At 72.4% G+C, this 55,593-nt stretch carries 50 protein-coding genes and 4 pseudogenes (1 of these 54 cut by a window edge); 23 read left to right on the forward strand and 31 right to left on the reverse strand.

What is annotated here, in order from left to right:
• The first annotated feature begins 129 nt into the window (after nucleotides 1-129).
• The 5 genes from ACIPN7_RS11565 (at nucleotide 130) to ACIPN7_RS11585 (ending at nucleotide 7,321) form a co-directional block, all read left to right on the forward strand.
• A complete protein-coding gene (locus ACIPN7_RS11565) occupies nucleotides 130-1,596 on the forward strand; it encodes a CopD family protein (protein ID WP_400541523.1) in 1,467 nt (488 codons plus the stop codon).
• Nucleotides 1,597-1,690: 94 nt separating this feature from the next.
• Nucleotides 1,691-3,046 carry a hypothetical protein gene (locus tag ACIPN7_RS11570; RefSeq protein ID WP_400541526.1) on the forward strand — a complete coding sequence of 452 codons (1,356 nt, stop codon included), beginning with the start codon at nucleotides 1,691-1,693 and terminating at the stop codon, nucleotides 3,044-3,046.
• A gap of 11 nt (nucleotides 3,047-3,057) precedes the next feature.
• Nucleotides 3,058-4,488 (forward strand): hypothetical protein, encoded by a 1,431-nt coding sequence (locus tag ACIPN7_RS11575; RefSeq protein WP_400541529.1) that lies wholly within the window; start codon nucleotides 3,058-3,060, stop codon nucleotides 4,486-4,488.
• Entirely contained in the window at nucleotides 4,485-5,873 is a 1,389-nt protein-coding gene (locus ACIPN7_RS11580) for a CHAT domain-containing protein (protein ID WP_400541532.1), read from the forward strand. Before ACIPN7_RS11575 ends, ACIPN7_RS11580 begins: the two co-directional genes overlap by 4 nt.
• The gene (locus ACIPN7_RS11585) at nucleotides 5,870-7,321 is read left to right on the forward strand and encodes a hypothetical protein (RefSeq protein WP_400541535.1); all 1,452 of its coding nucleotides are present in this window, start codon (nucleotides 5,870-5,872) and stop codon (nucleotides 7,319-7,321) included. Before ACIPN7_RS11580 ends, ACIPN7_RS11585 begins: the two co-directional genes overlap by 4 nt.
• On the opposite strand, the gene ACIPN7_RS11590 is transcribed toward ACIPN7_RS11585, so the two are convergent.
• Nucleotides 7,291-8,256 carry an endonuclease/exonuclease/phosphatase family protein gene (locus tag ACIPN7_RS11590; RefSeq protein ID WP_400541538.1) on the reverse strand — a complete coding sequence of 322 codons (966 nt, stop codon included), beginning with the start codon at nucleotides 8,254-8,256 and terminating at the stop codon, nucleotides 7,291-7,293. The genes ACIPN7_RS11585 and ACIPN7_RS11590 overlap by 31 nt on opposite strands.
• A 193-nt stretch (nucleotides 8,257-8,449) precedes the next feature.
• Here ACIPN7_RS11590 and ACIPN7_RS11595 point away from each other — a divergent pair, with 193 nt between their 5' ends.
• The 5 genes and pseudogenes from ACIPN7_RS11595 to ACIPN7_RS11615 form a co-directional block, all read left to right on the forward strand.
• Nucleotides 8,450-8,671 (forward strand): zf-HC2 domain-containing protein, encoded by a 222-nt coding sequence (locus ACIPN7_RS11595; protein ID WP_400541541.1) that lies wholly within the window; start codon nucleotides 8,450-8,452, stop codon nucleotides 8,669-8,671.
• Nucleotides 8,672-8,848: 177 nt separating this feature from the next.
• Nucleotides 8,849-10,138, forward strand: coding sequence for an anion permease (locus tag ACIPN7_RS11600; protein ID WP_400541544.1), 1,290 nt, complete (start codon nucleotides 8,849-8,851; stop codon nucleotides 10,136-10,138).
• The gene (locus ACIPN7_RS11605) at nucleotides 10,138-10,422 is read left to right on the forward strand and encodes a hypothetical protein (RefSeq protein ID WP_400541547.1); all 285 of its coding nucleotides are present in this window, start codon (nucleotides 10,138-10,140) and stop codon (nucleotides 10,420-10,422) included. The genes ACIPN7_RS11600 and ACIPN7_RS11605 overlap by 1 nt, the downstream gene beginning before the upstream one ends.
• A 48-nt stretch (nucleotides 10,423-10,470) precedes the next feature.
• Nucleotides 10,471-11,155: pseudogene (locus ACIPN7_RS11610) on the forward strand (transposase).
• A gap of 105 nt (nucleotides 11,156-11,260) precedes the next feature.
• Nucleotides 11,261-11,520 (forward strand): annotated as a pseudogene (locus tag ACIPN7_RS11615) (helix-turn-helix domain-containing protein); the annotation flags it as partial.
• Nucleotides 11,521-11,547: 27 nt separating this feature from the next.
• Here ACIPN7_RS11615 and ACIPN7_RS11620 read toward each other — a convergent pair.
• Nucleotides 11,548-12,024, reverse strand: coding sequence for a hypothetical protein (locus ACIPN7_RS11620; protein ID WP_400541550.1), 477 nt, complete (start codon nucleotides 12,022-12,024; stop codon nucleotides 11,548-11,550).
• Between the two features lie 142 nt (nucleotides 12,025-12,166).
• On the opposite strand from ACIPN7_RS11620, the gene ACIPN7_RS11625 reads away from it, so the two are divergent.
• The gene (locus ACIPN7_RS11625; RefSeq protein ID WP_400541552.1) at nucleotides 12,167-12,370 is read left to right on the forward strand and encodes a winged helix-turn-helix transcriptional regulator; all 204 of its coding nucleotides are present in this window, start codon (nucleotides 12,167-12,169) and stop codon (nucleotides 12,368-12,370) included.
• Between the two features lie 53 nt (nucleotides 12,371-12,423).
• Here ACIPN7_RS11625 and ACIPN7_RS11630 read toward each other — a convergent pair whose 3' ends face one another.
• From ACIPN7_RS11630 to ACIPN7_RS11640, 3 genes are all read right to left on the reverse strand, one after another.
• Nucleotides 12,424-13,221, reverse strand: a complete 798-nt coding sequence (locus ACIPN7_RS11630; protein WP_400541555.1) for an SGNH/GDSL hydrolase family protein — start codon at nucleotides 13,219-13,221, stop codon at nucleotides 12,424-12,426.
• A gap of 115 nt (nucleotides 13,222-13,336) precedes the next feature.
• Nucleotides 13,337-14,353: an alpha/beta hydrolase gene (locus tag ACIPN7_RS11635; protein ID WP_400541558.1), complete on the reverse strand. Its 1,017-nt coding sequence runs from the start codon at nucleotides 14,351-14,353 to the stop codon at nucleotides 13,337-13,339.
• 264 nt (nucleotides 14,354-14,617) lie between these two features.
• Nucleotides 14,618-15,436, reverse strand: a complete 819-nt coding sequence (locus ACIPN7_RS11640) for an alpha/beta fold hydrolase (protein WP_400541561.1) — start codon at nucleotides 15,434-15,436, stop codon at nucleotides 14,618-14,620.
• A 926-nt stretch (nucleotides 15,437-16,362) separates the two neighbouring features.
• Between ACIPN7_RS11640 and ACIPN7_RS11645 the strand changes: the two genes are divergently transcribed.
• The 3 genes from ACIPN7_RS11645 (at nucleotide 16,363) to ACIPN7_RS11655 (ending at nucleotide 19,799) form a co-directional block, all read left to right on the forward strand.
• Nucleotides 16,363-17,250 (forward strand): helix-turn-helix domain-containing protein, encoded by an 888-nt coding sequence (locus ACIPN7_RS11645; protein WP_400541564.1) that lies wholly within the window; start codon nucleotides 16,363-16,365, stop codon nucleotides 17,248-17,250.
• 202 nt (nucleotides 17,251-17,452) lie between these two features.
• Nucleotides 17,453-18,217 (forward strand): response regulator transcription factor, encoded by a 765-nt coding sequence (locus tag ACIPN7_RS11650; RefSeq protein WP_400541567.1) that lies wholly within the window; start codon nucleotides 17,453-17,455, stop codon nucleotides 18,215-18,217.
• Nucleotides 18,210-19,799: a sensor histidine kinase gene (locus tag ACIPN7_RS11655; RefSeq protein WP_400541570.1), complete on the forward strand. Its 1,590-nt coding sequence runs from the start codon at nucleotides 18,210-18,212 to the stop codon at nucleotides 19,797-19,799. The genes ACIPN7_RS11650 and ACIPN7_RS11655 overlap by 8 nt, the downstream gene beginning before the upstream one ends.
• Here ACIPN7_RS11655 and ACIPN7_RS11660 read toward each other — a convergent pair.
• The 3 genes from ACIPN7_RS11660 to ACIPN7_RS11670 form a co-directional block, all read right to left on the reverse strand.
• Entirely contained in the window at nucleotides 19,744-21,762 is a 2,019-nt protein-coding gene (locus tag ACIPN7_RS11660; protein WP_400541573.1) for an MDR family MFS transporter, read from the reverse strand. The two genes, ACIPN7_RS11655 and ACIPN7_RS11660, sit on opposite strands and share 56 nt — an antisense overlap.
• A 138-nt stretch (nucleotides 21,763-21,900) precedes the next feature.
• A complete protein-coding gene (locus ACIPN7_RS11665) occupies nucleotides 21,901-22,863 on the reverse strand; it encodes an alpha/beta hydrolase (RefSeq protein ID WP_400541576.1) in 963 nt (320 codons plus the stop codon).
• A 58-nt stretch (nucleotides 22,864-22,921) separates the two neighbouring features.
• The gene (locus ACIPN7_RS11670; RefSeq protein ID WP_400541579.1) at nucleotides 22,922-23,638 is read right to left on the reverse strand and encodes an alpha/beta fold hydrolase; all 717 of its coding nucleotides are present in this window, start codon (nucleotides 23,636-23,638) and stop codon (nucleotides 22,922-22,924) included.
• Nucleotides 23,639-23,754: 116 nt separating this feature from the next.
• On the opposite strand from ACIPN7_RS11670, the gene ACIPN7_RS11675 reads away from it, so the two are divergent.
• The gene (locus ACIPN7_RS11675; RefSeq protein WP_400541582.1) at nucleotides 23,755-25,992 is read left to right on the forward strand and encodes an ATP-binding protein; all 2,238 of its coding nucleotides are present in this window, start codon (nucleotides 23,755-23,757) and stop codon (nucleotides 25,990-25,992) included.
• A 123-nt stretch (nucleotides 25,993-26,115) separates the two neighbouring features.
• Here ACIPN7_RS11675 and ACIPN7_RS11680 read toward each other — a convergent pair.
• Nucleotides 26,116-26,433: pseudogene (locus ACIPN7_RS11680) on the reverse strand (peptidase C39 family protein); the annotation flags it as partial.
• Nucleotides 26,433-27,179 (reverse strand): AraC family ligand binding domain-containing protein, encoded by a 747-nt coding sequence (locus ACIPN7_RS11685; RefSeq protein ID WP_400541585.1) that lies wholly within the window; start codon nucleotides 27,177-27,179, stop codon nucleotides 26,433-26,435. The pseudogene ACIPN7_RS11680 and the gene ACIPN7_RS11685, both read right to left, overlap by 1 nt.
• Before the next feature lie 100 nt (nucleotides 27,180-27,279).
• Between ACIPN7_RS11685 and ACIPN7_RS11690 the strand changes: the two genes are divergently transcribed.
• Complete coding sequence (locus ACIPN7_RS11690; protein WP_400541588.1) at nucleotides 27,280-28,020, forward strand: MerR family transcriptional regulator; 741 nt, start codon at nucleotides 27,280-27,282, stop codon at nucleotides 28,018-28,020.
• Nucleotides 28,021-28,038: 18 nt separating this feature from the next.
• On the opposite strand, the gene ACIPN7_RS11695 is transcribed toward ACIPN7_RS11690, so the two are convergent.
• Nucleotides 28,039-29,877, reverse strand: a complete 1,839-nt coding sequence (locus ACIPN7_RS11695) for an HNH endonuclease (RefSeq protein WP_400541591.1) — start codon at nucleotides 29,875-29,877, stop codon at nucleotides 28,039-28,041.
• A 241-nt stretch (nucleotides 29,878-30,118) separates the two neighbouring features.
• The gene (locus tag ACIPN7_RS11700; protein ID WP_400541594.1) at nucleotides 30,119-30,328 is read right to left on the reverse strand and encodes a hypothetical protein; all 210 of its coding nucleotides are present in this window, start codon (nucleotides 30,326-30,328) and stop codon (nucleotides 30,119-30,121) included.
• A gap of 121 nt (nucleotides 30,329-30,449) precedes the next feature.
• Between ACIPN7_RS11700 and ACIPN7_RS11705 the strand changes: the two genes are divergently transcribed.
• Complete coding sequence (locus tag ACIPN7_RS11705) at nucleotides 30,450-30,806, forward strand: hypothetical protein (protein ID WP_400541597.1); 357 nt, start codon at nucleotides 30,450-30,452, stop codon at nucleotides 30,804-30,806.
• Nucleotides 30,807-30,813: 7 nt separating this feature from the next.
• On the opposite strand, the gene ACIPN7_RS11710 is transcribed toward ACIPN7_RS11705, so the two are convergent.
• The 3 genes from ACIPN7_RS11710 to ACIPN7_RS11720 are packed head-to-tail and all read right to left on the reverse strand — an operon-like array spanning nucleotide 30,814 to nucleotide 36,600.
• Nucleotides 30,814-33,672 (reverse strand): cation-translocating P-type ATPase, encoded by a 2,859-nt coding sequence (locus ACIPN7_RS11710; protein ID WP_400541600.1) that lies wholly within the window; start codon nucleotides 33,670-33,672, stop codon nucleotides 30,814-30,816.
• 40 nt (nucleotides 33,673-33,712) lie between these two features.
• Nucleotides 33,713-34,732 (reverse strand): SMP-30/gluconolactonase/LRE family protein, encoded by a 1,020-nt coding sequence (locus ACIPN7_RS11715; protein WP_400541603.1) that lies wholly within the window; start codon nucleotides 34,730-34,732, stop codon nucleotides 33,713-33,715.
• Between the two features lie 11 nt (nucleotides 34,733-34,743).
• The gene (locus tag ACIPN7_RS11720; RefSeq protein WP_400541606.1) at nucleotides 34,744-36,600 is read right to left on the reverse strand and encodes a flavin-containing monooxygenase; all 1,857 of its coding nucleotides are present in this window, start codon (nucleotides 36,598-36,600) and stop codon (nucleotides 34,744-34,746) included.
• A gap of 126 nt (nucleotides 36,601-36,726) precedes the next feature.
• Between ACIPN7_RS11720 and ACIPN7_RS11725 the strand changes: the two genes are divergently transcribed.
• On the forward strand, nucleotides 36,727-37,314 hold the full coding sequence (locus ACIPN7_RS11725) for a TetR/AcrR family transcriptional regulator (RefSeq protein ID WP_400541609.1): 588 nt from the start codon (nucleotides 36,727-36,729) through the stop codon (nucleotides 37,312-37,314).
• Here the strand turns inward: ACIPN7_RS11725 and ACIPN7_RS11730 are convergent.
• The 9 genes from ACIPN7_RS11730 to ACIPN7_RS11770 all read right to left on the reverse strand — a co-directional run bounded on the left by ACIPN7_RS11730 (nucleotide 37,311) and on the right by ACIPN7_RS11770 (nucleotide 46,910).
• Nucleotides 37,311-37,742, reverse strand: a complete 432-nt coding sequence (locus ACIPN7_RS11730; RefSeq protein ID WP_400541612.1) for a DUF4383 domain-containing protein — start codon at nucleotides 37,740-37,742, stop codon at nucleotides 37,311-37,313. The genes ACIPN7_RS11725 and ACIPN7_RS11730 overlap by 4 nt on opposite strands.
• A gap of 70 nt (nucleotides 37,743-37,812) precedes the next feature.
• Nucleotides 37,813-38,475, reverse strand: a complete 663-nt coding sequence (locus ACIPN7_RS11735; RefSeq protein WP_400541615.1) for a response regulator — start codon at nucleotides 38,473-38,475, stop codon at nucleotides 37,813-37,815.
• Nucleotides 38,472-39,500 (reverse strand): sensor histidine kinase, encoded by a 1,029-nt coding sequence (locus ACIPN7_RS11740; RefSeq protein WP_400541618.1) that lies wholly within the window; start codon nucleotides 39,498-39,500, stop codon nucleotides 38,472-38,474. Before ACIPN7_RS11740 ends, ACIPN7_RS11735 begins: the two co-directional genes overlap by 4 nt.
• A complete protein-coding gene (locus ACIPN7_RS11745) occupies nucleotides 39,497-40,957 on the reverse strand; it encodes a serine hydrolase domain-containing protein (RefSeq protein WP_400541621.1) in 1,461 nt (486 codons plus the stop codon). The genes ACIPN7_RS11740 and ACIPN7_RS11745 overlap by 4 nt, the downstream gene beginning before the upstream one ends.
• Before the next feature lie 70 nt (nucleotides 40,958-41,027).
• Nucleotides 41,028-42,539, reverse strand: a complete 1,512-nt coding sequence (locus ACIPN7_RS11750) for a mannitol dehydrogenase family protein (protein ID WP_400541624.1) — start codon at nucleotides 42,537-42,539, stop codon at nucleotides 41,028-41,030.
• A complete protein-coding gene (locus ACIPN7_RS11755; RefSeq protein WP_400541627.1) occupies nucleotides 42,536-43,354 on the reverse strand; it encodes a carbohydrate ABC transporter permease in 819 nt (272 codons plus the stop codon). The genes ACIPN7_RS11750 and ACIPN7_RS11755 overlap by 4 nt, the downstream gene beginning before the upstream one ends.
• Nucleotides 43,351-44,295, reverse strand: a complete 945-nt coding sequence (locus ACIPN7_RS11760; protein ID WP_400541630.1) for a carbohydrate ABC transporter permease — start codon at nucleotides 44,293-44,295, stop codon at nucleotides 43,351-43,353. Before ACIPN7_RS11760 ends, ACIPN7_RS11755 begins: the two co-directional genes overlap by 4 nt.
• Before the next feature lie 63 nt (nucleotides 44,296-44,358).
• Nucleotides 44,359-45,735, reverse strand: a complete 1,377-nt coding sequence (locus tag ACIPN7_RS11765; protein WP_400541633.1) for an ABC transporter substrate-binding protein — start codon at nucleotides 45,733-45,735, stop codon at nucleotides 44,359-44,361.
• A gap of 344 nt (nucleotides 45,736-46,079) precedes the next feature.
• On the reverse strand, nucleotides 46,080-46,910 hold the full coding sequence (locus tag ACIPN7_RS11770) for a DeoR/GlpR family DNA-binding transcription regulator (RefSeq protein WP_400541636.1): 831 nt from the start codon (nucleotides 46,908-46,910) through the stop codon (nucleotides 46,080-46,082).
• A gap of 45 nt (nucleotides 46,911-46,955) precedes the next feature.
• On the opposite strand from ACIPN7_RS11770, the gene ACIPN7_RS11775 reads away from it, so the two are divergent.
• Nucleotides 46,956-47,129 carry a hypothetical protein gene (locus ACIPN7_RS11775; RefSeq protein WP_400541639.1) on the forward strand — a complete coding sequence of 58 codons (174 nt, stop codon included), beginning with the start codon at nucleotides 46,956-46,958 and terminating at the stop codon, nucleotides 47,127-47,129.
• Nucleotides 47,130-47,145: 16 nt separating this feature from the next.
• Here the strand turns inward: ACIPN7_RS11775 and ACIPN7_RS11780 are convergent, their stop codons facing one another.
• On the reverse strand, nucleotides 47,146-47,937 hold the full coding sequence (locus ACIPN7_RS11780) for a helix-turn-helix domain-containing protein (RefSeq protein ID WP_400541642.1): 792 nt from the start codon (nucleotides 47,935-47,937) through the stop codon (nucleotides 47,146-47,148).
• A 201-nt stretch (nucleotides 47,938-48,138) separates the two neighbouring features.
• On the opposite strand from ACIPN7_RS11780, the gene cynS reads away from it, so the two are divergent.
• Complete coding sequence (gene cynS, locus ACIPN7_RS11785; RefSeq protein WP_400541645.1) at nucleotides 48,139-48,591, forward strand: cyanase; 453 nt, start codon at nucleotides 48,139-48,141, stop codon at nucleotides 48,589-48,591.
• A gap of 26 nt (nucleotides 48,592-48,617) precedes the next feature.
• Nucleotides 48,618-49,430, forward strand: a complete 813-nt coding sequence (locus ACIPN7_RS11790; RefSeq protein WP_400541648.1) for a formate/nitrite transporter family protein — start codon at nucleotides 48,618-48,620, stop codon at nucleotides 49,428-49,430.
• Here ACIPN7_RS11790 and ACIPN7_RS11795 read toward each other — a convergent pair.
• Complete coding sequence (locus ACIPN7_RS11795) at nucleotides 49,427-50,686, reverse strand: TerC family protein (protein ID WP_400541650.1); 1,260 nt, start codon at nucleotides 50,684-50,686, stop codon at nucleotides 49,427-49,429. The genes ACIPN7_RS11790 and ACIPN7_RS11795 overlap by 4 nt on opposite strands.
• Nucleotides 50,687-50,892: 206 nt before the next feature.
• Here ACIPN7_RS11795 and ACIPN7_RS11800 point away from each other — a divergent pair.
• Nucleotides 50,893-51,246 (forward strand): annotated as a pseudogene (locus ACIPN7_RS11800) (macro domain-containing protein); the annotation flags it as partial.
• Nucleotides 51,247-51,672: 426 nt separating this feature from the next.
• Here the strand turns inward: ACIPN7_RS11800 and ACIPN7_RS11805 are convergent.
• From ACIPN7_RS11805 to ACIPN7_RS11815, 3 genes are read right to left on the reverse strand one after another with little or no spacing between them, the layout of a single operon-like run.
• The gene (locus ACIPN7_RS11805; protein ID WP_400541653.1) at nucleotides 51,673-52,293 is read right to left on the reverse strand and encodes a DUF3618 domain-containing protein; all 621 of its coding nucleotides are present in this window, start codon (nucleotides 52,291-52,293) and stop codon (nucleotides 51,673-51,675) included.
• Nucleotides 52,290-52,712 (reverse strand): phage holin family protein, encoded by a 423-nt coding sequence (locus tag ACIPN7_RS11810; RefSeq protein WP_400541656.1) that lies wholly within the window; start codon nucleotides 52,710-52,712, stop codon nucleotides 52,290-52,292. The genes ACIPN7_RS11805 and ACIPN7_RS11810 overlap by 4 nt, the downstream gene beginning before the upstream one ends.
• Nucleotides 52,713-52,743: 31 nt before the next feature.
• Complete coding sequence (locus tag ACIPN7_RS11815; RefSeq protein WP_400541659.1) at nucleotides 52,744-53,337, reverse strand: hypothetical protein; 594 nt, start codon at nucleotides 53,335-53,337, stop codon at nucleotides 52,744-52,746.
• A gap of 216 nt (nucleotides 53,338-53,553) precedes the next feature.
• Here ACIPN7_RS11815 and ACIPN7_RS11820 point away from each other — a divergent pair, with 216 nt between their 5' ends.
• Entirely contained in the window at nucleotides 53,554-54,018 is a 465-nt protein-coding gene (locus ACIPN7_RS11820; protein ID WP_400541662.1) for a hypothetical protein, read from the forward strand.
• Between the two features lie 76 nt (nucleotides 54,019-54,094).
• Here ACIPN7_RS11820 and ACIPN7_RS11825 read toward each other — a convergent pair whose 3' ends face one another.
• Together ACIPN7_RS11825 and ACIPN7_RS11830 are read right to left on the reverse strand one after the other, a co-directional pair.
• On the reverse strand, nucleotides 54,095-54,817 hold the full coding sequence (locus ACIPN7_RS11825) for a PAS and ANTAR domain-containing protein (RefSeq protein ID WP_400541665.1): 723 nt from the start codon (nucleotides 54,815-54,817) through the stop codon (nucleotides 54,095-54,097).
• 106 nt (nucleotides 54,818-54,923) lie between these two features.
• Nucleotides 54,924-55,593, reverse strand: partial view of a cytochrome P450 gene (locus tag ACIPN7_RS11830; protein WP_400541668.1) — the 3' portion only. It continues 641 nt past the right edge of the window; the window shows 670 of its 1,311 coding nt (coding positions 642-1,311); its start codon lies off the right edge, out of view; its stop codon occupies nucleotides 54,924-54,926.

A 55,593-nucleotide genomic window follows, 5' to 3' on the forward strand; every position in this document is an offset into this window, starting at 1 on the left:
GGGCCCCCCCGCCGGGGCCCCCCCGCCCCCGCTCTCTGACACTGGGGTCCCCGCCCCCGCGTCGCTGGGGGGGGGGGGGCGCCCCCCGCCCCGCCCCCCCCCACCACCCCCTCCTGAAGGAGCCTGCCCATGCGCAGATCGCTCGCCGGAGCGCGCCCTCGCGCGGTCCGCACCGGGGCGGCGTCCGTCCTGCTCGCCCTCCTCACCTCGCTCGTCCTGACGCTCTGCTGCGCGCCGCCCGCCGCCGCGCACACCCGGCTCGAGTCGTCGGTCCCCACCGCCGGGTCGACGGCGCGGGCCCCGGTCACCGAGGTCGCGCTGCGGTTCACCCTGCCGGTGAGCCTGCTCGGCGACGGCGTGGTGATCGAGGGCCCGAGCGGCGTCGTGCCCGCCGACGTCGCCCCTGCCGAGGACGGCCTGGTGCTGGTCGCGACCCCGGCCGCGGCCCTGGCCGCAGGCCCGTACACGGTGACCTGGACCGCAGCGGCCCAGGACGGCCACCCCCTGGAGGGGACCTTCCGCTTCACCGTCGCGAGCGAGGCGCCCGACGGCGCAGGGGGCGACGAGGCCGACGCCGAACCGTCGGCCGGCGCGTCGACGGGGACCGGCCACGACATGAGCGGCATGAGCGGCACCGACCATGACATGGGCCACGACCCGGCCGCGATGGGCACGCCCGCGACCGACGCCGCGGGGGTCGTCGCCCGGCTGGGCGGCGGCGCCGCGCTGTGGGGCTGCCTGGTCGCCGCGGGCGCCCTGGCGTTCGCCGGACTGGTACTGCGCGGGCGCGACGAGGCGGACGTGCCCGCCGTGCTGCGACTGGTCCGCTGGTCGGGCGTGCTGCTGCTCGGCGGCCTCGTCGTGCGGGTCCTGGCGGGCTCGGTGCTCGTGGCGCACGGCGACCTCGCCGCCGCCGTCTCGCCGTCCGCGATCGGCGGCTCGCTCACCGGTACGACGCGCTGGGACGTCGGCCTCCAGGCCGCCGGCGCGGTCGCCGTGGCGGTGGGCGCCTGGCGCACGCTGCCCGGCGCGTGGCCCGCGGCGCTGGGGGCCGTGCTCGCCGGCGCCGGACAGGTCCTCGGCGGCCACAGCAACACCGTGGAGCACCGGTGGCTCGTGGTGACGGCGGACGTGGCGCACCTGGCGGCCGCCGCCGTCTGGGTGGGCGGCGTCGTCACGCTGGCGCTCCTGCTCCGGACCCGGCGCCGGGCCGGGCGCGACCTGGACGCCGCACTGCTGGGGGCCCGCTTCTCCGTGGTCGCGGGCCTCTCCCTCGCGGTGGTCGGCGTGGCCGGGGCGCTGCTCGCGGTCGGCATCCTCGACCACCCGGCGCAGCTCTGGGAGAGCACCTGGGGGCTGCTCCTGCTGGCCAAGGTCGCCGTGGTCGTGCTGGTCGCGGCGATCGGCACGCACAACCACCTCCGCGTCGTCCCGCGGCTCACGGCCCGCCGCCGGGTGGTGGTGCGGCACGCGGGACGGTCGCGCACCGCGGGCGAGGCGCTGCGCCGCAGCGCCCACCGGGAGACGGCGCTCATGGTCGCGGTCGTGCTGCTCACGGCCTGGCTGGTCGCGGCGTCCGTCCAGGGACCGGGGTGATGTCGCTTCGACACGGTATCAACGCGGAGGGTCGCCGGCTCCGCATCTATGAGAGCCGTGCGCGGGGGGCAGCGGCAGAAGAGGCGATGATGCCATGTCCACGAACATCCCCTGGACCGTCCGGCAGGGTCCGCGCGGGCCCGTCCCCGTGTACGTGCTCCAGTTCGACGCACGGGGCACCCTGACCTCGCCGCGGGCCCTGGCGGCCCTGGTCGAGGACGCGCGGGACGCCACCGACCTCGTCGTCGTCTCGCACGGCTGGAACAACGACTGGCTGGCGGCCACCTCGCGGTACGACGACTTCTTCGATCACCTCGACACGGTGCTGCAGTCGCACCCGCCCGCCGCGGACCGCCCGTTCCGCCCCGTGTACGTGGGCGTGTTCTGGCCCAGCGCCGCACTGGTCATGCCCTGGGAGCAGGGGCCGGACATCGCGGCGGAGGGCGACGGCCTGGCCGGTGAGCTCGCCGCGGAGCTCGCCGTGCTGAGCGAGGACCTCGGACCGGAGCTGAGCGGCGAGCTGCACGCCCTGCTGACCGACCCGGCGCTGCCCGACCCCGGGGTGGGCGGGGACCGGGCCGACCTGGCCGCCGAGATCCTCGCGCACCTGCCCGTCGCCGACCACGACGAGACCGGCGCGGCGGGCTCCCGGGTGGACGGGCCCGCGCTGCGGGCCGTCTGGGAGGACACGCTCGCGCGGATCGAGCCGACGCCGGTCCGCCCCGGCGGCATCATCCCCGACGACGGTGCGGTGGGCGCCCCGCAGGTCGCGGGCTTCAACCCGCTGGAGCTGATCCGCTCCGGGATCCGCCTGGCCACGGTGCGCCAGATGAAGGACCGGGCCGGCCGTGTGGGCGGCGCCGGCGTGGCGGCCGCCCTGCGCCGGCTGGCCGACGAGACGCCGGCGCGGATCCACCTGGTGGGCCACTCGTACGGCGGGCGGGTCGTGCTCTCCGCCGTGTGCAACGGCCCCTGGACCGGCCGGCCCGTCGACTCGGTGCTGCTGCTCCAGCCGGCCCTGTCGGCCTGGGCGTTCGCCGCCGACGTCGACGGCCGGCCCGGCGGGTACCGGCCGGCGTTCGACCGGGTGCGCAACCCGGTCATCACCACCCGCTCGGCGCACGACCTGCCGCTCACGCGCGTGTTCCACCTCGCGCTGCGGCGCCGGGTGGACCTCGGCGAGGCCGAGATCGCGGGACTGCCGCCGTCGCGGTTCGCCGCGCTCGGCGGCTACGGCCCGCAGGGGGTGGGCGCCGAGGCGCTCCAGATCGACCGGATGCCCGACGTCGGCCAGCACTACCCGATCGGCGAGCACGCCGTCGACGGCCGGTACGAGGTGATCGGCGTGGACGGCACGTGGTGCATCCCGGGCCACGGCGCCGTCCAGTCCGACCAGACCGCCTGGGCGCTGCTGAGCCAGATCCAGGCCGCGGCGCACGCGGACGGGTGAGGGGGCCGTCGATGACGAAGACCCTGCGGTCGGAGATCGACCTGCCGACCCTGCGGATCAGCGTGGACCTGGCCACCTCGGAGGCCGTGTTCGCCGTGGTCCGCGGACGCCACCGGCCCACCGAGGTCGCACGCTGCCCTCTGGCCGACCTCGGCCTGCCGGCCAGCGCCGTGGAGCACGTGCGGGACGCCGACCTGACCGTCCCCGTGGCGGTCGTGACCCGGCTCACGACGGCCGCCGAGAAGCTCGGCACGTCGCCGCTGCCCCCGCACAACGCCCTGTGGCTGGAGTTCCCCGTCCCGCGTGGCCTGGTGCACGTGCTGCCGTGGGAGCGGCTGCTCACCGGCCTGGGCCGGCCCCTGTTCCGGCTGCCGTTCCACCCCGTGCGCCCACAGAAGCCCGGGGTGCAGCTCGACGTCGCGATCTGCTCCAGCTCGCCCTTCCCGGCGGTCCGGTTCGACGCCGCGCGGGTGGTCGCGGAGCTCGCCCACCAATACGTCGACACCCCGGGCCGGCACGTCACGGTGCACCTGTTCACCGACGCCGACCGGTACGTGGCGACGTGCGACGCCGTCCGCCCGATGCTGGGCCGCGGCGACGTCGTCGTGCACGTGCCGGTGGACCGGGACGCCGCGGCGCGGCGCCCGGCCGGTCGCCGCGCCGGACCGCACGAGATCGCCAACCCGTGGCTCACCTGGATGCTGGACGCCATCGAGGGCGGCCGGCTCGACGTCGTGCACTTCGTGGCGCACGGACACCTGTCCGACGGGCGCGGGGCGCTGGCGCTGGCCGGGTCGCCGACGACGCACGAGGGCCCGGCGACGTTCGTCGAGGCCGTCGAGGTGATCGAGCTCCTCACGCGGGTCGGGGCCGTGGGCCTGGCACTGTCCGACCCGCCCGGCAGCGACAGCGCGGCGGGGCTGCGCGACCTCGCCGACTACGTGGCCCAGTCCAGGCCAGGGGTCACGGCCGTGCACGACGTCGCCGCGGACCCGGGCGGCGAGCAGCTCGGCCGGAGCCTGCGCACGGCGCTGACGCCGTCCGGCCCGCTCGCGGCGCCGTTCCCGGCGATGAGCGCCTGGGTGCACCCGCTCTTCGTCGAGGTCACCCCCGACCCGGAGCCCGCCGGCGAGCCGCTGATCACGGACCTGCGCAAGCTCACCGACGGGCTCATGCTCCGCAAGGACGGGCGGTCCGCGTTCCTGCACGAGGCCACGCGCAAGGCCGCGGTCGAGGTCGACGGCGACTCCTGGGTCGCCTCGGCGTCGCGCAGCATCGAGCACCTGCAGATGAGCTGGCTCCCCTACACCGCCGACCTCCCGGTCGACCAGGCCGCGGTGGACGCGCTGAACAGCGTCTCCGCCCTGCTGGAGCAGCACGTGCACCTCGCGTACCCCGAGGAGCCGCCGGAGCCCACACCACCGGAAGGAGGTGCCTCATGAGCCGCGTCGTCTTCCAGCTCTCCGCCTTCGGCGAGGAGGGCGCGACCACGCCGCTGGTGCGGCTGGTCGAACCCGTCGACGACCAAGCCCTCGACCGGACCTTCGACTGCCCGGCCGGCCCGGCCCAGGACGCCGACGTCAACGCCCGCGAGGGCGACCGGCTGTTCCAGGCGCTCGCGGCGCACGTGCAGCTCGGCGACCAGCTCGCCGTGGCCCTGCACAGCGCCGACCGCCGGTTCCCCGTCTACGCGGAGATCCTGCCGCGCAGCGGCGCGGACAGCCTGCCGTGGGAGGCCCTCCGGTTCCCCGGGGACGGGCCCTACCTGGCGCTGGAGGACAAGTACGCGCTCGCCCGTGTGGTGCGCACGACGGCGCCGCCGGTGCCCCTCTACCAGCTCGAACCGCCGCTGCGGATCATGGCCCTGCTGTCGTGCCTGGGCCTGGGCGCCGCGGCCGAGCTGCGCGAGCTGCGGGCCGCCGCCCTGGACGCCGGGCCGGACATGGCCCGCCTCCTGGTCGTCGTCAGCGAGGAGGAGCTGGCGAGCGGCCTGCAGGCCGAGATCGACGCCGGTACCGCCCCCGAGATCGCGGGTGTGCACCTGGTGCCGCCGGACCACCACGACCTGGTCACGCTGGTGGGCGAGTTCAAGCCGCACGTGCTGCACCTGTTCTGCCACGGCTCCGCCGAGCCCGTGCCGCACGTGCGGCTCGCGCTCAAGCAGGACTGGGCGTCGGCGACTCCCGGGATCGGCCTGGCCCTGGAGAAGGAACAGTTCGCGAAGTTCGTCTGGGACACGGACGGCGGCCCCTGGCTCGTCGTCCTCAACTGCTGCGAGGGCGCCGCCTCGTCGGGGGACGGGGCGACGTCCCTCGCTCGCGACCTCGTCACCAAGGGCGTCGCGCCCGCGGCCGTCGGCATGCGCGAGCCGATCCGGAGCGCCGTGGCCAGCGCGCTGACGCAGGGCCTGTACGGCGCCCTGCTGGGCGAGCTGACCACGCGGACCAAGGCGGGCGCGACACTGTCGGCGCCCCTGGACTGGGCGGCCCTGACCGTGGCGGCCCGCAACCGGCTGGTCACGGAGCTCGGCTCGGGGCTGCCGCCCACGCAGGCCCGGAACCAGAGCCGCGAATGGACCCTGCCGGCGCTCTACCTGCGCTGGGAGGAGTTCCAGCTCCAGCTCGTGCCCGCGCGGAACGGCGGGGTGCCGCGGGTCGACCCGGCGCAGGCCCGGACCTGGCGGCTGGAGGTCGCGGCGCTGCAGAGCCTGCTCGCCGCGCTGCCGCCCGGTCAGGGCGCGGCGTTCCGCGCCGGCGCCACGGAGCGGATCGCCGAGCTCGCCGCGCTGCTCGGCGTCACGCCGGAGGCCCTGGCGGAGTCGTCATGAGGGTCGCTCCCGGCGCCGCCCCCGCCGTCGACCCCGACTACGAGATCACCAGCGACGCGTGGTCGGGCACCGCCCCGGTCGCGGGGCGGTTCGCCGCGGACGTGCGGCCCTGGCTCACCCAGGAGTTCACGGTCGCCGAGCGGACGGCGCGGCCCGCCCCGGCCGACCCGTGGGACTGGCGGCACCCCGACGTCGGCTGGGGGCTGGTGGCCCGCGAGCCCGACGGCGCCACCCGGAAGGAGCTCGTGGCGCTGACCGACCTGCCCGCGGACATCCGGCGCCTGGTCGCGGCGCGCTCCGGCCGGGTGTTCCGGTACCGGCCCGCCGGCGGGTACGCGCAGTGGACCCTCGTCGACCACGAGGGCGACGCTCAGCCGTTCGTCCCGGCGGCCCCCGCGGGGGCCGACGCCGGGGAGCTGCCGGCCTTCCTGCTCATCTACGGCAGCCCCGAGCAGGTCCCGTGGCGGGTGCAGTACATCCTCAACCCGGTGCGCCACGTGGGCCGGCTCGACCTGACGGGCGCCGCCCTGACGCACTACGTCGACGCCCTGCTCGGCGAGTGGCGGGACTCGGCGGCCCAGTGGTCGCGGCCCGTCGTCTGGGCGGTGGACCACCAGCTGGGCGAGATCACCACCCTCATGCGCGACGTCGTCGCGGAGCCGCTCAGCGGTGACCTGAGCGCGGACGCCGAGCTGACGCCCACGTTCGTGGACGGGCGGACCACGCCCGCCACGGTCGCCGCGCTGACCACGGCACTGGCGGGCAACCGGCCCGCCGTCGTCGTCACCACCAGCCACGGGCAGACCGGGCCGCTCACCGACCCGGCGCGCCTGCGCGCGGACCTCGGCAAGCCGGTGGACCACGACCACGCCCCGCTCGACCCCCAGGCCCTGCTGCGCGCCTGGCAGCCCGACGGCGCGATCTGGTTCGCCCAGGCCTGCTGCTCCGCCGGGGCGGACAGCCCCTCGGCCTACGCCGGGCTGTTCGACGGCGAGCTGGCCCGGACGTTCGACGGCGTCGCGGCGCTGGGCGCCCTGACCTCGCCGCTCCCCCGGGCGCTGCTCGGCGCGAAGAAGCCGCTGCGCGCGTTCATCGGGCACGTCGAGCCCACCTTCAACTGGACGCTGAGCTTTCCGCCGAACGCGCAGCCGCTGACCGCGCAGCTGCGCGAGGCGCTGTACGCGCGGCTGTTCCTGGGCCGGCCGGTGGGCTACGCCATGGAGCCCTGGTACCGGCCCATCGGCGCGCTGCTCCAGGGCTACCAGCTCGCCGAGAAGGAGTTCCAGACGACCTTCGGGGCCAAGGCGAAGCCCAGCCTCGACCTGCTGGTCTACAGCCGCGTGACGGCCCACGACCGCGCCAGCACCGTCATCCTGGGCGATCCCACCGTCGCGGTCCCCCTGCCGTCACCGCACGCTCAGGCCAGGAACTCCAGCCAGAGCGGGTAGTGGTCGCTCAGGCGCCACGAGACCTGGCCCTTGGTCAGGTCCCGCAGCGCGTGCGGGAGAAAGTCGAAGCTGCCGCCGTGCCCGGTGTAGGTCAGGCCGTCCAGGAGCGACGGCGCGCCGGGTCGCGCGGGGTCGCTGAACCAGGCGATCTGGTCGTACTGGTGGTGGTCCTTGTCGTCGTCGAAGATCGTGCGCGGCACCGTGCCGAGCTCCGCGGGCGGCCACAGCCCGGTCGAGACGAACGCCGCGAACAGCGGGTCGTCGAGCCGGTCGAGGTTGAAGTCGCCCAGGACCAGCAGGTTGTGGTTCCAGTCGTCGGGCCGGTCGGCCCAGCCCCGCATCCACGTGGCGAACGCGGTCAGCTCGCCGACCCGGTCGGCGGGCGCCTTGCCCCAAAGCACGTGCACGGTGGTCAGGATGAACTCGGTCGCGCCGCGCACGAAGCCCGCGGCGTACGGGGTGCGGGCGAACTGGTCGACGTCATTGCGCGTGTCCTTCGGCAGGACCAGCTCCCCGACCAGGCCCGAGGCCTGGACGCGCTCGGAGTCGTAGACGTAGGCGAGACGCTCGCCGTTGCCCGGCCCGCCCTCGGTGACGTCGGAGGCGATGACCTGGTAGCGCGGGCCCAGGAGGCTCAGCAGCGCGAACAGCGCCGTCGTGTCGCGCCGGGTCTCCTGGACGGCCGTCACGTCGAACCGCTGGACCACCTCGGCGATGCAGGCCAGGGCGTGCCAGTCGCGCTTGGGGCTGTCGTCCGGGGCGGACTGCCACTTGTGCGTGAGGTCGCCGAAGGCGCGGAGGTTCCACGTGCCGATCAGCAGGTTCTTGGTCGTCTTGGCCGGGATCTGGGCCGCGAGCGCGGCGCGCATCCGGTCGACGTCGCCGGTGACCGCTCCGGGGGCCGGCCCGGGCGGCGGGGCGATGGTCGTGGTCATGGCACGTCACCTGCATGCGGAGGGATCGGGAGGTTCCGCTACCTGCCAAGAGGGCGGCCGACCGCGGGCTGATACCGCCGGACCCGGATGAAACAGGTGATATCACAGCCAAATTTCGATGCTTCCGCATCCAGGGCGAGACTGCTGCCAGCCGGTAGAAACCGGGCAACGTGTGCGCAGGGGGCAGGTTCACGTGACGACCATCAGTGCTGTGCGGATCGACCAGCAGGAGTGCCGGTCCACGCGCGCGGCGATCCCTGGTTACCTCGACCGACGCCTCGAGCCGCGCAGCCTGCGGCGCTTCGAGACCCACATCGACCGGTGCCCAGGGTGCATCCGCGCGTTCATCGACGTGCGCCAGGTGGCCTGGGCACGGCGCACCACGAGCGGCCGCAGGCTCGGCCAGGTCGGCTGAGCGGGTCAGCGCACACGAGACCCGGTGCCGCTTCGGCGTCACCTGGGTGCTCGACGTCACGGCCCACTCCATCGAGGGGGCCTCCAGGTGAACATCAGATGAACGATGAAGGAACAGTGCCTTGATATCAGTCGAAAACACGGATCACCCCAAGGTTCGCCTCGCAAAATCGGGGCCGTGACCGAAACGCTCCTGCTCGCGCTCGTCGTCGTGACCGCGCTCGCCTTCGACTTCACGAACGGTTTTCACGACACAGGGAACGCGATGGCCACCTCCATCGCCACCCGTGCCCTCAAGCCCAAGACAGCCGTCGCGCTGTCCGCCGTCCTCAACCTCGTCGGAGCGTTTCTCTCGCTCGCCGTCGCCGCGACCATCGCGAAGGGCATCGTCGACGCCGGTGTCATCACCCTGCCCGTCGTGCTCGCCGGCCTGGTCGGCGGCATCGTCTGGAACCTGATCACCTGGTTGCTCGGCATCCCGTCCAGCTCCTCGCACGCGCTCGTCGGCGGCATGGTCGGTGCCGTGCTGGCCGCCGTCGGCACCTCGGGCGTGCTGTGGACCGGCGTGGTGTCCAAGGTGCTGGTGCCGGCCCTGCTCGCCCCGCTCATCGCGATCGCCGTCGCCGGCCTGGGCACGTGGTGCGTCGCCAAGCTGACCCGCGGGGTGCCGCAGGACCTGACCAACCGCGGCTTCCGCTGGGGCCAGATCGGCTCCGCCTCGCTCGTCTCGCTGGCGCACGGCACCAACGACGCGCAGAAGTCGATGGGCATCATCCTGCTCGCGCTCATCGCGGGCGGCGCCGTGCCCGCCGACTCGGGCGTGCCCGTCTGGGTGATCCTGAGCTGCGCGGTCGCCATGGCGCTCGGCACGTACCTGGGCGGCTGGCGGGTCATCCGCACGCTCGGCAAGGGGCTCGTCGAGATCGACACCCGGCAGGGCATGGCCGCCGAGACCTCGTCGGCCGCCGTCATCCTGCTCTCCAGCCACTTCGGCTTCTCGCTCTCCACGACGCACGTCGCCACCGGCTCGGTGCTCGGCTCCGGCGTCGGCATGCCGGGCGCCAAGGTGCGCTGGAGCGTGGCCGGGCGCATGTTCGTCGCCTGGATGCTCACCCTCCCGGCGGCCGGCCTGGTGGGCGCGCTGTGCCACTGGCTCGAGTCCGCGATCGGCGGCACCGCGGGCACGCTCGCCGTCTTCGGCGTGCTGGTGATCTCGTCCGCGGCCATCTGGCTCGTGTCGCGCCGCAAGCCGGTGGACCACACCAACGTGAACGAGGAGTGGGACGAGGAGCGGGGCGCGGACATCGAGCCCGTCGCCGCCACGACGGGCGAGGCCGGCGGCGAGCGCGTCGGCCCCGTGCCCGCCCTCGCGACGGCGTCGTCCGTCGGGCCGGCCATCGAGTCCGTGGGAACCATAGGGACCGTGGGCGCCCCGGGCGCCGACGCCCCGTCGAAGGGAGACAACTGATGAGCGACTTCATCGAGTGGGGCGCGCTGGGCCAGGTCCTGGTGGCCGGCGTGCTCGTCGGCGCGGGCATCCCCGCGCTGTTCGCGCTGGGGCTGCGCCTGCTGGCGGGCCCGGCCCGGGAGCGCGGAACGTCTTCGGACGGCCGGACGGCGGAGGACGGCGCCGTCGCCGTCGCGATCCCGCGCCCCGGCCCCGCGCGGCTGGCCGGAGCGGCCCTGTGCCTGGGGCTCGTCGTCGCGGCGGTCGCCACCGGCCTGTTCGTCGTGGTCTCCGGCGGGCACTAGGGCCTGTCCTGCGAATGGCCTGGTCACAGGGTTGGTTATGTCTAGTTTGTGGGTGTTGGGCGTGGTGAGGTGACTGATACGGCCTGGGCACGGATCGAGCCGCTACTTTCCTTCGGCGGACGGTCGTCGGGGTGGTCGGTGGCGTGATCACCGGCAGGAGATCAACGGGATCTTGTGGCGGCTGCGGACCGGGGCGCCGTGGCACAACGCAACGTGCCCGAGAAGTACGGGCCGTCACCCTGGAGTGGAACTTCTCGATCGACTCGACCAACGTCCGGGCCCACCAGCACGCCGCCGGTGCCCGGAAAAGGGGCTGCACGACCGGGTGGGTCGAAGACCTCGGGGTCGTATCGCTGCTGGACCAGGTTTCAGTTCGGCGCGACGGGCTGGGCCCGGCCGGCCCCGCACGCGGCCTGATCGGGTGCTGGCCGACAAGGCCTACTCCAGCCCTTCCACTCGCCGTGCCCTGCGTGCCCGCGGTATCCGGCTGGTCAGTCCGGAGAAGTAGGACCACGCCGCCAACCGGCTCCGCAAGGGCTCGGCCGGTGGACGCCCACCCGTGTTCGACCTGGAGGTCTACAAAGGCCGCAACGTCGTGGAACGGTGCTTCAACCGGCTCAAGCAGTTCCGCGCCCTGGCCACCCGCTACACCAAACGCGCGACCTACTACCGCACCGAGCTCACCCTCGCCGCGATCGTCCTCTGGCTCCGCGGTTCACCGGACACGAGCTAGGTGTACCGGGCTGACAGGTAGGTAGCAGCGTGTCGGTGTTGACGAGGTGAGAGCCCCCGGGCGGGGTGTGGCTCGTCTAAGGTCCCACTCCACCCGGAGGCTCTTGTGTCCCACCGTAATGCCCGCACCACGTTCCAGGGCCGGCTACTGATCGTCGAGAAATGGATCGAGAGGCACGCGAGCGAAGGCGAGCAGGGCCTGCACGACCGGTCTCGCGCCCGCGAAGGACACCGCCCGAGGTCGAACAGCGGATCATCGCACTGCGCCGCACCGAACGCTGCGGACGGGGCCTGCTCGCAGCCCGCACCGGGGTCCCGGCCCGCACGGTCTCCCGCGTACTGGCCCGTCGCCAGGTCCCGCACCTGCCTCGTCGTGCGTGCGGGCTGGCTGCATTAGCCCGCGATGACCGCCCATACGTCGTCCAGCGTTTCCGCGTCAGTGGCGTGTGTCTCAAAAGCGACCACGCGGATTCCGTCCGTGCGGCGCGCGACAACGAAGTGAACAGCAACGCGTTCGATCTCAGAGCCGTCCCCGCGCCGACGGGACCAGAGGGAGTCGATACCTGCTCCGTCCTTGTTGAACACGACCGTCCGTCTGTCCATCACGATGCTGTCCGCATACCCGGCAGCGTGCAGACGGGAGGTCATCGCAGTGAACGCCTGCACTACGTCCTCATCGGTCTTTGCCAGGGTCATCGGCCCGAGGTCATTGCCGACCCAGAGAGGCGAACCCCAGTAGTCGGAGATGAAGGCGGGGTCGCTCGCGCCGCCCACCGCGCTGATGAACGCTGGCATGTACCTGTTGGTGAACCAGCTACTGAACTCAGCTAAGGCCTCGCCCAACTCATCCTTGGTGGATGTCTCTGACATCGTGTATCCCTTCGTTCTTTGTGATCGGTCCGTCGTGTCATCGTGATCGGTCCTAGCACGGGCTACGTGGAGCAAACTCGTTGTGATCGAATCCGAGCGTCGATCCCTCGGCGTGGTGTGGGGGGCGGAACGCTAGCGTTTTGTGGAGAAGCGGAAGTATTCGCAGCACGCCGACCGTTTCGAGTACGTGCCCACGGAAGCAGGGATGAGCCTCTTCGGGCTGCTGCAGGTGCTGCGCAGCTGGGGGGATGAGCACGCCCGGTCCGAAGGCGACGATCGAATCGCCCTACGACCATTCCTGCGGCGCCCGCCTCTTCCCGCGCGTGGTCTGCGCATCCTGCGGTGAGGAGGTTGTTGGGGGGTCCGCGCACCTCGCCGGCAGCTACTACGCGACCTCGGTCAGCGCCTAGCTCTCGAGTCTCCCTCCAGGATGTCGTCCAGCATCCCCGCCACCCTCTCCATACCTTCCGCGTTCGGGTGATAGGGCGCGCCACCACTCAGGCTGAGATGGAACCTCCGCGTCCACGGATCTTTCGACCACGCGTGGTGCTTAGCGGATCTGGCACCCACGGAAAGGAACCGGCAATCCTCCCGTGCCGCGACAGCTGCATAGGTCTCGCCGAGCTTTCGTGCGGCCGCCCGCCCCCACACGATCACTTCCTCGTTCAAGGGGTGGGCGGGCTCACCCTCGAGAGGAAGGATCGTCAGATAGTCCACGAACACGATCTCGGCGTGCGGGGAGCGGCCGCGGATCGTCGATGCGACCTCACCAAGCTGACTCTCCAAATCCGCCAGCCGCTTCTCCATCACACTCGGATCCATCGCTGTTCGAATCCGCCGCGCAAGTCGCGGCAGGTGCCCCAGGCGGGCGGGCAGGCTCGACAAGGTCAGCGTCGGCAGGTAACCGATGTCGTTGCCGCCGGCGGTGATCGTGACCAGACGTGTCTTCGTGGTGACGGCGTCCAATTGGGCTGGACCGCGCTTGCCGGCCGAGAGCAGATCGGCGCTCACTGCTCCGGAGTAGGTCATGTCCACGAGGCGCAGCGATCGGCGTTGTGCGAACAGGTGCGCGTAGTTCGCGGCTGATCGCCCGGCAGGGCGTGGGCTCCCGTCGGCTCTCGGCTTCAGGCCCGGCCCCGCGGCGTACGAACTCCCGAGGGCGACGTACTCGCTCGCTGAGTCGATCTTCGTCATCATCCCCCCACCAGAACGAGGACCACATACGTGAGGACACCGGACGCGATCAGGAGGACGGACCATCCCAGCGGCCACAGAACTCCCGCTGTCGACCTCCTCCGTCGAGCGTGACTCATCACCGGCTGCCCTCCTTCTCGAGGAATGCCACTGTTGCGTCGAACGCGATCTGCGCCTGCGGCACGTTGAGTTTGAACTGGTACTCGTGGCCGAGTCCGTCGCTCGTTCCGTGCCAGAACAAGGTGGTCACGGGAACAGCGAGCGTCATCAGCGCGTCCGCCAGCTCGGTGGCCTGGCTGCTGAACGGGTCGGCGTCGCCGACGCTGAGGAACGTCGGCGGGTATTCCGACGTGACCGTTTCGGTCGTCGAGAGGTCGCCGATGTCGTCGTAGCTCGTCCAGTCACGGTGGCCCGTGTATGCCCACAGGTACGTTCGGAGCGCGGGGAACCCCGTGCTTCCGACGGTCGTCATGTCATAGAGACCGCAGAACAGGACGACGCCTCGCACCTCGTCTCGATGGACCGCCGGTTCCACCCCGATCGCCGATGCCAGCGCCGGGTTCGTCTGCACGGCTGCGAGTTCGCTGGCGATCTGCGCACCCGCGGAATCCCCCGCGATGAAGATGCGGGACTCGTCTCCTCCGAGAGTCTCGGCATGGGACTGGAGGTAGCTGAGCGCCGCATTTCCCTGCTCCACCGGCACGGGATGCCGCGCTCCCGGAGCAAGCGTGTAGTCCAGGCTGGCGACGACGAAACCACGATCTGCGAGGACGATCGCGTAGTCCGCGATCGTCTGCGCTGAGCTCGAGACGAAGCCTCCGCCGTGGATCCACAGAACGATGGGCAGCGAGCCTGCGGAATTCTCCGGGGCGAAAATGACGGTCGAGCTGTCCGGCACTCCGGGGACGGCCACATTATCCACTCGCTGCTCCGAGACTCGCGAGCTGATCGTCGTGAAATCGTCCGGCGGGATCACGAGCGGGTTGGCTTCGAAGGTGTACTTCACCAACGCCGCACCCGGCTGGACGGACACCCCGTAAACGATGTTGGCGCCCACGAACCCGAACAGAACCGCCGCGACGCAGAGCACGACACGCGTCCATGCTCGGCCGCCGTTCCCTGCTGATGGGACCATCACCGTCTCCTCCGCCTTTCGATCGCTGTGCCCCACGAATTACGACAGTGGCCCCGGCACCATCGCGCACCAGCTTTGCCGTCGAACTGACCATCTCTACCTTCTTTCTCCGCTTTCCAGAGGGAAGACTGGCGAGTGCCGGGCCCGGTCGTGGTCATCATGATCTCCGGGGTCGGAGCTGAGGGCGTGCGACGGTCGGCTGGAGAGCTGCCGAGGGTCGGGCGCACGGCTCAGCCGCAGCGCCCGACCCTGCCGGTACGGAGGTCAGATACGAATCCAGTCGAGGATGTCCTGGTCGAGCTGCGCCCGGAAGTCGCCGTGGATGCCGTGCGGGGCGCCCGGGTAGGTCTTCAGGGTGCCGTTCTGCACGAGGTCGATCGCGCGGCGGGCGGCGTCATCGATCGGGACGATCTGGTCGTCCTCGCCGTGCGCGATGAGGATCGGGACGGTCAGCGCCTTGAGGTCCTCGGTCTGGTCGGTCTCGCTGAACGCCTTGATGCAGTCGTAGGCAGCGGACAGGTTCACCAGCTGGCCCTGGCGCCAGAAATCCAGCTTGGTGCCGTGGGAGACGTCGCGGCCGTGGTTCGCACCGAAGAAGCTCTCGGCGAGGTCGAGCCAGAACTGGGACGCGTCGCTCAGCACACCCGCGCGGATACCGTCGAACACGTCGATCGGGGTGCCGCCCGGGTTGTCCTCGTTCAGGACCACGATCGGGGGGGTGCCGCCGGCAGTGACGACCTTGGTAACGCGGCCGTTCGCGTAGCGCGACGCGTACCTCACGACCTCACCGCCGCCGGTCGAGTGTCCGACGACGATGACGTCGTGCAGGTCCAGCGCGTCGATGAGCACCGCCAGGTCCTGCGCGTACTGGTCAATGGTGTGCCCCTCGGCGGTCTTGCTCGACCGGCCGTGCCCACGGCGATCGTGCGCGATCGTGCGATAGCCGTGGTCGCTGAAGAACTTCAGCTCGGGCTGCCACGCGTCGGAGCTCAGCGGCCAGCCATGGCTGAAGACGATCGGCTGCCCCTCGCCCTGCTCGGTGTAGTAGATGTCGACGCCATCGGGCGTGGTGATGTAGGTCATGGTTGCTCCTGGAACGAGACGATGTGTCAGGGACGCCCCTGACCGTCTCGAAACTACGAACCGCTCGGGGGATGCGCGTGTCCCCAACAGGGACAGGTTCCGGATCCGGTGCGGTCGCGTCCTGTGGGGCCCGACGTCCCCGCGTCGTCGACCAGCCGCTTCTCGAAGGTGGCTCGGACTCGCGCATCACTTTGTCGCCCCTGTATCGGCGACAGCCAGGTGGCGTCGCTCCGGGTGTCGGGAGCGCGATGCTGGCCAACTGTCCACGCCGGGCGCAGCGCCTCGAGCAAGTCCAGCGAACGAGACCAGGGACGCCGTTGTTCACGAGGTCACCGCAGAATGCGGCATCCAGATCCCGCACGGACACAAAGTTCGCCCGGCGTCCCGCGATCTCACCGAGGTCGAACAGCCGCAGCTCGTGGCCCTCCAGGTCAAGCCGGGTGACCGCGGGCGCAGCGACAACGCCTGCCTCCGGGAACGCACGCAGCACGGTTCGCAAGCCGGGGGTGTTCCCTCCCGGCAGGACGATCACGCTGGTCAGCCGTTTGCCCGTCGACCGGATCCAGGCCGCGAGGTCCTCCGACTCCACGGCACCGAATTGGTCGCAGCCGAAGCGTACGAGCCGCGACCCTGGCGGATCCATCGGCGTGACCTCGACGACGTCGCCGACGTCGCGCAGGTCGTCGAGCGCTTCGAACCGCGACCAGACGTTGATCGCAGGCTCACGGAACAGCGCTGCCCGCGCCATATGGGCGCGACGGACGGCGGCCGGCTTCACTCGTGCTTCCTTCCCGGTCGCCCGAGGCTCCGGCGACCCCACCGACCGTAGACTGGCAGCACGGGCCGAGGGTGTCCCTGTCGCGGTCAGGGAGCTCGTCGCGGAGCGTTGGGCCACGGCCGGACTCGCCTCGAGGGAAGGACGCGACTTGGCTGCCAATGGTTCACCCCTCGGCGACTACCTGCGGGCGCGCCGCGCAGTCGTCACACCCGAGGATGCAGGGGTCCGTTCGCACACGCGGCGCCGTGTCCCAGGGCTCCGGCGCGACGAGGTCGCCCGTGCCGCCGGCATCAGCCAGGAGTACTACCTACGGCTCGAACAAGGTCGCGACCGCACCCCGTCGGACCAGGTGCTGCGCGCACTCGGTCGCGCGCTGATGCTGGACGAGGCCGCAATCTCCTACATGCTCCTGCTCGCGGCTGCCGAGCCGGTCGACCTGATGGCGCAGGAGGCCGCGGTGTCAATGGACAACCTCGCCGCGATCCTGAACGCCTGGCCGAACACGCCCGCCTACATCATCGACTCCCGGCACACCGTGGTGCTCTCCAACGCCATGGCCCGTGCCGTCGTCCCGCATGCGCTCGAACCCGGGGTGAACATTCCCGAGGCGGTGTTCACGCTGCCTCAGGTGCGCGCGCTGCCGACCTGGGACCGGCTTGCCTCACGAACGGTCCGCCGGCTGCGCTACTACGGGCACCCGTTCGACCCTCGTCTGCACGCGCTGGCAGCCCGGCTGTCCGAACAGGATCCGGTCTTCCGCACGATCTGGGAACGACAGGACGTCGACCCGTACTACGACGGCGACGTACGCCCCGAGGTGAACGGGTACGGTCAGATCGTGTTGCGTCACCAGACGCTCGTGGTGCCCGGCACACCCGGCTTCCTGCTCTGCGTGTTTCACGCCGAGCCGGGCTCACCGAGCGCGGACGCGATCGCGCAGCTCGCCGCACGGATCTCCTCGCCGCACGGATCTCCTCGACCACCACGTAGGCCGCGCCGCCGACCACCCCGACGACCGTCCGCCGAAGGAAAGTAGCGGCTCGATCCGTGCCCAGGCCGTATCAGTCACCTCACCACGCCCAACACCCACAAACTAGACATAACCAACCCTGTGACCAGGCCATTCGCAGGACAGGCCCGAGGCGTGCCGACCCCGTTCGTGCGTATCGCCCCGGGCACATAGCCAACGCACAGGTTCGGCCCAGGAACACCCCGGGATCGGGGCGCACGCTGGTGCGATGACCCCCGCACCCGCCGGCACCCCCGCCCAGCCCCTCCCCGCCCGCGCGGACGGGTCGCCCGTCCGGGTCCTCGTGGTCGACGACGAGCCCAACCTCGCCGAGCTCCTCACGTCCGCGCTGCGCCTGGAGGGGATGGACGTCACCGCCGTCCTGGACGGCGCCTCGGCGCTCCGCGCGGTCCGCGAGTCCGTCCCGGACATCGTGGTGCTCGACATCATGCTCCCGGACATGGACGGGCTCACCGTGCTGGGCCGGCTGCGCGAGCACGGCGAGCGCGTCCCGGTCCTGTTCCTCACGGCGCGCGACGCGGTCGAGGACCGGGTCAAAGGCCTGACCGCGGGCGGCGACGACTACGTGACCAAGCCGTTCAGCCTGGAGGAGGTGGTCGCCCGGCTGCGCGGGCTGCTGCGGCGGCAGGGCGCGACGGCGCAGAGCGGGAACGGCGTGCTGGCCGTGGGCGACCTGGCGCTCGACGAGGACGCGCACGAGGTGTGGCGCGCGGGCGAGGAGATCCACCTGACGGCCACGGAGTTCGAGCTGCTGCGCTACCTCATGCGCAACGCGCGACGTGTGCTGTCCAAGGCGCAGATCCTCGACCGGGTCTGGAACTACGACTTCGGCGGGCAGGCGAACATCGTCGAGCTGTACGTGTCCTACCTGCGCCGCAAGATCGACAGGGGACGCGAGCCCATGATCCACACGCTGCGCGGCGTCGGGTACGTCCTGCGGCCTACCAAGGTCACGGACGAGGCACGTGCCTGACACGCCCTCGACCCGCCGGCCCACCGCGCTGCGGCGGCGCCTCGTGCTGGTGCTCGCCGCCGTCGTCCTCGTGGTCACGGTGGGCCTGGCCGTGGCGTCGACGGCGGTGCTGCGCTCCCAGCTCCTGAACCAGGTCGACACCGAGCTGGGGCAGGCGAGCCAGCGCCTCACGCAGGGTCCTGTGCAGATCCAGCTCCGCGACGTCGCGCCGGGCCAGGAGCTCCCCGCGCTGCCGCTGCCGGCGCCGGACGGAGCCTCCGGCACCACCCGGCCCGCGTTCCCGCCGGGCCTGGGCCCCGGCAGCGCCGTCGTGCGCTACGTGGACGGCGAGCCGGTGCTCGCCGACCACGTCACGACCTCGCTGGAGCGCGAGGCGCTCGACGACGACCAGGTCGCCGAGCTGCTGGACGTCCCCGCCGACGGGCACCCGCACGACGTGCGGCTGGACGGCCTCGGCACCTTCCGCGCGGTGCACGTGACCACGGACGACGACGAGCCGCTGGTCGTGGCGACCAGCACCGCGACCGTGGACGCGACCGTGCACCGCTACGTGCTGGTCGAGGTGGCGCTCGGCGTGGCGGCGCTGCTGGCCGCCGTCGGCGTCGGCGCGTGGCTGGTGCGCCGCTCCCTGCGCCCGCTCGACGGCGTGGCGGACGCCGCGAGCCGCGTCTCCGAGCTCGAGCTCTCCCGCGGCGCGATCGACGCCATCCCCCGCGTGCCCGCGACCCTCACGGACGAGCGGACGGAGGTCGGGCAGGTGGGCGCCGCCCTCAACCGCATGCTCGAGAACGTCGAGGTGTCGCTCCAGGCCCGGCACGACTCGGAGACGCAGGTGCGCAGCTTCGTGGCGGACGCGAGCCACGAGCTGCGCACACCCCTGGCGTCGATCCGCGGGTACGCCGAGCTCGTGCACCGCGCCCCCGAGGAGCTCCCGCCCACCGCGGCGCGGTCGCTGGACCGCATCGAGTCGGAGGCCGTGCGCATGACGGGCCTGGTCGAGGACCTGCTGCTCCTGGCCCGGCTCGACGCCGGGCGCGGGCTCGACCGCGCGCCCGTCGACCTGGTCGCGCTCGCCGTCGACGGCGTCATGGACGCCCACGCGGCCAGCCCCGGCCACGCCTGGAAGCTGGAGCTGCCGGGCGGTCAGGACGACGACGCGCACACCGGCGGGGGCGGGTCGGACGAGCTGGTCGTCACCGGGGACGAGGCCAGCCTCCGGCAGGTCGTGGCGAACCTGCTCGCCAACGCGCGCACCCACACCCCGGCGGGCACGCAGGTGCGCGTGCGGCTCCTGCACGACGGCGACGCCGTCGTCCTGCACGTCACCGACGACGGGCCCGGCATCCCCGCCGGGCTGCGCCCCTCGCTCTTCCACCGGTTCACGCGCGGCGATGTGGCGCGCAACCGCAACGGCGGGTCGACCGGCCTGGGCCTCTCGATCGCCGACGCCATCGTGACCGAGCACGGCGGGAACATCGCCGTCCGGTCGCGCACCGCGGACGAGGGCCCCGCGACCGGGACCACGTTCACGGTGCGGCTGCCCCGGCCTGGTCCGTCCGGTCGGCCAGGATCTGGCGCGTGAGCTGCTCCACGAGCTGCGCGACCTCCGGCTCGTCCCCGCCGGGCCACTCCTCGACGTACCGCCGCAACCGCTCCCGCTCCGCCTCCCGGATCGCCTCCGCGACGAGGTCGCCGGCGGGCAGCGCCCGGACCGTGTCGCCGTCCACGGCCACGAGCCCGCGGGTGGCGAGCGTGTCCGCGACGTCGCGCACGACGTCCTCGGGACGGCCGGTGTGCTCGGCCATGAGCCGCACGGACCGGGTGCGCTTGAGCGAGACGCGGGTGAGCATCCACGCCTCGCCGGGCGAGAGGCCGACGTCCTGCGCCACGAGGTCGTAGACCCGCAGGGGGTCCCGCTTGCCCACGCGGCGCCACAGGATCATGCGCAGCTCCTCGAGCGACGTCCGCGACGACGGGAGCGCGAAGGTGGCGCCCGTCGCGTGGCCGGCCTCGTCGTCGCCGCCCCGCGTGGCCGTGCGCAGCTCCACCTCGGGCAGCAGCCACGTGAGGAGGAACGCGAGCGCCGCGACCGGCACCGCCCCCAGGAAGACGATGTGCAGCGCTTCCGTGTACGCGCCGAGGAACCAGGTCTGCACGTCGGGCGGGCACTGCGCGAGCGCCTGTGTGGACGCCGTGAGCGCCGCGGGCCCGCAGACGCCCTGGGCGGCGTCCGGCACGGAGGTCGCGGCCTCGGCCGCGAGCCGGTTCGCGAAGATGGTGCCGAACACCGCGACGCCCACCGACGAGCCGATGGTGCGGAAGTACGTGGTGCCGGACGTCGCGGTGCCCAGGTCGCGGTAGCTCACGGCGTTCTGCACCGCGATGACGAGCACCTGGGTGACCATCCCGAGCCCGGCGCCGAACACGAACATGCTCAGGCCTGCCTCGAGCGTGGTGGTGGCCTGGTCCATGAGCGAGAGCAGGTAGAGCCCCACGGCCGTGACGGCCGTGCCGACGATCGGGAAGACCTTGTACCGCCCGGTGCGGGAGATGAGCTGGCCGGACCCGATGGACGTGATGAGGAGGCCGAGCATCATCGGCGTCATCTCCAGCCCGGACTCGGTGGGCGTGGAGCCCTTGACGGTCTGCAGGTACAGGGGAATGAAGGTGATGGCGCCGAACATCGCGAAGCCCACGGCGAACCCGATGACCGCGGAGACGGAGAAGACCCGGTTGCGGAACAGGTGCAGCGGCAGCACGGGCTCGGGCGCGCGCCGCTCGACGGCGATGAACGCGACCAGCCCGAGGACCGCGAGCGCGATCATGGCGTAGACGGGGGCGGAGCTCCACTCCCAGGTGGTGCCGCCCAGGCTGGTGACCAGCACGACCGCCGTCGAGATCGTGGCGAGCAGGATGATGCCCGCGTAGTCGATGCGGGGACGCGTGTCCGTGGTGATGCGGGGCAGCACCGAGGCGACGACGACCAGCGCGATGATCCCGACCGGGATGTTGACGTAGAAGACCCAGCGCCAGTCGAGGTTGTCGACGAAGAACCCGCCGAGCAGCGGGCCGGCCACCGAGGAGACGCCGAAGACCGCGCCGAACAGCCCCTGGTAGCGGCCGCGGTCCCTCGGCGGCACGACGTCGCCGATGATCGCCTGGGAGAGGACCATGAGCCCGCCACCGCCCACGCCCTGCACGGCGCGCCAGGCGATGAGCTGGCCCATCGTCTGCGACGTGCCGGACAGGATCGACCCGACCAGGAAGATCAGGATGCAGGCGATGAACAGGGTCTTGCGCCCGAACAGGTCACCGAGCTTGCCCCAGAGCACGGTGGTCGCGGTGCTGGCCAGCAGGTAGGACGTCACGACCCAGGACAGGTGCTCGGCGCCGCCGAGGTCGGAGACGATGGTGGGCAGCGCGGTGGCGACGATCGTCTGGTCGAGGGCGGCGAGCAGCATCGCGAGCATGAGGCCCGCGAAGATGGCCCAGACCCGGGCCTGCGGCAGGGTCTGCGGTTCCGCCTCTGCGCTCGGTGCGGTCATGCGGTGCCTCCCGGGTCCGGTGGACGGCGAGGCCTGCGCGCCCGTGCGTGTGCCCCCGGAGGCAGACTGTCACGGCCCGCGCGGGTCGGCGCGGGGAGGGCGCCGCGGGTGCGGCGTCCCTCCCCGCGCCGGGCCCCGTCAGTCCTGGAGGGCGGACCGGAGCGTGGCGGACGCCTGCGCGACGGCGGCGCGGGCGGCGTGCGTGTCGTGCAGGGCGTTGAGCATGACGAAGTCGTGGATGACCCCGCCGTACCGGACGCTGGTGACGTCGACGCCGGCCCGGCGGAGCTTGGCGGCGTAGGCCTCGCCCTCGTCGCGCAGCACGTCGGCCTCCGCGGTGATGACGAGGGCGGGCGGCAGCCCCGCGAGCTGCTCCTCCGTGGCACGCAGCGGGGAGACGGTGATCAGCTCGCGCTCCTGCGGGTCGGTCGTGTACTGGTCCCAGAACCAGCGCATGCCCTCCAGCGTGAGGAAGTAGCCGGTGGCGAACTCGCGGTAGGAGGCGGTGTCGAACGCGGCGTCGGTCACCGGGTAGAACAGCACCTGCTGCCGGAAGGTGACGTCGCCACGCTCCTTGGCGAGCAGGGTGAGGGCGGCGGACATGTTGCCGCCCACGGAGTCGCCGGCCACGGCCAGGCGGCTGCCGTCCAGCCCCTGGTCGGCGCCCTCCTTGGTCACCCACTGCGCGACGGCGTAGGCCTGCTCGACGGCGACGGGGTAGCGCACCTCGGGCGAGCGGTCGTACTCGGGGAAGACGACGGCGGCCTGCGCGCCGATCGCCAGGTCGCGCACGAGGCGGTCGTGCGTGTGCGCGTCACCGAACACCCAGCCGGCGCCGTGCACGTAGAGCACCACGGGCAGCGGGCCCTGCGCGCCGGCGGGCTTGACGATCCGGACCGGCACGGTGCCGGTGGGTCCGCCCTCGACGGTGACCCACACGTCGTCGACCTCGGGCTTGAAGATCTCGCTCGACTGGACGTCGTCGACGGCCTTGCGGCCCTCCTCGGGCGCGAGCTGGTACAGGTACGGCGGGTTGTCGGTGGCCTCGGCGAACGCCTGGGCGGCGGGCTCCAGGGACAGGCCGTGGGGGTTTGCGGTCATGAGGGTTCCTTCGTTCCGGGAGGGGTGCTGGGGTGCGTGGCGGGGCCGGCGGCGCCGCTCAGGCGGTCTGCCCCGCGGCCCGGGCGATCAGGTCGGCGACCTCGGCGGGGTGGGTGAGCATCACGAGGTGCGGCGCGTCGAGCTCGACGCTCTCGCGGACCCCGGCGCGCTCGTAGCCGAAGCGCTCGACGTCGGGGTTGATGGTGTGGTCGGCGGCGGAGACGATGCCCCAGGACGGCTTGGTCCGCCAGGCCGCGACCGGCGCCTTCTCACCGAAGGCCACGGCCGACAGGGGACGCTGGGAGACGGCGAGCACCGTGGCGACCTCTGCGGGAACACCCGCCGCGAACACCGCCGGGAACGCGTCGACCTCGACCGACACGTCGGTTCCCGGCTCGCCGCCCTCGACCGGGTAGGGCGTGTACACGAGGTGGGCCGCCAGGTCGGAGTCGGGGAAGCCGCCCTGCAGCTCGCCCAGGCTCTCGCCCTCCGCGAGGGCGTAGCCGGCCACGAAGACCAGGCCGACGACGTTCTCGGCCGCGCCGGCGACCGTGATCACCGCGCCGCCGTAGGAGTGGCCCGCGAGCAGCACGGGCCCGTCGATCGCCTCGACGACGGACCGCACGTACGCGGCGTCGCCGGTCAGCGAGCGGTTCAGCACCGGCGGGACGACGACCCGGAAGCCCTGGTCGAGCAGGGCGCGCGTGACCGGGGTCCAGCTTCCGGCGTCGGCGAACGCGCCGTGCACCAGCACGATGGTGGGAGTGGATGACATGGGGGTTCCTTTCCGCGGGACGACCGCGGGAGCACGGCCGCCACGATGAGACACTTCGATCCAAGGCCGTCACCGGTGACTGCGTCCACGAAGGAAGCACGCAGGAATGGGGAGAGATGACCGAGTCGCTGGGCCCGCTGCTCCGTCGGCACCGCCACGAGGCAGACCTGACGCTCGAACGGCTCGCGGTGCTCTCCGGGGTGAGCGACCGCACCATCAGCGACATCGAGCGCGGCGCCAGCCAGGGTCCGCAGCGGCGCACGGTCGACCTCCTTGCCGGTGCCCTGCGCCTGGCGCCCGCCGACCGGGACACGCTCCGCGCGGCCGCCCGCGCGGGCCGGCACCGGCCCCCGGCCGGGGCCACCACCCCGCTGCCGCTCCCCCGTGCCGTCGCCGACCTCGTGGGGCGGGACGCCGAGCTGTCCGCCATCGGCGAGCACGTGACCTCGGGCCGCGACGGCGCGCCCTCGCCGCTGGTGGTGCTCTCCGGTCCCGCGGTGCTCGGCAAGACGTCGCTCGCGGTGCGCGCCGCGAGCGACGTCCGCGAACGGTTCGACGCCGTCCGGTACATCGACCTCGGCGGATTCGGCGCCGGCCCGCTCGACCCGCTCCTGGTGCTCCGCCGCCTGATCCAGGCCTGCGAACCGGCCGTCCGGGCCGTACCGCACCGCCTGGACGACGCCGCCGCCCTCTGGCGCTCGCTCCTGGCCGACCGCCGGATCCTGGTGGTGCTCGACGACGCGGCCGGCGAGGACCAGGTACGCCCCGTGCTGCCCGCCACCGGGCCGTCCGCCGTCATCGTCACGGCACGCCGCCCCCTCGCCGGGCTCGACGCCTCGCTCCGCGTGGAGCTCGGGCGGCTCGCGCACGACGACGCCGTGGAGCTCCTGCGCCGCGTCATTCCCGCCGGCCAGGCGAACGACCCCGACCTGCACCGGCTCGCGGACCTCTGCGACGGCTGCCCGCTCGCCCTGCGCATCGCCGGCAACCGCGTGGCGAGCCACCGCGGCTGGACCGCGGGCGGGCTCGCCGACCGGCTCGCCTCCGAGGACCACCGCCTCGACGGGTTCCGGGCCGGCGACCTGGAGCTGCGCAAGGCGTTCGGCATGTCCTACGACCAGCTCTCCGACGCCGCACGCACGCTCTTCCGGCGCCTCGGCGCCCTGACCGGTCCCGCCTTCACCGCCGAGCTCGGCGCCGTGCTCGCCGAGACCGGCCGGCACACCGCCGTGGACCTGCTCGACGAGCTCGTCGACCTCGGCCTGCTGGAGGCCGCCACCCACGACCGCTACCACCTGCACGACCTGCTCCGCTTCTTCGCCAGGGCCCGGCTGCGCGAGGACGAGGGACCGCGCGCGCAGGCCGAGCACGCCTTGCGGCTGCGACAGTGGCTGCTGCGCACCACCGTCGACGCCGGGCTCTGGTTCGAGCCCGCACACGGCCGGGGCCCGGCCCTGCCCGGCCTGGCCGACCTGTCGACCCGGGAGGCCGCGAGCGCCTGGCTGCACGCCGAGGCCGACCACTGGTTCGCCGCCCTGCGCGCCGCCGCCGCCGACAAGGACGACGCCACCGTGGTGCGGGTGGCCGAGTCCCTGCACTGGTTCTCCGACCTGTGGGCGATGTGGGGGCAGTGGCACCAGGTCTATGGCCTGGCCGTCGAGGCCGCGGAGCGCCTCGCCGACGACGACCTGCTGGCCACCCAGCTCGGCTACCTGAGCTGGGCCGAGCTCTACACCCGGGACGACCCGGCCACAGGCCTGGTCCACGCGCACCGCGCCCGCGACGTCGCGCGGCGCGCGGGCAATCGCGCCCAGGAGGGCTGGGCCCTCTACTACACGGGCTGGTGCGAGCTGCTGCTCGGCGCACCCGACGACGTCGTGCGCGACGCCCGGGCGGCCCGCCGCTGCTTCACGGACGCCGACGACGCGGCCGGCCTGCTGCAGACCCACCGCATGCTCGCCGAGGCCTTCATCCTGCTCGGACGGCGTGCCGACGCCATCGGCGCCGACCGGGCGGCGATCGACCTGCTGACACAGCGCCCCGACCGGTTCCCCCGCGACATCGCGCTGACCACGCGGATCGCCGCCGCGTCCGCCATCGTCAAGAACCTCGTCGAGCTCGGCGACGGTGCGGGCGCGCTCGCGACCGCGGACGCCGCCGCACCAGCCGTCGACGAGCTCGACGTGCCGTCCCACCGCGCCATGTACCTGCGCGCGCGGGCCCTGGCGCTCGCCGCGACCGGGCGGACGGCCGAGGCGGCCGCCGACCTGGAGCGAGCCGTCGAGATCCGCGAGGCGCTGGGCGACCGCCGGCGGGCCGACGCGGCCCGGGCGCAGCTCGCCGGGCTCAGCTGATCCGCACCGCCGCCCGGTACCCGGCGTCCTCCATCCGGGACATGGCGTCGAGGGCGGCGTCCGGGGCACGTCGAACCCGAGCATGGCGGTCAGGTAGACGAGCAGCAGCACGCGCTCGCCGTCGGCCAGGGCGGCCCGGAGGCCGGGCAGGGTGAGGTGGCGGCCGTCGATCGCGAGGCCGGCCGCGACGGCCTCCTCGCGGGAGACCTCCTGGAGCAGGGCGCGCCAGTCCCGGTCGCCCTCCGGGTACGCGTCCAGGAAGACCGGCCGGTCGGTGTCGAGCGCGACGGCGACGGCGGAGTCCGGCCAGCGACGCCGCACGGCGAGCCCCAGCCGCACCGGGTCGCACGACGGGAAGTTGGTGGCCTCCCGCCAGAGCGACAGCTCCAGCCGCCGGTCCAGCCCGTCCGCGCGGATCGCGCCCCGGTGCGCCTGCTCCATCAGTGCGGCGGACGGCCCGCACGTGAAGTGGGTGGTCTGCCGGTAGTGCGGGGGCTCGGCCGGGTCGGGGCCGGGGTCGGCGCCGGCGTCCGCGAGCCAGCGCACGTACCCGGTCGGCGGCTGCCCGACGTCGGCCACGGACGGCGCCTGGAGCGGGGCGAAACCCGCGTCGGCGGCGTCCGGCCCCGCCGTCCACCCCTCCCACGTGACCTGGACGAGGCCCAGGGAACGGGCGTGCGCGACGACGGCGTGCGCGGCCGGTCCGAGGGCTCCAGCACGTCGAAGACCACCGCCTCCGCCCGCGCACGCGCGTCGGGATCGAGGTCCCGCCGCGCCAGGTGGACCAGGAGCGCCTGGAGCACCGGCCCCATCGCCACGGCCGTGGGGCCGTCGAGGACGGGCGGGGTGCGGTCGGGCGCGAAGAACACGTCGTACAGCTCGACCCCCGCCGTCAGCCGGCCGGCGTGCTCCAGGCCGGCCGGCACCCCCAGGCCGAAACCCTCCGAGATGGTGAACACCTGGCCGGCCAGCCGGGCGGTCAGCGTGCCGTGCCGCACCCGGACGAGCTCGTACGCGGGGTGGACGTGCGGCTCCCACTCCGTGGCGACCTCGACGACGTGCGTCTCGACGACGATCGTGAACGCGGCGGGCGCGCCCGCGGGTACGGGGAAGGTCCGGCCGACCGACGCCCGTGTATCGCGCTGCCAGGACCCCCGCACGTCGTCGGGACGGGGGGAGGCTGCCATGCGACGGAGTCTAGGGAGCGCGCCCGCGGCCGGCCGCGCGGACGGCGCTTGACCCTACCCTCAGGGGAGGGTCGACGGTGTTGCGCAGGAGGTGAGACCCATGACCTACACGATCACCCGCGTCTCCCGGCTGTCGGGAGTCACGCTCAAGACGCTGTACCACTACGACCGGATCGGGCTCCTCGTCCCCGCACGGGACGAGCACAACGACTACCGGTCCTACTCGGACGACGACCTCGAGCGACTCCAGCAGATCCTGTTCTTCCGGGAGCTGGACATGCCGCTGGACGCGATCGCGGAGGCCCTGTCGGGTCGCGCCTCCCGGCTCGAGTGCCTGCTGGACCAGCGCACCATGCTCCGGTCACGCGGAGCACGGCTCGCCCAGGTGCTGGCGACGCTCGAGCAGGCCATCGCACACGAGAGAAAGGGAGAACCCATGGCTGCCGACAGCATGTTCACCGGCCTGGACCAGGCCGGCTGGCAGGACGCCCTCGAGGAGCAGAACGCGCACCTGCGGGACGCCTACGGCGTCGAGCTCGACACGGCCGCGCTCGACGCCGACCGGATGAACGCGGCCGCCGCCGAGGCCACCGCGTTCATGACGACCATGGCCGACGCGCTGCGCGCCGGGCTGCGCGCCGACGACCCGACGGTGGTGAGCGCGATCGAGCGGCACCTCGCGGCTCTGAGCGTCACGCACCCGACCGACCCGGACGGCTTCGCAGGCCAGGCACGCTTCTTCGTCGCGGACGACTTCCACCGGCGGATGCTCGAACAGCAGCAGACCGGGCTGGCCTACTACCTGCTGCACGCCGCGGAGGCGTTCCGCGACGCGGCGTGAGGCACGGTCGGACCTCGCTCAGAACGGCGGCACCCCCGACCCGGACGAGTCGGTGGCAGCTGCCGCCGGCTCGGCCGGGTCGGCCGTGAGGTAGGCACGGGGCAACCGCCGTCCGGTGAGAGCCCGCATCGTCAGGTCACCGCTGGTGCCCGGGTCGACCTGGTCCAGGTCGACCCGGGTGTCCAGGACCGTGGGCGGCCGGGCGTGGGTGCTGCCCGCGGGCGTGGTCCAGGTGGTGATCCCGGTGACCGGGTCACGTTCGACGCCCCAGCCGGCATGGGTCTTGAGCAGGTGGTGCCGGCGGCAGAGTGCGTGCAGGTTCCACGCGTTGGTCTGTCCGGGCTGGTTCTTGCCCGCGGCGCCCGCCCGCTCTCTCCACTCGTGGTCGAAGGGTTCGATGTGGTCCAGGTCGCAGGTCATCGCCGGGGTGTCGCACCCGATGAACGTGCAGGTCCCGTCACGGGCCTCCACCGCCGCCCGGAGTACCTTGCCTGGCGTGTACGCCTGTGACGAGTAATCGACCAGCACCCCCGTCACCGGGTCCGTCACGAGCCGCCGCCAGGTGGCGTCCTGGGCGATCAGCCGAGCCGTCTCGGCCGGGACGGGCCCGAACCCGTCGAGCTCACCCGGGGCGTCGTCCAGGCCCAGGAGCGTGCTCGCCGGGACCGTCACCCGCACCACCGGCCGGGTCGGCGTCACCCGCACGCCGGTCTCCTGGACCACGGGCGCCCGGCCACCGCAGCTACAGAACGGAGTGGCGTCGTCGGCGCTCGTCCTGTCGGCCGACCCGCTCCCTGGGACGCCGGTGGCCGCGAACCGGTCCGCCGGCACCAGCCGGCCCGTCACGATCCCGGTCAGACAGTCCGCACGAAGCTGACCCAGCGTGCGCTCCTCACCGGCGATATACCGAAGCTGGTGCGCCATGTCATCCACCACACCCCACACCGCCGCCGCGTCCACCGCAGGCAGATACGCCGACAGCCAACCCATGTCGTTCTCCGCCCGGTCGATCTGCACGTTGCGGGCCTCCGCGGCAATCCTCGCGGTCTCCGCCGATCCGTGCCGCGCCTTCGCGAACGCGAGGAGCTTGTTCCGCAGCCACCGCCACGTCCGATACGGAGCCTGCGGCAGATACCGCGCGATCGCCTCGGCCCGCTCGGCCACCGTCAGATCAGCCGCCGACCGCAGCAGCGTGTGCGCCTTACGCACGTCGATCCGACCCGTGACGAGCGCCGTGATCACCGTCGGATGCTCCGCACCCGACTCGGCACGCACCACCACCTCAGACCCCTCAGCCTGCGTCACCACCAACTCGGCCGTCACCTGCCCGACCAACGAGTCATGAGCCAACGGACTCGACTCACACGCCACCCGCTCCCCCACGGCCCGCGCCTGCACACCCGCCGCCCACGACTGCAACCGAGCGCACGCACCGACCAGCTCCCCCAGCAGATCGTCGGACAACGCGGCAAGCGGATCCGACCCAGCCTCGGGGACAGGGCGTCCGCCAGCAGCCGCGACAGCGGACCCGACAGTACGAGCGACCCCCGCAGCGCGGCGCGGTGCGGCACCCAGCCCGGTGTACTCGGCAACCACGTGCGCCAGCTCGACACCCGGCGCACCGGCCAGCGCCTCCCGCAGCACCTCGACCGGCCACAGTGCCACGGCACCATGAGTCAACGCATCGTCGGGCGCCATGTCGAACCGGTCCGGAACCGCAGGCACGCCCAGGGTGCACCGCTCGTCACGAGCCCCGAACAGAGCGTCGCCCTCGGCGAACAATGCTGCGAGCCACGCGTCGTCAGGCATCTTGCCGTACGTGGGATCGTCGGCGCGCACGACGGACACCGTGGTCACGACGTCATCGTCCTGCCACGCCGCAGGGCAGCTCCGCGCGACCTTCTCACCGGGCCGGCGAGCGACCGCCGTCGCACTTGCCTGCTCCCCGCCGTCGACCCACTCCTGGCCCATACCGTCACCCCTTCCCACAATAAATCAAAACCATCGCCACCATTGAGCCCAACACTTGTACGATCCTATGCCCAGCCGCTGACACCCGCTCGTTGTTCTGCCCGCCGCGTAAACCAGGGCCGGTCGGTCAGCTCGACGTCGTCACGATCATGCCCCACGGCGCCGGCCCCGCACCGCTGACGGCCGACCACGCTCGGCGGGACCAGGTCGGCACGATCGTCACCTCGCCGCGGTGGGACACATCGATCGCAGCGAAGCCGTCCAGGCCCAGGAGGGCGTCACGGGAGGGGACACGCCAGCGGCACGATGTCGTCGTACCGCCAGGAGGGTTCGACACGAGGCTCTTCGTGGCACCATCACCATCACCATCACCATCACCATCACCATCACCATCACGTCGCCAGCCGGCGAGCACCTTCACCCGCGCTCACCGGCGCGGCCCAGGAAAGGAGGCCTCGTTGGATTCCCGCCCCCAGATCGTGTGCCTGTGCGGCTCGGCCCGGTTCGCCCAGGAGCTCCGCGCGGTGAACCGTGACCTCACCCTCGCCGGAGCGATCGTCCTCGCCCCCGCTGAGCTCGGGCACCCCGGCGACCGGGTCGCCGACGAACAGAACACCGACGCCCAGATCACCGACGACCAGAAGGCCGCGCTCGGCACACTGCACCTCGCGAAGATCGACGTCGCCGACCGCGTCGTGGTGGTCAATCCGGGCGGGTACGTCGGGGAGTCCACGCGACGTGAGATCCGTTACGCGCACCGGACCGGAAAGCCGGTGGAGTACACCGACGCGCCCGGCCCCGCCGTCACCCCGTGACCGCGGCTCACGCCCCGGCGCGATGCCGCCACCGCCACACCAGCTTGCGCAGCTCGTCGAACCACAGCACGGACGACGCCATCCCGACCGCCACCGCCCAGTGCGCCAGGTCCAGTCCGGCGGTGCCGAACGCCACCTGGAGGAACGGCACCTCCACGACGGCCACCTGGAGCAGCACCCCGAGCGCGATGGCGCCCCACAGCCACCGGTTCACGAACATGCGGTGGAACGCGCTCGTGGTCTCGGAGCGGGAGTTGAGCACGTTGAAGAGCTGGGCCAGGACGAGGGTGGTGAACCCGGCGGTGCGGGCCACGGTGAGGTCGTCGCCGCCCTCGACCAGGCCGCCGGGCAGGAAGATGTCGATGGTCAGCAGGGTGGCCACGCCCATGACGAGCCCGATGCTCAGCACGCCGGTCCACATGCGGCCGTCGATGATCCGCTCGTTCGGGCCGCGCGGCGGCCGGGCCATCACGTCGTCGGTCTCCGGGTCCACGCCCATGGCGAGTGCCGGCCCGGAGTCGGTGACGAGGTTGATCCACAGGATCTGGGTCGCCAGCAGCGGCACGACCACGGCCTCGCCCCCGGCGGCCCCCTCCAGGCCGACCACCCCGGCCAGCACCACGCCGAGCAGCACCGTGCACACCTCGCCCATGTTCGAGGAGAGCAGGTAGCGCAGGAACTTCTTGATGTTGTCGAAGATGATCCGGCCCTGGCGCACGGCCACGACGATCGTGGCGAAGTTGTCGTCGCCGAGGATCATCTTGGCCGACTCCTTGGTCACCTCGGTCCCGGTGATGCCCATGGCCACGCCGATGTCGGCGGTCTTCAGCGCCGGGGCGTCGTTCACGCCGTCGCCGGTCATCGCCACCACGTGCCCGTCGGCCTGGAGCGCGTCCACGATCTGCAGCTTGTTCTGCGGGGCCACGCGCGCATAGACCGAGACGCCGCGGGTGGTCTCGCGCAGCCCGGCGGCGTCCAGGGCGTCCAGCTCGGTGCCGGTGACGGCGCGGGCGCCGGGCTCCACGATGCCCAGGTCGCTCGCGATCCGGGTGGCCGTGACCGGGTGGTCGCCGGTGATCATCATGACGCGGACGCCGGCCCGGCGGGCCTCGGCCACCGCGGCGGCGACCTCGGGCCGGGGCGGGTCGATGATGCCGACCACGCCCAGGTAGACCAGGTCGGACTCGTGCTCCTCCAGGCCCTCGGGCCCGGTGTCCTCGGGGACCCGCCGGTAGGCGACGCCGAGCGTGCGGTACGCCTGCCCGGACAGGCGCTCGACCTGGGCGAGCGCCACGGCCCGCCGCTCGTCGTCGAGCGGGACCGTCTCGTCGCCGACCTGTAGGTCGGTGCAGCGCGGCAGGAGCACGTCGGGCGCGCCCTTGGTGACGAGCGCCCAGGCGCCGTCGCCGGGCGGGTCCACGAGCGCGGACATGAGCTTGCGCTCGGACGTGAACGGCACCTCGCCGCGCCGCTCGAACCCGGCGACGCGGTCCACGGTGCCGGCGAGCTTGTGCGCGGCCACGAGGAAGGCGGCCTCGGTGGGGTCGCCCTGGACGGTCCATGCGCCGTCGGTCTCGACGAGCTGCGCGTCGTTGGCGAGGGAGCCGCCGCCGAGCACCATGACCGCCTCCCGGGTGCGCCGCTCGTCGGTCAGGGGCCCGGCGTCGCCGTCGCCCGAACCGCCGGGACCAACGGCCAGCGCCTCCCCCTCCGGCCGGTAGCCGACGCCGGTCAGCATCACCTCGCCCGACGCCGTGACCACCCGCTGGATGGTCATCTCGTTCTTGGTCAGGGTGCCGGTCTTGTCCGACGCGATGACGGACGCCGAGCCGAGCGTCTCGGCGGAGTGCAGCTTCTTGACGACGGCGTTGCGCCGCGCCATGGCCTGCACGCCGACGGCGAGGACCACCGACAGGATGGCGGGCAGCCCCTCGGGCACGGCGGCCACGGCGAGCGAGACACCGAGCAGCAGCACGGTGACGAGGTCGGCGGGCGTGCGGACCTCGTTGACGACGGCCGCCAGGACCATCACGACCACGGCGATGCCGATCACCGTGAGGCCGAGCACCCGACTGACGTGCGCGATCTCGCGCTGCAGCGGGGTGACCTCCTCCTCGGTGGAGTCGAGCAGCCGGGCGATGTCGCCCATCTGGGTGCTCATGCCGGTGGCCACGACGACTGCCCGTCCCACGCCCTGGGCCACGGCGGTGCCCTTGTAGACCATGTCGAACCGGTCGCCCAGCGGCGCCGGGGCCGCGAGCACGGCGGCGTCCTTGAGCACCGCCTCGCTCTCCCCCGTCAGCGAGGACTCCTGGACCCGCAGGGCGGTCGCGCTCAGCAGACGGGCGTCCGCGCCGACGGCGTCCCCCTCGGCCAGGACGAGCACGTCGCCGCGCACCAGCTCGGCCGACCGCACGGTGACCCGGCGCCCGTCGCGCAGCACCGTGGACATCGCCTCGGTCATGGTCCGCAGCGCCGCGACGGCGCTCTCGGCCTTGTTCTCCTGGACCAGGCCGAGCACCGCGTTGAGCACCACGATGGCCGCGATCACGACGGCGTCGACGGGCACGCCCTGCGCGTCCTCGACCCACCAGACGGCCAGCGAGATGGCCACCGCCACGAGCAGCAGCGCCACGAGCGGGTCCTGGAACTGGTCCAGCACCTTGCGCCACAGCGGCACCGGCGGCCGCGAGCGCAGCTCGTTGGGGCCGTCGGCGGCCAGGCGGCGGGCGGCCTCGGCCGCGGTCAGCCCGGTGGCGGGGTCGACGCCGAGGTCGCGCGTGACGTCGTCCGCCGCCCGCACCGACGGGTCCGGTGCGGGCAGCGGGACGTACGACGACGGCCGGCTCGGCTGCGGTGTGGCCACAGTCGATCATCCATCGAAGGCGTCCGGGGCGCGCGCCCCGTCAGCCGCCGTTCGACTGGCGTACTCCCTGGGCCAGGGCGTCGAACCGGTAGACGAACCCGCCCGCCGGACCGCTGACCGTCACGTAGGCGTCAGTGGTGCCCGGCCGGATCGCGAGGTTCGTCGCGGACAGCAGCCCGTCGTCGCCGTCCGGGACCGAGACCGTGGTCAGGTGCGTGCCGTCCGGCCCGTAGACGCGGACCTCGGGCAGGCCGTGCATGCCCTGGTAGAGGTTGCCCGCGGCGTCGACGGCGTTCGAGTCGGTCTGCGCGACGCCGCCGTCGACCTGGATCGCCGCGTGCCCCGCCGTCACTGCCCTTCCCGTCCCGTCGAGGACGAGCCGGTCGATCCGGTTGGCGTCGAGCTGGCTGACCCACAGCGCGCCGCCGTCCAGGTCGAACGAGATGCCGTTCGGGTTGGGCAGGTTCCCGGCCAGCACGGACGCCCTGGCGGTGTCGCGGTCGAACCGCAGCACGCGGCCGTCCGCCGTCCCCTCGGGGTAGGCGACGGGCGAGGAGTCCGTCACGTAGAGGTGGCCGTCGTCGTCGAACGTCAGGTCGTCCAGGTGCATCGCCCGGCCCTTGACCCGCCCGTCGGCGAAGACGCGCGGGTCGGTGCCGTCCGGGGTGATGCTGACGATGCGGCCAGCGGCGTAGTCGGTGAGGTACAACCGGTCGTCGTAGGGGCTGACCTGGGCGGACGTATAGGCGCCCACCGCGTCGGTGTACACGGCGTCGACCTCGCGCCTGTCGACGTCGACGGCCAGGACCTTGGGCTCGCCGGCGGGCGCGGTGACGTCGACCAGGTGGAGCCGGCCGTCGTCCAGGAACGTGGGCCCCTCCAGCAGGGTCATCCCCGTCTCCTCGTGCACGGAGGTGACCTGGAGGACCCGCTCGGCGGTGACCCGCTGCACGACGCCGGAGGGTGCCTCGCCCGACGACGCCGGCGCCTCCGCCGTCGGGCCGGCCGCGCACCCCGCCAACGAGAGCGCAAGAGCGAGCGCGCCGACCGCAGGGGCCACGGACCCGCCCCTCATCGCCCGGCCTCCCCCGCGGGTGCCACCTCCGGCAGCACCAGCACCTCGCTCATGTCGCCCTCGCGCCACTGCGCGAGCACGCGGTGGAAGGCGACCGGCCCGGGGCTGTACGACGTCGGCGCGCCGCCCTTCCGCGTGCCCTCACCGTTGTAGTACCCGGGCGTGCACTCGGCCAGGAACGCCGAGTTGTCCTGCCCGTCCCCCGCCTGTGCGATGGTGGCGGCCCAGGCGTCCTGCGCCTCCTCCGCCGGTTCGACGTAGCGCGCGCCGGTCTTGGCGGCGCGGGCGACGACGGCGGCGATGTGCCCGGCCTGCTCCTGCAGGATGTGCACGAAGTTCACCGAGTTGGCGTTCTGCGCCGCGCCCAGGTGGAACAGGTTGGGGAACCCGTGTGTGTAGAAGCCGTGCAGCGTGCGCGGGCCGCGCGCCCAGGCGCCCAGCAGCGGGGCGCCGCCGCGGCCGAGGACGGGCAGCGTGCCCGACACCACGCCCGAGACCCCGACCTCGAAGCCGGTGGCGAAGATGACGCAGTCCACCTCGTACTCGTCCTCGCCCACCACCACGCCGGTCTCGGTCATCCGGGTCACCCCGCCGTGGTCCGCGGTGTCCACGAGCGTCACGTTCGGCCGGTTGAACGACTGCAGGTACTGGTCGCTGAAGCCCGGCCGCTTGCACATGTACCGGTACCAGGGCTTGAGCGCCTCGGCGGTGACCGGGTCGGTGACCACCTCGTCGACCCGCGCCCGGATCTGGTTCATCTTGACGAAGTCGGCCAGCTCGTCGAGCCGCTCGCGCTCGGCCGGGTCGAGCGTCGTGTCCACGGCGCCCGTGATCATCTGGCGCTGCAGCCGCGCGGTGCCCGTCCAGCCGTCGCGCGTCAGGTCCTCCGCGACGTCCTCTCCCGCCAGGATCGCCAGGAAGTTCTCCATCCGCTCCCGCTGCCAGCCCGGCCGCAGGCTCGCCGCCCACGCCGGGTCGGTGGGCCGGTTGTCGCGCACGTCCACCGACGACGGCGTCCGCTGCAGCACGTAGAGGTGCGCCGCGTCCCGGGCGACGTGCGGGATGGCCTGCAACCCCGTGGCCCCGGTGCCGATCACGGCGACGCGCTTGTCGGCGAGGCCCGTCAGGCCGCCGTCCGCCGTGCCGCCCGTGTACCCGTAGTCCCAGCGGCTGGTGTGGAACGTGTGGCCGCGGAAGTCCTCGATGCCCGGGATGCCGGGCAGTTTCGCCTGCGAGAGCGTGCCCGAGGACACCACGACGTGCCGGGCCCGCATGGTGTCGCCGCGGTCGGTCCGCACCAGCCACTCGTCGGTGTCGTCGTCCCAGCGCAGCTCCGTGACGCGCGTGTGGAAGACGGCGTCCCGGTACAGGCCGTAGTGCTCGGCGATCCGCACGGCGTGCTGCCGGATCTCCTCGCCGGGCGCGTACCGCCACTTCGGCACGTAGCCTGTCTCCTCCAGCAGCGGCATGTACACGTACGACTCGATGTCGCAGTGGATGCCCGGGTACCGGTTCCAGTACCAGGTGCCGCCGAAGTCGCCCGCCTCGTCCATCATCCGCAGCGACTCGACGCCGGCCTCGCGCAGCCGGGCGCCGGTGAGCAGGCCGCCGAACCCGCCGCCCACCACCAGCACCTCGACGCGGTCGGTCAGCGGCTCCCGCTCGACCCGCTCGGTGTACGGGTCGGCCGCGTAGTAGCCCCACTCCCCCGCGGCGCGCCGGTACTGCGCCGCGCCGTCCGGCCGGACGCGCCGGTCCCGCTCCTGGCGGTACCTCGCCCGCAGCGCGTCCGGGTCGAACCCCAGGCCGGCGGTGGGGTCGGTGTTGGTATCGGTGCTGGTCAGGTGGGACAAGGCAGAGCCTCTCGTCAGCGGTTCGGCGGGTGTCCCCCGCCGACCACATGAAAACGTACATCCATGTACGTTTTCAACCCCTGCTCCTGTGGCGTCCCGCACGGGCCGGGCCGTTACCCTCGGCCCATGGTGGTAGAACGCACGCGACGCGACGCCGCGCGCAACCGCGACCTGCTCGTGGCGGCGGCCCGCCGGGCGTTCGCCCAGCGCGGCCCGGACGTGCCGCTGGAGGACATCGCGAGCGAGGCCGGCGTCAGCCGCACCACGCTGCACCGCCACTTCGAGAACCGGGAGGCGCTCGCCTCGGCCGTCCTGGAGCACAACGTCACCGACATCGAGGCGCGGGCGACCGCGCTGGCCGAAGCCGACGACGGCGCCGAGCGGCTGTACCACTTCCTGCTCGACGTGCAGTTCGAGTCCCCGTGGCTCGCGCGCGTCGTCGCGGACGGCCGGATGCCCGGCACCGCCGACCTGGCCGCGCGGACGGCGGCCGCGCTGGACCCGCTGCTGGACCGGGCCCGGTCCCGCGGCCGGGTACACCCCGGCGTCGGCACCGGGGACGTGCTGCTCACGCTGCCCATGGTGATGGCCGTCCAGGCCGCGGCCGACGCCGTGGAGGCGCCGGCCCGCCTGGGCACGACCCGGGCGATCCTGCACCGGGGCCTGTTCACGACGGAGCCGCCGACGGCGGCCCGTCCGAGGAGCCCCGCCTAGTAGGCGGCGGACTCGGTCTTGCGGTGGGGCCACAGCGCGATGGCCAGCCCCGCCAGGACGCTCAGGGCGTGCAGCCCGTTGTCGGCCGCGTTGATGTTGAGGAAGTTGATCTCGGGGTTGCCCACCGCGAACAGCCCGTACACGAAGGCCGCGCCGTACCCGGCCACCAGCAGCCAGCCGAACGTCCGCGCCCGGCCGAGGGTGGACCACAGGCTGATCCCGAGCACCCCGATCAGGAGGTGCACGATGTTGTGCAGCGGGTTGACGGCGAACCCGAGCAGCGTCTGGCTGTGATCGTGCTCGGCGAAGCCGCTGAACCCCGTCACGAGGAACCCCACGGCTCCGACCAGCAGGTACACCACGCCGATCGTCAGGGCGAGCCACTGGGACACCCCGCGAGTGCGCGTCGAGGACATGGATTGCGTCATGGCGTTACTCCGTTCTGTTCGGCGTTCTCCCACGTGGTTCGGAGCCGAGCCAGGTCCGGATGGGGTGGGTTTACGACGACTTCTGCTCGACGAGCCCCGCCTCGTACGCGAGGATCGCGGCCTGCACCCGGTTGCGGACGTCGAGCCGCGCCAGGATCGCGCTGACGTGCGCCTTCACCGTGCCCTCGGAGAGGTGCAGGCGAGCCGCGACGTCCTGGTTGGCCAGCCCCTGGCCGACCAGGGCGAGCACCTCGGTCTCGCGCGGGGTCAGCACGCCCACCCGGTCGGCCGCCGCGCGCCGTCGTGCCGGCAGCCCCGTCCGGTACCCCGTGATCATCCGGTGCGCGATGCGCGGCGAGAGGTACGCGGCTCCCCCGGCGACCGCGTGCACGGCGATGATCAGCTCGCGCGGGTCGGCGGCCTTCAGCAGGAACCCGGCGGCGCCCTCGTCGAGCGCGCGGGCGACGTAGTCGTCCTCGTCGAACGTGGTCAGCACGACCACCGCGACCTCCGGGACCGCGCGCCGCAGCTCGGCCGCCGCCGCGAGCCCGTCCATGGTCGGCATGCGGACGTCGAGGAGGACGACGTCGGGCCGGTGCCGCCGGGCGAGCTCGACCGCCTGCGCGCCGTCCCCGGCCTCCGCGACGACCTCGATCCCGGGGTCGCTGCCGAGGATGGCGGCGACACCCACCCGGAGCATCGCGTCGTCGTCGGCCAGCAGGACGCTGATCACGCGACCTCCCGCGCGGCCGGGATGCGGGCGCGGACGGCGAAGCCGTCGCCCGCCGGCCCCGCGCCGAACGTCCCGCCCAGGAGCCGCACCCGCTCCGCGAGGCCGACCAGCCCGCTGCCACCGCGACCCGGCTCCGGCCGGGTGCGACCCCCGGTGCTCGTGACCTCGACCCGCACCGCGTCCTCCTCCCGCAGCACACGCACGGTCACCCTCGCACCCGGCGCGTGCCGGGCCGCGTTGGTGAGCGCTTCCTGCACCACCCGGTGCGCCGCCTGGTCGGCGAGGCTCCCCACGTGCTCCGCGCCACGTTCCGGTACGCCCTCCAGCCGCACGTCCAGGCCGGCCGACGCCGCTCGCCCGACCAGTGCGCCGATCGTCTCGCGCACCGGCACGAGCGGCCCGTCCCCGGCAGGCTCGTCCCGGAGCGCGACCAGCGCGACCCGGAGCCGGTCGGTGGCCTCCGTCGCGGTGACCCGGATCCCGGCGACCGCCTCGCGGTCCGTCTCCCTGCCGGCGGCGGCCAGCCCGGACGACACCTCCAGCGCCCCGGCCCGCACCGCGATGAGCGCCAGGTCGTGCCCCACCAGGTCGTGCAGCTCCGTCGCGATCCTGGCCCGTTCCTCGGCCCGTGCGCTGCGGGCGACCAGCTCCTGCTCGCGCTCGAGCCGGGCCACCCGCTCGGCCGCGAGCCGGGCGAGCTCGGCCTGCTGACGGCGGTTGCGCCCCGCGAGCCACGGCGCGACGACGAAGACGGCCAGCAGCATGGCCCCGGTGGCGGCCGTGCCGACGTCCGCGAACGCGAGCGACGCCACCAGGACCGCCGCGCCGGCGAGCAGCCGGCCGACGCCGGGGGCCCGCAGGTGCCTGCCGTGCAGGTAGGCGAGCGGCGCGAGCGCGGGGAAGGCGAGCTGCCGCCAGAGCGGCAGCTCGTCGGCCCCGATGCTGTTCAGCAGCGCCAGCACCGCGAGGGCCGCCAGGCCGACGCCGCCGGCGACCTCGTGCCGGTCGGGGCGGTGGTCGGTCACGCGGCCGACCCTACCGGGCGCCGGAGCAGCGCCCGGAGCCGGGAGCCGAGCACGGCGAGCCCTGCCAGCGCCGCCACCAGCAGCATCAGCACCGCGGGCAGCCCGAGATAGAGCAGGGAGGGCCACGGGAAGGTGCGGCCGCCGGTGAGGAAGGTCGCGAGCGCCGGCAGCAGCACGAGGACGAGGGCGGGGAGCGCGAGCCAGACCAGCCGCAGCCCGGTGGCCCACCGGGCCCGGCCCACGCGGCGCGTGGCCCAGCGCGGCGCGCGCCGTACGCCGACGACGCCGAGCGCGCCGGAGCCGAGCAGTGCGGCCGCGAGCCCGAGGTCGAGGGGCCGCGTCCCGGCCGCCGGCTCGGGGTCTTCGCCGCGGGTCAGTGCGATCAGCCCGTCCAGAGCGGTCCGGGTGACGTCGGTGAGTCCGGTGCCGTTGGTCAGCACCGCGATGCCGTAGCCGGTGGCGGGGTCGATCCACTCGACGGCCCGGTAGGTCATGACGAAGCCGGAGTGCCAGCGGGTCCCGTCGTCCTCGGTGTGCCAGCCCAGGCCGTAGTCGCCGACGCCCGACGGCGTGTGCATCGCCTCCAGGCCGGCCGGCGAGACCAGGGCGGGGCCGTGACCTGTCTGGTCGATCAGCCACCGTCCCATGTCGGCGGCGGTGGTGATGACGCCGGCGCTGCCGGTGTCGTCGAACCACCGGGGCTCCTCGCGCGGGATCCACCAGCCGAACAGGGAGGTGTAGCCGTCGGCGGGCCGGACGACGTCGTCGCGGGTGGCGCTGCCGGACATGCCGAGCGGCCCGAACACGCGCTCGGCCAGGAAGTCGCCGAACGACTGGCCGGAGGCCACCTCCACCAGACGTGCGGCGACGTCGAAGTTGACGTTGCAGTACGCGTAGGTGGTGCCCGGGTCGGTGGCGAGGGTGTCGTCGTGCAGCCGGGCGACGTAGTCGGTGCGGGACGTCGCCTCGGCCAGGTCGGCGACGTCGACGCTGGTGTCGGCGAGCCCGGACGTCTGGTCCAGGAGCTGGCGGACGGTGATCTCGTCGACCCGCGGGTCGACCATCCGCAGCTCCGGGAGCTGGTCGGTGACGCGGCCGTCGAGGTCGATCCTGCCGTCCTCGGCGAGGATCAGCACGGCCGTCGCGGTGAACGACTTGGTGACCGACGCGATCCGCATGGGGGTGTCGGCGGTGACCGGGGACCCGTTCGCGTCGTGCCCGTACCCGGCGGCGTGGACGACCTGGTCGTCGTGGGTCACGACGGCGGACAGGCCGGGCACCCCCGAGGCCTGGTGGAGGTCGGCAAGGTAGGTGTCGATCGCCTCGGGGGTGGGCGCGGCCGGCGGGTTCGGCCCGGCTGCGTGGGCACCGGCGGCGGTGGTCGCGAGGCCCGCCGTCGCGATGCCCAGCGCCAGCAGCACCGCCGTGAGATGCCTGGTCAGGGGTGTGCGTTCCATGTCCGGCACGCTAGGGAGCGGCCGGCACCGGGCACATCGGTCAGGTGTCCGGACCACCCCCTGACGAAAGTCAGGGGTGGTCCGGCCGCGGCGCCCCCACGGTGAGTGCCTCCAGCGTCGCGCGCGCCCCCGCCTGGTGCAGGGAGCCGAGCGCGTCGAGGTAGGCCGCGACGAAGCGCGGCTCGGTCACGAGCGACCCGAACAGGTCCGGGCTGCGCAGGAAGGCCACGGCGTCGCCGCGCTGCGCGCGGGCGAGCGGCACGAGCCGGTCGGCGAACCGGTCGACCACGTCGATGGGCTCGCCCTGCTCGTCGGTCCCCTCGGCGTAGCGGGCCCAGCTCGCGACGATCGCCGCCGACCGCATGATCTCGCCGCCGGTGCCCAGCTGCTCGCGCACGATCGGCACCAGCCACTTGGGGATGCGGTCCGAGGTCTCCGCGCACAGCCGGGCGAGCGTGTCCCGCACCTCCGGGTTGCCGAACCGCGCCACGAGCGTGGTCTTGTACTCGTCGAGGTCGACGCCCGGGACCGCCCGCAGGGTCGGCGTCGCCTCGCGGTCCATGAAGTCGCGCACGAACCGCGCCACGACGGGGTCGGCCATCGCCTCGTGCGCGTACCGGTAGCCGCTCAGCCACCCGAAGTAGGCGATGGCCTGGTGGCTCGCGTTGAGCAGACGCAGCTTCATCAGCTCGTACGGCTCGACGTCGGCCACGAGCTGCACGCCCGCGTGCTCCAGCGGCGGCCGGCCCAGCGGGAACCGGTCCTCCAGCACCCACTGGAAGAACGGCTCGGCCACCACGGGCCAGCGGTCGGCGACGCCGAGCCGCTCGGCCACCAGGGCCCGGTCGGCGTCCGTGGTCACCGGCGTGATGCGGTCCACCATCGAGCTGGGGAACGCGACCTCGTCGTGCACCCACCGGCCGAGGTCCGGGTCGCGCAGGGCCGCGAAGGCGGCGAAGACGGTCCGGGCCTTCTCGCCGTTGCCCTGCACGTTGTCGCAGGACATGACGGTGAACGGCGGCAGGCCGCGCGCCCGCCGTCGGGCCAGGGCCTCCACCACGTAGCCGAACACGGTGGCCGGCACGGCCCCCGGCCGGGCGTCGGCGACGACGGCGGGCGCCGTCGCGTCGAACTCGCCGGTGACCTGGTCGAACCCGTAGCCGCCCTCGGTGATGGTCAGCGACACGATGCGGGTGTCGGGGTGGGCCATGCGCTCCAGCACGGCCTCCGGGTCGTCCGGCGCGAACAGGTACTCCACGATGCTGCCGACCACCCGCGCGTCGAGGCGCCCGTCCGGGTGCTTGGTCACGAGGGTGTACAGGCCGTCCTGCGCCCGCAGCGCGTCGCGCATGGCGGCGTCGCCGGGCAGCAGGCCGACGCCGCAGATGCCCCAGTCGCGGGCCTCGCCGCGCCGCAGCAGCTCGTCGACCGCGAGCGCCTGGTGCGCGCGGTGGAAGCCGCCGACACCGAGGTGCACGATCCCGGCGCGGACGCCGGTGCGGTCGTAGGGCGGCAGGCTGACGGCGCCGGTCCCGGCCCCGGTCCCGACATCGGGCAGCGGGACGGCGAGGTCCAGGGTCACTTGATGGCTCCCATCGCGAGGCCGCGGACGAGCTGCTTCTGCGCGATCCACCCGGCCAGCACCACGGGGACGATCGCGACGGTCGCGGCCGCGGACAGGACGGCGAGGAACTGACCGCGGCCGTCCACGAAGCTCGTGAGGAACGGCGGGGTGGGCCGCGCCACCTGGGCCGTGAGGAGGTTCGCGAGGAAGAACTCGTTCCACGCGAAGATGAAGCAGATCAGGCCCGCGGCGGCGACGCCGGGCAGCACGATGGGCAGCACCACGCGGAAGATCTCGGTGCCCAGGCGGGCGCCGTCGAGCTGGGCGGCCTCGATGACCTCGCGCGGCACCTCGGCGAGGAACGACCGCATCATCCACACCGCGATGGGCAGGTTGACGCCCACGTAGAGGATGGTCAGCCAGGTGATGTTGTCGAGCCCGCCCACGGACTGCAGCAGCAGGTAGACGGGGATGATCGAGGCGGCCACGGGCATGAACCGGGTCGAGATGAAGAAGAACAGCGCGTCGCGCACGTTGGCGACCGGGCGGATGCTGAGCGCGTAGGCGGCCGGGACGGCCAGCACGAGGACCAGCAGGGTGGACCCGAGGCTCGCGCTGAGCGAGTTGATCAGGTACGGCAGCATGTCGCGCGCGAAGACGGCGTCGAACTGGTCGAGCGTGAGGTCGGGGGCGAACGTGGGCGGCATCGTGGCGGCCTGGTGCTCGGGTTTGAAGGCCGTGAACACCATCCAGGCCACGGGGAAGAAGAACATCAGCACGAGCACCCAGGTGGCCGCGGTGAGCAGGGCCGCGCGCAGGCGCGAGGACGTCATCGGTCGATCCCTTCCGTGGAGAAGACCTTGAAGAGGGTGCGCAGCGCGACCGACGCGACGACGATCGTGACGAGCACGGTCATCACGCCGTACGCGGCGGCCTCGCCGACCTCCAGGCCGACGAACGCCCGCTCGTAGAGCAGGTAGGACAGCGTCTTGGTGCCGCCCGTGCCGCGCGTCATGATCGCGATCGGGTCGAAGACCTGGAGCAGCATGATCGAGGCCAGCAGCACCGCGATCTCGACGTACTGGCGCAGGTGCGGCAGCGTGATCGAGCCGAACGTGCGCAGCGCCCCGGCGCCGTCGACGGCGGCCGCCTCCAGCACGTCCCGGTCCTGCGCCTGCAGGCCGGCCAGCAGGATCAGCATGGCGAACGGCGTGTACTGCCAGGTCAGCACCAGGATGATCGTGAGCATCGGCAGCTCGGTGTTCCAGGCCACGGGCGGCAGGCCGACCAGGCCGAGGCCCCAGTTGGCCATGCCGGTGGCGGCGTCCAGGATGGACCACTTCCACACCAGCGCCGCGGCGGCGGGCATGACGAGGAACGGCGTGATCATCAGGGTCCGGGCCACGCCGCGCCCCACGAAGTTCCGGTCGAGCAGCACGGCGAACAGCATGCCGAGCAGGGTCGAGGCCACCACGGAGGTGCCGGTGACGGCGACGGTCGCGCCGAGCGACGACAGGAACGAGCCGTCGCGCAGCACGGTCACGTAGTTGTCGAGGCCCGTGAAGCCGCGGTCGCCGGGCCGCAGCATGTTCCAGCGCTGCAGCGAGTAGTAGATCGTCAGCACGAACGGGATCTGGGTCAGGACGATCGAGGTGGCCAGCGCGGGCCAGAGCAGGGCGCGCGAGACGGCCAGCCGGCTTCGGCGGCTCTGCTCCCCGGTGGGCGTCGCCCGCAGGGGCCGACGGCGCGTCGGGGCGGACATCAGTACGGTCATGTGGCCCTCCAGGGCGCGAGGGGCCGGGTGCGGGGAGTACGGCTCCCCGCACCCGGGGTCCGGCTACTTCTGGGCGTCGCCCGCCTCCTGTGCGAGGTCCTGGGCGCGGTCGAGCACGGGGGCGAGCTCGCTGCGGCCCGCGAAGACGTCGGCCAGGTCCTGCGAGACCTGGTTGCCGAGGTCCTGGAACTCCGGGATGGTGACGTACTGGATGCCGGTCCACGACTGCGGCGCCACCCCCGGCTGCTCCGGGTTCACGGCGAGCATGATGTCCCGCGTGATGGGCGCGAACGACGCCGCGGCCTCCTCGTACTCCGGGATCTCGTACGTCGAGTTCCGCGCGCCCGGGGGCACCCGGCTCCAGCCGAGCTCCGTGCCGACGAGCTGGTGGTACTCCTTGCTCGTCGCCCACTTCACGAACTCGATCGCCGCGTCCCGGTTCTGCGTGGTCTCGGGGATCGCGAGGTTCCAGGACCACAGCCAGCCGGACTCCTCCGTCTCGACCACCGGCGCGTGGGCGTAGCCCATCTTGCCCGCGACCTGCGACGACTCCGGGTCCTCCAGCAGGCCGGCCGCGACCGTCGCGTCGACCCACATCGCGGACCGGCCCTGGCTCACGTTGTTCAGGCACTCGGTGAACCCGGTGGAGACGGGGTCGGCCTCCCCCGCGTCCTCGACGAGGTCCACGTAGAACTGGACGGCCTCGGCGAACTCCGGCTGGTCCACCTGGGCGTTCCACTCGGCGTCGTACCAGCTCCCGCCGAACGTGTTCACCACCGTCGTCAGGGGCGCGAAGACCTCGCCCCAGCCGGGCTTGCCGCGCAGGCAGATGCCGTCGACGTCGTCCGAGTCGACCTCGCGGGCGATGTCCGCGACCTCCTGCCACGTCGGGTGCTCGGGCATGGTCACGCCCGCCTCGTCGAGGATCTCCTTGTTGTACATGAGCATCGAGGACTCGCCGTAGAACGGGACGGCGTACAGCGAGTCGTCGACCGTCAGCGCGTCCTTGACGGGCTCGAACAGGTCGTCGACGTCGTAGTCCGGGTCGGACTCCAGGTCTCCGCCCAGGTCGGTGAGCCAGCCGTTCTGCGCCCAGATCGGTACCTCGTAGGAGCCGACGGTGACGATGTCGTACTGGCCGCCGTCGGTCGCGACGTCCTTGGTGACGGCGTCCCGCAGGTCGTTCTCCTCCATCTGGATGAAGTTCACCGTGATGTCCGGGTGCTCCTCCTCGAAGGCGGACTTCAGCTCCTCCATGTCCTTCATCTGGGGGTTGTTGACGGTCGCGAGCGTGAGCTCGACCGGCCCGCCGTCCTCTCCGGCGGCGTCACCGTTCCCGCCGCCTCCCGCCCCGGCGCAGGCGGTCAGCGCCAGCGCGAGCGCCGCGGCCGCGAGGCCGGCGGGCGCGGCCTGGCGGCGCGCAGTTCTCGTGAGCATCATTGCTTCGACCCTTCTGGTCACGTCGTCGTGAGGTGTCGTGGTGCCTCGTCGTGGTGCCTCGGCGTGCTGCCGTTCGGCGTCCGACGGGGCACGGTCCGCACATCGTGGGCCGGGCCGCATACCGGGTCAACGAGGGTGAAACCCAAACGGTCGGCGAGACTGTGGTATCGCACAGCGAGGTGGGGTCCGAGGGCCCGACGGCGGGGGCAGGCACGGCTGCCTGACGCCCGCACGACCGACGTCAGGGTCCGTTCTGCCCGGTTCTACACCGCGCCGCCACCTGGGAAAACGCATCCCGCACCGGGCACGAACTGCTGGTCCCGAGGGGTCGACCGGTCACGCCCTCAGACCTGGACGATCTCCGCCCCGGCCGCGTGGAACGCACGCGCCCGCGCCGAGCCGAGCTGCGTGCCGGTGATCATCGCCTCGAAGTCGTCCAGGCCGGCGAACCGCACGAAGCTGGTCACGCCGAACTTGTGGTGCGCGCCGATGAAGATGCGGCGCCTGCTCACCTCGATCGCGGCGGCCTTCACGCTCGCGACCGTCGGGTCGGGGGTGGTCAGGCCGTCCTCGACGGTCACGCCGTTCGCGCCGATCAGCCCGAGGTCGAGGCGGAAGGTGCGCAGCATGTCCACGGCCGCGCCGTCGACCACGCCCAGGGTCTTGCCCCGCACGCGCCCGCCGATGATGATCACCTGCACGTTGGGCCGGGCCGACAGCTCCGTCGCGACCGGCAGGGAGGACGTGACCAGCGTGAGCTCGCGGTCGGTCGGCAAAGCGCGCGCCGCGAGCAGCGGCTGGAACCCCTCGTCGACGAAGATGGTCCGCGCCTCGCCCAGGCGCCGCGCCACCTCGGCGGCGATCCGCGCCTTCTCCTCCGGGAAGCTCTCCCGGCGCTGGGACAGCGCCGTCTCGAACGAGCTGGTCTCGACCGGAAACGCGAGACCGTAGCTGCGCCGCACCAGGCCCTGCGCCTCCAGCTTGCGCAGCTCGCGGCGCACGGTCTCCTGCGAGACGGACAGCATCCGGGCCGACTCGCTCACCTCGATCCGGCCGCGCCGCCGCACCAGGGCGAGCAGCTCCGCGGACCGCGCGGCCTGCCGCACGGCGCTCGCCGGGGGCGCGCCGGGCTCCGGCGCTGCCGGCACCGTCCCGGCGGACGCGTCGAGCACCATCCCCTAGCCTCCCGTCGTCGGGCTCCTGGGCCCCGAGTCTGCCGCGTGACGGCGCATCTCGGAACCCCCGCCCGGGGGTCGGCCCGCCAGCAGCGCACCCCGCGCGGCGCCCGCGAGCGCCTCGGCCAGCTCGTCGACCCGCTGCGGGTCGGCCGGGATCTGCGGCGTGGCGACGCGGAGCGGATCCTCGAGAGTGTCGTGCCGGAGGCTCGCCTGTAGAACCCGCTGGACAGGCCTAGCTGCTCGCTTCCGGCGGACGCACCTGGCTCGGGGCGTAGCCGAAGCGTCGACGGAATGCCCGTCCGAAGGACCCTGGGTCGAGGAATCCGGAGCGCTGGCACGCCGTCTGCACGCCGTGTCCTCGTTCCAGCATGCTGTGCGCGAACTCGAGACGGATCCGCCGCACCTCGGATGCGGGTGATCGCCCGACGTCTGCGAACAAGGTCTGCAGCGATCGCACCGAGACGTGCGCCTCGGCGGCGAGGTCGGCCACGGAGAACAGGGGGTCCGCGAACCGTTCGTGGATGATCGCGTACAACCCGTCGCGCAGCACTGCCCGCGACGGGAGGCGGGCGGACGTCGGCGCCGAGTCGCGCAGACGCTCCTCAGCCCTGTGCCGCACGGCGTCGGAGGCAGTGGGCGTGAAGCTCAGGACCGTCGCGCCCGTGTCATGGAGCCTTCTCGTCGACCAGTGCACCGGGCGTGGGTCTCCCTCACGCGTCACGAACCATTCCTGGCCTTGATGCTCCAGTCCCCGCGCGCAGATGATCGGACACTCGTCGGGTGGATAAGAGGTCCCGTCGAGCCGGTTGCGGTGGAGAAGCTCATGACTGGGACCACCAACGATATCGGACTCATTCCTGTAGCCGAGGAAAGAGACCGCTGCCCTGTTCGCGACGACCACGGATCCTTCAGGTCCGATGACCCATAACGGAACGGGAGCCTCACTGACCACGTCCGCGAGCAGCAGCCACTCCGCCGCACGCTCGGCGGTGGGTGTCGTCGGGTATTGCGTCAGTCCGGCCATCAGCTCCTCCGTTCTCCCGGGGACGGTACGCGCAGGGCGATCCCGCATTCGTTGCGCCGACGTTTCGCACTCGTAAAAGGGCGCTGCTGGTTCGCGTTCTGCGCATTGCCGTTCGCAAAAGGCCTAGGAGTGCGCGGTGCCGTTCGGTGAGGTGGAGGCACACGGGCGGTACCCGACCGCCTCCGTCCGACCGGAGATCAGATGACCACCTGGAACAGCACGCGAGAGGCCGCGACGCAGGACGTCCGCGAATCCCTGCGTCGGTCAGGAACGACCTGGGCGGAGATCGCCGAAAGTGTCGACCGCCCCCTGCTGTGGACCATCGCCGCGCTCCTGGGTTCGCACCCTGTCCCCGCCGACGTCGCCGAGGCCGTCGGCCGGCTGCTCGCACTCGACGAGGACACCGTCATCGCCCTCCAGGAGCAGCCGTACCGCCTCAACGGCGACACGCTCAGGGCGGACCCGACGATCTATCGCTTCTACGAGCTCCTGGACGTCTACGGCCCGGCCCTCAAGGAAGCCATCCACGAGGAGTTCGGCGACGGGATCATGAGTGCGATCAACTGCAACGTCGAGATCTCCCGCCGAGAGGACCCGGACGGGGACCGCGTGCGCGTCACCATCGACGGCAAGTTCCTGAAGTACCAGTGGTGACCCAGACCTCGATACGGAGCCCCCTCATGTCTTACGTTGCCCCCAAGGACTTCGCGATCCGGATGGTCGACGCCGGCCAGTCCAAGGCGTTGATGTCCACTCGCGACACCTTCATCCGCAGCTACATGGCGGGCGCGATCCTCGCTCTGGCCGCTGCCTTCGCCGTCACCGTCAGCGTGCAGACCGGCCAGCCGCTCGTGGGCGCCGTCCTCTTCCCGGTCGGCTTCTGCATGCTGTACCTGCTCGGCTACGACCTGCTGACCGGCGTGTTCACGCTTGTTCCTCTCGCGTGGCTGGACAAGCGCCCCGGGGTGACGGGCGCGGCGGTGCTCCGCAACTGGGGACTCGTCTTCCTGGGGAACTTCGCCGGGGCGCTGACGACCGCTCTGCTCATGGCCATCGTCTTCACCTATGGCTTCTCCAGCCCACCGAGTGACGTCGGCCAGGCGATAGGTGTGATCGGTGAGGGCCGGACCGTGGGTTATGCGGAGCATGGACTGGCCGGCATGCTCACCCTTTTCGTGCGCGGAGTGCTCTGCAACTGGATGGTCTCGACCGGCGTCGTCGGCGCCATGATGTCCGACAGCCTCCCGGGCAAGGTCATCGCAATGTGGATGCCGATCATGGTGTTCTTCTACATGGGTTTCGAGCACTCTGTCGTCAACATGTTCCTCTTCCCGATAGGGCTCATGCTCGGCGGCAATTTCACGATCGGCGACTACCTGCTCTGGAACGAGTTGCCGACAGTTCTCGGAAATCTCGTCGGTGGATTGATGTTCGTCGGAGTCGTGATCTATCGCACGCACCTCAAGACGTCCCCGGAAAGAGTGTTGCGCTAGGGCCTGTCCGGTGAACGGCTCGGTCGCGGGGAATCACCGGACACGGCCTGGGCCGTCCCGTCCCGGACCGCCCGGCGCACCGACTCGTCGTGCTCGGTGTGCGCCCGGTGCAGGAGGTCCATGAGCTCGCTCTCGTCGCGGGCCTTCTGGCGGTACTTCTCGCCGAGGTTCTTGATCGCAGTCTCCTCCTCGCACAGCGCGGCGTAGACCCGGATGCGCTCGGCGTGGTCGGCCGTGTACCCGAGGTCCAGGTACTCGGTCGCGTGGCGGCGCGCGTTGGCGATCGCCGTCTGCGCGCGCCCCGCCTTGCTCCACAGCGACGCGACCACGGTCACCGTGATCACCCCGAGGATGACCGTGAGGGACAGACCCGTGCTGATCTCGAAGACCGGTACCGGCTCGCCCCCGTTGATGAACGGCACGTTGTTCTCGTGCAGTGCGTGGAGCACCAGCTTGACCCCGATGAAGGCGAGGATGACGGCCAGCCCGTACGAGAGGTAGATCAGCCGGTCGAGCAGGCCGTCCAGGAGGAAGTAGAGCTGGCGCAGGCCCAGGAGCGAGAACGCGGTGGCGGTGAACACGATGTACACGTCCTGCGTCAGGCCGAAGATCGCGGGGATCGAGTCGAGCGCGAACAGCAGGTCGGTGCCACCGATCGCCACCATGACCAGGAGCATCGGGGTCAGCGCCCGCTTGCCGTCGTAGATCGTGAAGAGCTTGTCGCCGTCGTAGTCCGGGCTCGTGTGGAACAGCCTGCGGGCCACCCGTACCGCGATGTTCTCGTCGTGCCTCGACTCCGAGCTCTCCGGCTTGAGCATGTTGCCGGCGGTGACCAGCAGGATGAGCCCGAAGATGTAGAACACCCAGGCGAACGAGTTGATGAGGGCGGCGCCGAGGAAGATGAACCCGGTGCGCGCGGCCAGGGAGAACGTGATGCCGAACAGCAGCACCTTCTGCTGGTCCTCGCGCGGCACGCGGAAGCTCGTCATGACGATGAGGAAGACAAAGAGGTTGTCGACCGACAGCGCCTTCTCCGTGATGTAGCCGGAGAAGTACTCCGACCCCGCGGCGACCCCACCCAGCACCAGCACACCCACCCCGAAGAGCAGCGCGATCCCCACGTAGATCGAGGACCAGATCGCGGCTTCTCTCAGCCCGGGGACGTGCGCCTTGCGCACGTGGAAGAAGTAGTCGAAGAGGAGCAGCAGCACGATCGCTGCGACCGTGAGCGTCCAGACGAGCGGCGAGACATCCATGCGGCCTGCTTTCGGTCGAGGGACAGAGCCGCTCGCTGCCCGCGACGGGTTCGGGCAACGAGGTGGCTGGTGTCCGGACGAGGCGAGGTCTTAGAGGTTACTCGCAGGCCCCGGTCGGTTCTCGTCGAAACGCATGGACCAGGCCGTGAACCGGCGTCCGTGTCAGACACGGGTGGTACTCCTGGGGCGTGACCCGAGCACCGATGATGACCGAAGTACACGGCAACCTGCTGGAGGCCGACGTCGAAGCCCTCGTGAACGCCGTGAACACCGTGGGTGTCATGGGCAAGGGCATCGCGCTCCAGTTCCGCCGCGCCTTCCCCGAGATGTACGACGCGTACGTCCGCGCGTGCAAGGCGGGCGAGGTCGCTGTCGGCCGGATGCACGTCTGGGCGACAGGTGCGCCGACCGGGCCGAGGTACGTCGTGAACTTCCCGACGAAGAAGCACTGGCGGTCGGGCTCTCAGCTCTCGTACGTCGACGACGGCCTGGTCGATCTCGTCCGCGTGATCCGGGAACACCGGATCCGGTCGATCGCGATCCCGCCGCTCGGCGCGGGCCACGGCGGGGCTGGACTGGGCCGAGGTGCGCCCGCGGATCGAGGCTGCGCTGGGCGGGCTCACCGACGTCGACGCCCGCCTCTACGTCCCGGAGGTGCGCCCGCCGGAGGCACGATGAAGCCCGCGCCACGCCCGAGGCGGGAATCTGACCAGCCCGTCACCGTGGACCACGCGAGGAGCCCGGCCCTCCCGACCGGACCCGGGAGATACTCACACGATGAAACGTGTCATGTGGGCCTGACCTGGGGCGGATCGGACTCGGTCGGGCCGAAGGAATGCGGTTGGCCGCAGCTCACATGGTCGCCCTCCGCGTGCCGGCGATTGCCTTGAACGTCGTCAGCTCGTCGAGCCCCCGAGGTTCAGTCGCCGAAGCCGAACAGCAGAAGGGCTGCCGACCTGCACCGTCGGCAGCCCTTTCAGCGTCGATCAACCAGTCGTTCGTGAGCGGACGTCGGCGGCGGCCTCACGACTGTGCTCAGCGACCGTCTGAGCCGCACTCTTGGCTGCGTCCCGGACGGCCTCGGCGCCCTCCTTGGCCGGCTGCTCGAGGTCGTGCGCGATCTCGCTCGCCGCCGACTTCACGTCGTCGACCAGTGGGGCCGCCTTCTCCTGGACGGCGGTGGCGGCGCGCTGCTCGGTACGGCTGGACGGCAGGAGCGCTGCGACCACCAGGCCCACCCCGAAGGCCACCAGACCGACCGCGAGAGGGTTGCCCTGAGCCTGCTCCCGAACGACGCGCGGGGCCGACCCGACGGTATCGGCGACGGACGATGCTGTGCGCCGAGCGGAGTCCGCGGCGGAGGCTGCTGCCCCCCGTCCTCGGTCGGCCATGTCGTGCGCCGCCTCCTGCGCGGTGCCCGTCGTGTCGTGGGGCGTGCCCATGACCCGGTCCTTGACGTGGGCCATGCCGGAGCGCACGCGGTCCGCCTGGCGTCGTGCGGCGTGGCCAGGGTGCACCTTGTCGCCGAGCTCGTCGACGTCACGGCTCAGCTCGTGGCGCGTGCGCTCGATGTCCGCCCGGATCTCTTCGGGATCACTGGTGCTCATGAGTTCTTCTCCTCGTGCCCTCGCAGTGCGTCTGGGATCTTCTTGACGGTGTCGGTCGTCCGCTGCAGCCCCTCGATGGAGCGCAGCTCGGCTCGCCCGCGCGCGGCGAGCACCGCGGCGATCACCGCCCACACGGCGGCGACGATCAGGGCGGACCAGCCACCGCCCACGAGCGTGCCGAGCGCCCACCACAGAGCGAGCGACAGGAAGACCAGGACCATGTGGCCCGCCACTCCCGCGCCGCCGAACAGCCCGGCGCCCTTGCCGGCACGCCGCGCCGACTGCGCCACCTCGGCCTTCGCGAGCTCCATCTCCTGCCGGATCAGCGTCGACAGATCGCGACTCACCTCAGCGACGAGCTGTCCCACGCTCGACCCGGTGTGGCCGCCCGACGACGTGGCCGATGGCTCCGTCGACATGTGCTGCGCCGCGCTGGACGGTGCGAACGGATCAGGTGCGCTCGACAAAGATCTCACCCCCGGTGGTCTGCGGCGCTGTGGCGTCCGGCGCGTCCTTCGCGCCACGGAGGAACCGCCCCACCAGCAGACCGGCTCCGGCCGTGATCGCGATGAACACCCCGGGCCGACGCCGGGCGAAGTCCTCTACCTCGTGCAGGACGTCAGCAGGCTTCCGGTCCTCCATCCACCGGGCAGCCCGCCCGGTGGCCTCCCCGGCGCGCTGGACCAGGTCGGTCGCGTAACCGGGGTCCTCGGCTCCTCCCGCCATCTGGCCCAGCTCGTCCCCCAGGGAGCGCAGGCCGTTGGCCAGGTGCTGCTGCTGGGATGCCGCCTGCGACCTGAGCTCGGTCCGGGTGCGGTCGATCAGTCCGCGGGTGCGGTCGGTCGCCTCGTGGGCCACGTCGCGTGCCCGTTCCTTGGCGTCGTGGGCCGTCTCCCGGCTTGCTTCACCGACCTGTGAGGCGGCCTCGGCGACTTTCTCCTTGACGCCAGCGGGTTCGGTCCCTGCGTCCCTCTCGGTGTCGCCGGCCGGCCAGGTTCCCTGCGAACCAGCCGTTGTCCCGTACGGAACGTTCGTCTCGCTCATGGTCGGACTCCTGTCGTCGTCCTCGCCCGGTCTGCCCGAGCGCAAAGCACTGACCGCGGTGGTCCGTGCCCACCGATCCGGCCGCTTCCTGACCACTCACCAACGTAGGACGACGGATGCCACTCGCAACCCAGCGATGCTGCTCGTGGAACGCCGCCCAGACAGGGAGGCCTTGTCCATATAGTCCAGTTCGTTCTATCGTGCGAGGTGGGAGTCATGAAGCGGCTCCAGGTCCGCGGGGGGTGCCTGGAGGTTCGCATGACATCTGTTCAGCCACTCACGGGCGGTCTCGACAAGGGTGCCGACCGCACGCCGCACTCCTCGGTGGAAGGCGCAGGCCTGGGCGCGGACCCTGGCCAGCCGGAACTCGCGACGGACCGTACCCTCATCGGCCAGGCCATGATCGAGCGGGCCAAGACCGTGATCGTCGTGGCGGTGCGCGTGGACGATGACGAGGCCGCGCAGATCCTGCTCGACGCCGCCAACCAGGCTGCGATCCCCGTGCGCGTCGCCGCAGGCCAGGTCATGACCGCCCTCCAGACCGGCACCGAAGAAAGCGAAAGGCAGGAGACCCCCGTGCGCGACACGTTGTTGCGCGCTCTCGGAGCCGTCCGTCCGGTGTCCGCGCCGGAGGACCTCGACACACCGCCCGCCCGGTGCTCCACGGACCAGGTCACCTGACTCCGGCCAGGGTTCGTCGCCGCGTCCTGGTTCGTCCGCCCGGGAGATGGGGCGTCGTCGATCGCCTGCGAAAGCTCTAGGCGCTCTCCCCGGAGAGGATCTCCTTGACCTCGCTGACCGCGCTGGGCGGGATCGGAGCCGCCAGGAACTCCTCGATCGTCTTGCGGGTCGGGACCAGCGTGACGTCCGGTCCCGCGAACAGGTGCACCAGCGAGTACGCGATGTCGCGAACCGCGATGTTCGCCGCGTTGGAGGCCTGGCGCAGCAGATCGAACGACTCGTCGCTCTCGACGCCGTAGACCATCATGAGCACACCCTTGGCCTGTTCGATGACCGCTCGCCGTTCGGCCGACGCCTGGATCGAGGCAGTCGCCTCGCGCGCCGCCGCCTCGCGGTGTGACTCGGTGACGTCGAGGAAGTAGCCGAACAGCTCGGTGACCTGGCCCGTGCCGGGGTCTCTTCTCCCCTGCCCCGTGACGGCAAGCGTCCTGGTCCTGCCCTGGGCGTCCACGATGCGATGCACCGAGCTGAAGGTCTCCCCCGTGGCTGCCGCGCGGCGCAGCACTCCGTCGACACGTCCACGGTCGTCGGGGTGCTTGTGGGCCAGCATGAGTGGCGTCGTCGGCACGATCTCACCGGGCCGGAACCCGTGCATCACATAGATCTCGTCCGACCACGCCCACTCGCCCGTCGCGAGGTCGAGCCGGTACCGACCCACTGGCGGCCGGCCGCCTCCGTCAAGCGCCCGCTCGATCTCGTCGTCGAGCGAAGGACCACCAGGCATCTGCGCAGAGCTCACGTCGCAGCCTCCAATGCAGGTTCGAGCCGTTACCGCTTTGGCCACCACGCTATGCGGACTGCAATACCGCCACCAGTCCCGCGGCCGCACAGTTCTCAGCGGTTGGTCACCGCTCCCCGAGCCGGAAGCGCAAGCCCAGGTGGTCCACCGTGGCCGGCAGCGGGTCGCGCGCGAGGTAGCGACCCCGTTCGACCCGCAGATCGTGTGCTGCCAGACCCGCGAGCAGATGGGAGGTGACCAGCAGGACGAGACTCCGACCCGGACAGGAGACCGGCCCGCCGCTGAAGGGGATCAGCCCCCAGTCGGCGTCGTTGCGACCGTCGAGCCACGCCTCGGGGACGAACTCGTTCGCGTGGTCGAGCCGCTGCGGGTCACGGTGGAAGAAGGAGCTCACGACGGCGAACCCGGTGCCGGCCGGCAGGGTGCGCGCGCCCCAGGTCGTGGGACGGGTCGAGTCCCGCAGCACGACCAGAGTCGTCGGCCACAGGCGCAGCGACTCCAGCACGCAGGCGCGCGCGTACGGCAGCACCGCCAGGGACGTCCCCTCCGACGCCGTCTCGGACAGCAACCGCTCCCGCACCCGCGGACGGGCCGCGACCACGGCGAGCGCCCGGAAGGTCGCCGCCCCAGCGGCATCGAAGGCGAAGAGCCAGTGCGGCACCTGGCTGGGCGCCGTGGCCGGGTCCTTGGCGTGGGCCGCGTTGACCAGCGCACCCTGCCGCGCGGTCGCGGCGTAGTACTCGATGCGGCACTCGAACTTCCAGCGGAGCCGATCT

This window comes from Promicromonospora sp. NPDC090134 (assembly GCF_044746965.1).
Taxonomy (GTDB): Bacteria; Actinomycetota; Actinomycetes; order Actinomycetales; family Cellulomonadaceae; genus Promicromonospora.

What these genes read in the sequence shown, in the direction of transcription:
- ACIPN7_RS11565 (WP_400541523.1), top strand. Translation starts at nt 130, where the DNA reads ATGCGCAGATCGCTCGCCGGAGCGCGCCCTCGCGCGGTCCGCACCGGG.
- ACIPN7_RS11570 (WP_400541526.1), top strand. Translation starts at nt 1,691, where the DNA reads ATGTCCACGAACATCCCCTGGACCGTCCGGCAGGGTCCGCGCGGGCCC.
- ACIPN7_RS11575 (WP_400541529.1), top strand. Translation starts at nt 3,058, where the DNA reads ATGACGAAGACCCTGCGGTCGGAGATCGACCTGCCGACCCTGCGGATC.
- ACIPN7_RS11580 (WP_400541532.1), top strand. Translation starts at nt 4,485, where the DNA reads ATGAGCCGCGTCGTCTTCCAGCTCTCCGCCTTCGGCGAGGAGGGCGCG.
- ACIPN7_RS11585 (WP_400541535.1), top strand. Translation starts at nt 5,870, where the DNA reads ATGAGGGTCGCTCCCGGCGCCGCCCCCGCCGTCGACCCCGACTACGAG.
- ACIPN7_RS11590 (WP_400541538.1), bottom strand. Translation starts at nt 8,256, where the DNA reads ATGACCACGACCATCGCCCCGCCGCCCGGGCCGGCCCCCGGAGCGGTC.
- ACIPN7_RS11605 (WP_400541547.1), top strand. Translation starts at nt 10,138, where the DNA reads ATGAGCGACTTCATCGAGTGGGGCGCGCTGGGCCAGGTCCTGGTGGCC.
- ACIPN7_RS11620 (WP_400541550.1), bottom strand. Translation starts at nt 12,024, where the DNA reads ATGTCAGAGACATCCACCAAGGATGAGTTGGGCGAGGCCTTAGCTGAG.
- ACIPN7_RS11630 (WP_400541555.1), bottom strand. Translation starts at nt 13,221, where the DNA reads ATGATGACGAAGATCGACTCAGCGAGCGAGTACGTCGCCCTCGGGAGT.
- ACIPN7_RS11635 (WP_400541558.1), bottom strand. Translation starts at nt 14,353, where the DNA reads ATGGTCCCATCAGCAGGGAACGGCGGCCGAGCATGGACGCGTGTCGTG.
- ACIPN7_RS11640 (WP_400541561.1), bottom strand. Translation starts at nt 15,436, where the DNA reads ATGACCTACATCACCACGCCCGATGGCGTCGACATCTACTACACCGAG.
- ACIPN7_RS11650 (WP_400541567.1), top strand. Translation starts at nt 17,453, where the DNA reads ATGACCCCCGCACCCGCCGGCACCCCCGCCCAGCCCCTCCCCGCCCGC.
- ACIPN7_RS11660 (WP_400541573.1), bottom strand. Translation starts at nt 21,762, where the DNA reads ATGACCGCACCGAGCGCAGAGGCGGAACCGCAGACCCTGCCGCAGGCC.
- ACIPN7_RS11665 (WP_400541576.1), bottom strand. Translation starts at nt 22,863, where the DNA reads ATGACCGCAAACCCCCACGGCCTGTCCCTGGAGCCCGCCGCCCAGGCG.
- ACIPN7_RS11670 (WP_400541579.1), bottom strand. Translation starts at nt 23,638, where the DNA reads ATGTCATCCACTCCCACCATCGTGCTGGTGCACGGCGCGTTCGCCGAC.
- ACIPN7_RS11675 (WP_400541582.1), top strand. Translation starts at nt 23,755, where the DNA reads ATGACCGAGTCGCTGGGCCCGCTGCTCCGTCGGCACCGCCACGAGGCA.
- ACIPN7_RS11685 (WP_400541585.1), bottom strand. Translation starts at nt 27,179, where the DNA reads ATGGCAGCCTCCCCCCGTCCCGACGACGTGCGGGGGTCCTGGCAGCGC.
- ACIPN7_RS11690 (WP_400541588.1), top strand. Translation starts at nt 27,280, where the DNA reads ATGACCTACACGATCACCCGCGTCTCCCGGCTGTCGGGAGTCACGCTC.
- ACIPN7_RS11725 (WP_400541609.1), top strand. Translation starts at nt 36,727, where the DNA reads ATGGTGGTAGAACGCACGCGACGCGACGCCGCGCGCAACCGCGACCTG.
- ACIPN7_RS11730 (WP_400541612.1), bottom strand. Translation starts at nt 37,742, where the DNA reads ATGACGCAATCCATGTCCTCGACGCGCACTCGCGGGGTGTCCCAGTGG.
- ACIPN7_RS11745 (WP_400541621.1), bottom strand. Translation starts at nt 40,957, where the DNA reads ATGGAACGCACACCCCTGACCAGGCATCTCACGGCGGTGCTGCTGGCG.
- ACIPN7_RS11755 (WP_400541627.1), bottom strand. Translation starts at nt 43,354, where the DNA reads ATGACGTCCTCGCGCCTGCGCGCGGCCCTGCTCACCGCGGCCACCTGG.
- ACIPN7_RS11760 (WP_400541630.1), bottom strand. Translation starts at nt 44,295, where the DNA reads ATGACCGTACTGATGTCCGCCCCGACGCGCCGTCGGCCCCTGCGGGCG.
- ACIPN7_RS11765 (WP_400541633.1), bottom strand. Translation starts at nt 45,735, where the DNA reads ATGATGCTCACGAGAACTGCGCGCCGCCAGGCCGCGCCCGCCGGCCTC.
- ACIPN7_RS11770 (WP_400541636.1), bottom strand. Translation starts at nt 46,910, where the DNA reads ATGGTGCTCGACGCGTCCGCCGGGACGGTGCCGGCAGCGCCGGAGCCC.
- ACIPN7_RS11780 (WP_400541642.1), bottom strand. Translation starts at nt 47,937, where the DNA reads ATGGCCGGACTGACGCAATACCCGACGACACCCACCGCCGAGCGTGCG.
- cynS (WP_400541645.1), top strand. Translation starts at nt 48,139, where the DNA reads ATGACCACCTGGAACAGCACGCGAGAGGCCGCGACGCAGGACGTCCGC.
- ACIPN7_RS11790 (WP_400541648.1), top strand. Translation starts at nt 48,618, where the DNA reads ATGTCTTACGTTGCCCCCAAGGACTTCGCGATCCGGATGGTCGACGCC.
- ACIPN7_RS11795 (WP_400541650.1), bottom strand. Translation starts at nt 50,686, where the DNA reads ATGGATGTCTCGCCGCTCGTCTGGACGCTCACGGTCGCAGCGATCGTG.
- ACIPN7_RS11805 (WP_400541653.1), bottom strand. Translation starts at nt 52,293, where the DNA reads ATGAGCACCAGTGATCCCGAAGAGATCCGGGCGGACATCGAGCGCACG.
- ACIPN7_RS11810 (WP_400541656.1), bottom strand. Translation starts at nt 52,712, where the DNA reads ATGTCGACGGAGCCATCGGCCACGTCGTCGGGCGGCCACACCGGGTCG.
- ACIPN7_RS11815 (WP_400541659.1), bottom strand. Translation starts at nt 53,337, where the DNA reads ATGAGCGAGACGAACGTTCCGTACGGGACAACGGCTGGTTCGCAGGGA.
- ACIPN7_RS11820 (WP_400541662.1), top strand. Translation starts at nt 53,554, where the DNA reads ATGAAGCGGCTCCAGGTCCGCGGGGGGTGCCTGGAGGTTCGCATGACA.